Here is a 57,671-nt window from a genome sequence, read left to right as displayed (position 1 = left end):
TCGACCCGCGACTGTGACCGACCCCTCGGACCCGGGCGGCGTCCCGGCGTGACGGCGGGGGAAAAGTGGGAAGGTCTGGTCCCATGGGATTCCACGTCGATTCCGAGACCGGGCGGCTGCGCAGCGTCATCCTGCACCGCCCGGACCTGGAACTGAAACGCCTCACGCCGACCAATAAGGACGCCCTGCTCTTCGACGACCTGCTGTGGGTGCGGCGGGCGCGCGCGGAGCACGACGGGTTCGCCGACGTGCTGCGGGACCGCGGTGTGCAGGTCCACCTTTTCGGGGACCTGCTCACCGAGTCCCTCGCGGTGCCCGAGGCGCGGCGGCTGGTCCTTGACCGGGTGTTCGACGAGAAGGAGTACGGCCCGCTGGCCACCGACCGGCTGCGGGCCGCCTTCGACGAACTGGCCCCGGCCGAGCTGACGGAGGCGCTGGTCGGGGGGATGACCAAGCGCGAGTACCTGGAGCGCTTCCCCGAGCCGGTGTCGGTCCTCTTCCACGCCATGGACCTGGACGACTTCCTGCTCAGCCCGCTGCCCAACCACCTGTTCACCCGCGACACCTCGGCCTGGGTCTACGACGGGGTGAGCATCAACGCGATGCGCTGGCCGGCCCGGCAGCGCGAGACCGTGCACTTCGAGGCGATCTACCGGCACCATCCGCTGTTCGCCGGCGGCGGCTTCCACGTGTGGTCCGAGGGCCAGAGCGCCTACCCCTCGACGATAGAGGGCGGCGACGTGCTGGTGATCGGCCAGGGCGCGGTGCTCATCGGGATGAGCGAGCGCACCACGCCGCAGGCGGTGGAGATGCTGGCGCGCGGCCTGTTCGCGACCGGTTCCGCGCAGACCATCGTGGCCCTGGACATGCCCAAGCGGCGGGCGTTCATGCACCTGGACACCGTGATGACCATGGTCGACGGCGACACCTTCACGCAGTACGCGGGCCTGGGGATGCTGCGCTCGTACACCATCGAATCCGGCGGGGAGCCCGGCGAGCTGAAGGTCACCGACCACCCGCCGGAGCACATGCACCGGGCCATCGCGGCTGCCCTCGGCCTGGACATGATCACCGTGCTCACCGCGACCCAGGACGTGCATGCCGCCGAGCGCGAGCAGTGGGACGACGGCTGCAACGTGCTGGCGGTGGAGCCGGGGGTGGTCGTCGCCTACGAGCGCAACGCGACCACCAACACCTATCTGCGCAAGCGCGGGATCGAGGTCATCGAGATCCCCGGCAGCGAGCTGGGACGCGGCCGGGGCGGTCCGCGCTGCATGAGCTGCCCGATCGAGCGGGACGCGGTGTGACCGGGACCACCGGCGGCCCCACCGGGAGGGCCTGTATAAACATGCCTACTATCGTATAGAGTTCCAGTGTCCCGACCGCGCGCCCCACCTAGGAGTACCCGCATGGCCGTCGACCTGAAGGGCCGGCACTTCCTCAAGGAACTGGACTTCACCGCTGAGGAGTTCCGCCACCTCGTGGAGCTGGCCGCGGAGCTGAAGGCCGCGAAGAAGGCGGGCGCGGAACAGCAGCGACTGCGCGGGAAGAACATCGCGCTGGTCTTCGAGAAGACCTCCACCCGCACCCGCTGCTCGTTCGAGGTCGCCGCCGCCGACCAGGGCGCCGCCTCCACCTACCTCGACCCCTCGGGCTCGCAGATCGGGCACAAGGAGTCGGTGAAGGACACCGCCCGCGTGCTGGGCCGGATGTTCGACGGCATCCAGTACCGCGGCCACGGCCAGACCGTCGTCGAGGAACTCGCCGCTCACGCCGGGGTCCCGGTGTGGAACGGCCTCACCGACGAGTGGCACCCCACCCAGATGCTGGCCGACGTGCTCACCATGACCGAGCACAACCCCAAGCCGCTCGGCGAGATCGCCTACGCCTACCTCGGTGACGCCCGCTCCAACATGGGCAACTCCCTGCTGGTCACCGGCGCGCTGCTCGGCATGGACGTGCGCATCGCCGCCCCGAAGGGCCTGTGGCCGGACGCCGACGTGGTCGCCGAGGCGCGCCGGCTGGCCGAGGGCTCCGGCGCCCGGATCACCCTCACCGACGACGTCGAGGAGGGCGTCAGCGGCGCCGACCACATCCACACCGACGTGTGGGTGTCGATGGGCGAGCCCAAGGAGATCTGGGACGAGCGGATCACGCTGCTGCACCCCTACGCGGTCACCGCGGACGTCATGCGGGCGACCGGCAACCCGCAGGCGACGTTCCTGCACTGCCTGCCGGCCTTCCACGACCTGGGCACCGTCGTCGGCCGGGAGATCCACGCCCGCCACGGACTGGACTTCCTCGAGGTCTCCGACGAGGTCTTCGAGTCCGCGCAGTCGGTGGTCTTCGACCAGGCGGAGAACCGCATGCACACCATCAAGGCGATCATGGTGGCCACCCTGGGCTGACGCCAGGGCCTCCTGTCCCGGCTCCGCAGCCGGGACGGGACGGCGGCCACGGCGAGCACGGCATGTCTCGTGTTGCTGACGACGGTCACGAACAGGTGATACCGTCGATCGCGAGGAGGCCGCGCCATGAGTCCGCATCCCAGCTCCGCGAGCCCCACCGGCCACTGGCGCCATCTGCGCCTGGACCGCTCCGAGGGCGTCGTCACCGTCACGCTCGACCGCCCCGGCAAGCTCAACGCCCTCACCTTCGGCGCCTACGCCGACCTGCGCGACCTGCTGCCGGAACTGGCCCGCGAGGGCGAGACCCGCGCGCTGGTCCTCGGCGGTGAGGGCCGCGGCTTCTGCTCCGGCGGCGACGTCGACGAGATCATCGGCGCGACCCTCGCGATGGGCGCCGGCGACCTGCTGGACTTCACCCGCATGACCGGGCAGGTCGTACGGGCGCTGCGCGAGGCACCCTTCCCGGTCATCGCCGCGGTGCACGGCATCGCCGCCGGCGCCGGCGCGGTCCTCGCGCTCGCCTCCGACTTCCGGATCGTCGAGCCCACCGCGCGGTTCGCGTTCCTGTTCACCCGGGTCGGGCTGGCCGGCGCCGACATGGGCGCCGCGTACCTGCTGCCGCGCATCGTCGGACTGGGCCACGCCACCCGGCTGCTGATGCTCGGCGACACCGTCGACGCGGCCGAGGCCGAGCGGATCGGGCTGGTGAGCCAGACCGCGCCGGAGGGCGGCGCCGACAAGGCCGCCGCCGAGCTCGCCCGCCGGCTGGCCGACGGCCCCGCGCTCGCCCACCAGCAGACCAAGGCGCTGCTCACCGCCGAACTCGACATGCCCCTGGCCGCGGCCGTCGAGATGGACGCCGCCGCGCAGGCGCTGCTGATGACCAGCGCCGACTACGCCGAGTTCCACGCCGCGTTCACCGGCCGGCGCGCACCCGAGTGGAAGGGCCGCTGACCGTGGCCGCGCCCGGCAGCGGCCCCGGCTCACTCACCGGAACCGGCCCGGACCCCGGCTCAGTCACCGGAACCGGCCCTGGCTCAGGCACGGAAACCGGCCCCGGCTCACTCACCGGAACCGGCCCGGATCCCGGCTCCATCACCGGCCCCGGCACCGGCCTGCGGATCGCCGTCATCGGCGGCGGCCCAGGCGGCCTGTACGCCGCCGCCCTGCTCAAGCGGCTCGACCCGGCCCGCTCGGTGACCGTGTGGGAACGCGGCGCGCCCGAGGACAGCTTCGGCTTCGGCGTGGTGTTCTCCGACGAGACCCTCGGCGGCATCGCCCAGGCCGACCCGGTCCTGCACGCCGCCGTGCAGCGGGAGTTCGTCCGCTGGCAGGACATCGTGATCCACCACCGCGGCCGGTCGGCGCGCAGCGGCGGCCACGGCTTCGCGGCGCTCGACCGGAGGAGGCTGCTGGTCCTGCTCGCCGAGCGCTGCCGCGACCTCGGCGTGCAGGTGCACGTCCGCACCGCCGCCCCGCCGGCCGCCGAACTGGCCGCCGGCTACGACCTGGTGGTCGCCGCGGACGGGGCGCGCAGCGCCACCCGCGGCGCGCACGCCGAGGCGTTCGGGCCCCGGCTCACCCCGCACGACTGCCGCTACATCTGGCTGTCCGCCGAACTGCCGCTGGACGCCTTCCGGTTCGAGATCCTGGAGACCCCGCACGGCGTGATGCAGGCGCACGCCTACCCCTACCGCGCGGACGCCGCGACCTTCATCGTCGAGATGACCGAGGAGGTCTGGCGGCGCGCCGGGTTCGACACCCTGGACGAGGCCGGCAGCATCGCCGCCTGCGAGAAGCTCTTCGCGCGCCTGCTCGACGGCCGTCCGCTGCACGGCAACCGCTCGCGCTGGCAGCACTTCACCACCGTCGTCAACGAGCGGTGGCGGGACGGCAGCACGGTGCTCCTCGGCGACGCCGCGCACACCGCGCACTTCTCCATCGGCTCCGGCACCAAGCTGGCCATGGAGGACGCCCTCGCGCTCGCCGCCTGCCTGCGCGAGCACCCCGACACCGCCACGGCCCTCGCGGCCTACGAGGCCGAGCGGCGGCCGGTGGTGGCGAGCACCCAGCGCGCGGCCCTGGCCAGCCTGGAGTGGTTCGAACGGCTCGCGCAGTACGTCGACCAGCCGCCCCTGCAGTTCGCCTTCAACCTGCTCACCCGCAGCCGCCGGGTCACCCACGACAACCTGCGGCTGCGCGACCGGGCGTTCACCGACACCGTCGAGGCGTCGTTCGGCGCACCGCCCGGCACCCCGCCGATGTTCACCCCCTTCAGCCTGCGCGGCCTGACCCTGCGCAACCGCGTCGTGGTCTCCCCGATGGACATGTACACCGCCATCGACGGCATGCCCGGCGACTTCCACCTCGTCCACCTCGGCGGGCGGGCGCTCGGCGGCGCCGGCCTGGTGATGACCGAGATGGTGTGCGTGAGCCCCGAGGGCCGCATCACCCCGGGCTGCACCGGCCTGTGGAACGACGAGCAGGAGGCGGCGTGGCGGCGCGTCGCCGGCTTCGTGCACGCCTCGGGCCAGGGTGCGGCCATCGGGCTGCAGCTCGGCCACAGCGGCCGCAAGGGCTCGACCCGGCTGATGTGGGAGGGCATCGACCAGCCGCTGCCGGACGGCAACTGGCCGGTCGCGGCGCCCTCGCCGCTGCCCTACCGGCCCGGTGTCAACCAGGTGCCGCACGCCCTGACGCCCGCCGAACTCGCCCGCATCCGGGACCAGTTCGCGGCCGCCGCGGAACGCGGTGCCAGGGCCGGCTTCGACCTGCTCGAACTGCACTGCGCGCACGGCTATCTGCTGTCGTCGTTCCTCTCCCCGCTCACCAACCACCGCACCGACGCCTACGGCGGCGACCTGACCGGCCGGCTGCGCTTCCCGCTCGAAGTCCTGGACGCGGTACGGCGGGTGTGGCCCGGCGACCGGCCGCTGAGCGTCCGCATCTCCGCCACCGACTGGGCGCCCGGCGGCACCACCGGCGACGACGCGGTGCACATCGCCCGGGCGCTGGCGGCGCACGGCGCCGACGCCGTCGACGTCTCCACCGGCCAGGTCGTCCCGGACGAGGCCCCGGCGTACGGCCGCTCCTACCAGACGCCGTTCGCCGACCGGATCCGCAACGAGACCGGGCTGCCGGTCATCGCGGTCGGCGCGATCTCCTCCTGGGACGACGTCAACTCCCTGCTGCTGGCCGGCCGCGCCGACCTCTGCGCGCTCGCCCGGCCGCACCTGTACGACCCGCACTGGACGCTGCACGCCGCCGCCGAGCAGGGGTACGAGGGCCCGGCCGCGCCCTGGCCGCCGTCCTACCGCGCCGGGCGCCGCCCGCCGCCCATCGGCCGCACCGACGCCCCCAAGCCCCGCCTGACGCTGGACGGCTGACCGGCCGCAGCAGCGCAAGGCCCGGGGCCGCCCCAACCGCCGCCCCAACCGCCGCCTCCCCCCGCGGCCGGTTCCGCGCGGACCCGCGGCTACTCGTGCACGAAGCGCGCGCCGCGGTCCCGCAGCAGGGCGTGCAGGCGGTCGAAGACCTCCGCGGAATGGGCTCCGGGCCAGCCGTCCGGCAGCAGGTCCGGGGGCAGCCCGGGGTCGGCGTAGGGCAGCCGCCGCCAGGAGTCCAGGGCCCGCAGGTAGTCGCGGAAGGCGAGGTCGGGGCCGGGCGGCCGCGCCGACCAGCGCTCCAGGACCGGCTCGTGCGCGGCCAGGAAGCCGCGGTGCAGCTCCGCCAGCGCGTCCAGGTCCCACCAGCGGCGCACCGCCTCGGCGGTGGGGTCGAAGCCGGCGTGCGAGCCGTGGAACAGGTCCACGTACCCGGCCAGGCCCAGGCGCTCCAGGGTGTGCCGGGTCTCCTCGTGCAGCGCCGCGGGCGCGATCCACACCCCGGGCGCCGCCTGCCCGAACCCCAGCCCGGCCAGCCGGGACCGCAGCAGGTGCCGTTTGGCCCGCTCGGACTCCGGGACCGAGAACACCACCAGCAGCCAGTCCGCGCCGGTCTCCGGCCGGGCGCCGTAGATCCGCCGGTCGCCGTCGGCGAGCAGCTGCCGGGCGTCGTCCGACAGCCCGTACGCGGCCGCCCCGGACTCGCGCCGCGACACCAGCAGCCCGCGCCGCTTGAGCCGCGACACCGCCGAGCGCACCGACGGCGCGTCCACCTCGGCCGCGCCCATCAGCCGGATGAGCGTCGCCACCGGGACGCTGCCGCCCAGTTCCGACCGCCCGTAGGCGCCGTAGAAACTGAGGATGAGCGAACCGGGCGTGTGCGCGGGGCGCGGGTCGTCGGTCACACGATCACTTTATGTGGCAGGGTCAGGTCACGTCGCGCAGCCGGAAGCGCTGCAGCTTGCCGGTGGGGGTGCGCGGCAGCTCGGTCAGGAAGCGGAATTCGCGCGGGCACTTGTAGGGCACCATGACGCTCTTGGCGAAGCGGCGCAGTTCCTCGACCGCCGGGTCACCGGACGCCACGCCCTCGTGCAGCACCACGAACGCCCGCACCACCTGGCCGCGTTCCTCGTCCGGCACCCCGATCACCGCGGCCTCCTTCACGTCCGGGTGCCGCAGCAGCGTCTCCTCGACCTCGGGCCCGGCGATGTTGTAGCCGGCCGAGATGATCATGTCGTCGGCCCGTGCCACGTAGCGGAACCAGCCGTCGATGTCCCGGACGTAGGTGTCGCCGGTGAGGTTCCAGCCGGCCCGCACGTACTCGGTCTGCCGCGGGTCGGCCAGATAGCGGCAGCCGGTCGGGCCGCGTACCGCCAGCAGGCCCGGCTCGCCGTCCGGTACCGGCTGGAGCGAGGCGTCCACGACCTGCGCCGCGTATCCGGGCACCGGCCGGCCGGTGGCGCCGGGCCGGGCCTCCTGCCCGGCGGCGGAGATGAAGATGTGCAGCATCTCCGTCGAGCCGATCCCGTTGACCAGCCGCAGGCCGGTCCGGTCGTACCAGGCCTGCCAGGTCGCGGCCGGCAGGTTCTCGCCCGCCGACACGCAACTCCGCAGGCTCGTGAGGTCGTACGCGCCGGCCTCGGCGAGCATCGCCCGGTAGGCGGTCGGCGCGGTGAACAGCACAGTGACCTTGTGGTCCTCGACCGCGGCCAGCAGCTCCGCCGGCCCGGCCTTCTCCAGCAGCAGTGTCGAGGCGCCCACCCGCATCGGGAACACCACCAGGCCGCCCAGGCCGAAGGTGAAGCCCAGCGGCGGGCTGCCGGTGAACAGGTCGTCGGCGGCCGGCCGCAGCACGGTCGCGGAGAAGGTGTCGGCGATGGCCAGTACGTCGCGGTGGAAGTGCAGGCAGCCCTTGGGCCGGCCGGTGGTGCCCGAGGTGAAGGCGATCAGCGCCACGTCGTCCGACGAGGTCGGCACCGGGTCGTAGACGGCCGGCTGCGTCCGCGCCCGCCGCAGCAGGTCGTCGTCGCTCCCGCCCCCGTACGCCGTGATCCGCAGCTCGGGCACCGCGGCCTTCACCAGCTCGCCGGTGAAGCGGTGGTCGCACAGCGCGTACCGCACCTGCCCGATGTCGCACACCTCGGCCAGCTCGTGGGCCCGCTGGGCGGCCAGGACCGTCACCGCGACGGCGCCCGCCTGCAGCACCGCCAGCCAGCAGGCCACCAGCCAGGGGGTGGTGGGCCCGCGCAGCAGCACCCGGTTGCCGGGCACCACGCCGAGCTCCCCGGTCAGCACGTGCGCGATCCGGGCGGACTGCTCGCGCAGCTCCCGGTACGACCAGCTCTGCCCGTCCGGGGTGCGCAGGCACACCGCGTCGTCGTCACCGCCGGCCAGCAACTCGGCGGCGCAGTTGAGCCGTTCCGGGTAGTCCGGGATGTTCTCCAGGACCGGCCACTGTCCGGGCGGGGGCAGATGATCGCGCGCGAACGTGTCCACATGGGCTGAGGGCAGCAGGTCCAGGTCCATGGCGGCAGAGCCCCTCGTCGGCACCTGAAGGCGGACGTTTTTCAGCGTAACGTGTTCATGACGGCAGTCAACAGAACGCGATAAGGGTGTGAGTGATGGATTCTTCTGAGCACCCCGTTCCCCGATTCGGGCTCGACCCGGACCGCGCGGCATGGTCCGAGGAGGTGCGCGCGACCGCGCGGGAGCGCCTGCGCCCGCTCGCCGCCGAGCCGCTGACGGACCCTGGGGCCAGCCTGGCACCGCCACCCCCCGCCGCACCCGCCGGAGCGGGCGGCCGGGTGAACCGGCCCCTGCTCGCCGCGCTCGCCCGCGCCGGGCTGATCGCCCGCGCCCTGCCCGAGGACCGGCCGCCCTCCGCGCTCGACCTGTGCGTGCTGCGCGAGTCGCTCGCCCGCGAGTGCACCGAGGCCGAGACCGCGCTCGCCCTGCAGGGCCTCGGCGCCCACCCGCTGCTGAGCGCGCCCGAGGTCGCCGCGCGCTGGCTGCCGGAGGTGGTGGCCGGGCGGGCCGTCGCGGCCTTCGCGCTCACCGAGGAGGGCGCCGGATCCGACGCCGGCGCCCTCCAACTGGCCGCGGAACCGGACGGCGACGGGCGCTGGCGGCTGACCGGCGGCAAGTGCTGGATCTCCAACGCCCCCGAGGCCGACGTCTACACCGTCTTCGCCCGCACCCGCCCCGGCACCGGCGCCCGCGGCGTCACCGCCTTCGCCGTGCCCGCCGACCGGCCGGGGCTGACCGGCGAGCCGCTCGACATGCTCTCCCCGCACCCCATCGGACGGCTCGCCTTCGACGGGGTGCCGGTCTCCACCGCGGACCTGCTCGGCGAGGAGGGCCACGGCTTCCGGGTCGCGATGACCACCCTCGACCTGTTCCGGCCGAGCGTCGGCGCGTTCGCGGTCGGCATGGCGCAGGCCGCGCTGGACGCGGCGGTGGCCCACGCGGACCGGCGCACCGCGTTCGGCGGGCCGCTCAGGGACCTGCAGGCCGTCTCCCACCCGCTCGCCGAGATGGCCACCCGTATCGAGGCCGCCCGCCTGCTGGTGTACGCGGCGGCGGCCGCCTACGACGAGGGCGCGCCCGACGTCACCGCCCGCGCCGCGATGGCCAAGCTCTACGCCACCGAGACCGCCCAGTTCGCGGTCGACGCCGCCGTGCAGATCCACGGCGCCCGCGCGCTGCACCGCGGCCACCTGCTGGAGCACCTCTACCGCGAGGTGCGCGCGCCGCGGATCTACGAGGGCGCCAGCGAGGTCCAGCGCACCATCATCGCCCGGGAGCTGTACCGATGACCCTGCACCGGATCAACCCCGCCGGCCTCGCGCCGGCCACCGGCTTCTCGCACGCCGTCACCGCGACCGGCGGCACCCTGGTGATGCTCGCCGGACAGACCGCCCTGGACGCCGCGGGCACGGTGACCGGCGACGACCTGCCCGCGCAGTTCGCCCGCGCGCTGGCCAACCTGCTGACCGCGCTGCGCGCCGCCGGCGGCACCCCCGCCGACCTGGCGCGGGTCACCGTCTACACCACCGATGTCGCCGCCTACCGGGCGCATGCCCGCGAACTCGGCCGCATCTGGCGGGAGTCGGCGGGCCGCGACTACCCGGCGATGGCGGTGGTCGGCGTGGTCCGCCTCTGGGACGAGCAGGCCCTGGTCGAACTCGACGGCATCGCCGTCCTGCCGTGAGGGGTCGTGCGCCGAGGAGGTCCCGCTCCGGCGCGTCCTGTGCAGGCGCGTCCCGTTCCGACCGCTCCCCGCCGTGACGGCGGCCCGGTCCGGCGATCGCCCGGCCCCGGCACCCGCCCGCGGACCGGGCGTTCCTCGGGCGGGGCCGGCTCAGCCCAGCCAGGCGTACGGCAGGCGCAGCACCTCCAGCACCCGGTCGGCCACGACGGCGGCGTGCGGCGGGACGCCGCCGTCGGCGAGGCCGCGGGTCAGATGGAGGTGCAGGGACTGCAGCGTGGCGAAGGTGTTGAAGGCCCACGGCGGGACCGCGCCGGGACCGCCGCCCTCGAACGCCGCGGTCACCACGTCCAGCCACCCGGTCGCCCGGCCGGCGTCGAGTCCCGGTGCCAGCAGGATGCGGGTGATCGCCGCGGCCAGCCGCGCGTCCTCCAACTGCACGTAGCGGTAGCCGGTGTCGCCCGCCGTCATCCGGCGCGCGCACAACTCCAGCAGGTCCGCGCGGTGTTCGGGCAGGGCGGTGGCGAACGCCGCGGCCGCGTCGGCGCCGTGGGCGACGGCGTGCAGCCACCCCGACCGGTCGTCCCAGCCGCGGGTGTCGGGCTCGGCCGGATACCAGGCGGCGAACTGCCCGTACCAGCGCCGCACCGCGGACTCGGGCAGCGCCGCCGGTGCCTCCGGCCCGCGCTTCAGGAGGCACGTGAGGATCAGCGGCGCGAACGTGCGCGCCTGCACGTCGGGATGGGTGAAGCGCTCCGCCGCGGTGTCGCCCATCGACGTCAGCACCGCGTCGAGACGCCCGGCGCGGATCCACTGCGCGGCCGCGGTGTAGGCGTGGTCGTCCCGCACCGTCGGGTCGGGCGACACCAGCATCGCCGCCAGCTCCGCGGCGACCAGCTCCGCGGGCACTCCCGCCGGGAACGGGAAGCCCGCGCCGGCGACCGCCGGCCAGTCCACAAGATCCGTACGCATCGCGCCACCCTGCCACGCGACCCGCGCCCTTGTCACCGGCCGGGGGTACCACCGCGCTCATGGACAGCGGTCACCCGACCCCGCTCGCGCCGGCACCCCTCACGTGGAGAGGAAGTCCATCAGCGCCGGGTTGACGACCTCCGGGTGGGTCCAGGCCACGTTGTGGGGGCCGCCCTCGACCGTGACGAAGGTCAGGTCCTTGATGAGGTCCGGCAGCCGCGCCGCGGTGTTGGGGTAGGGGAGGATCCGGTCCGCGTTGCCGTGGATCAGCAGCGTGGGGACGTCGAACTTCGGCAGGTCCTCGCGGAAGTCGGTGAGCCAGGTGTCGACGCACGCGTGCGCCGCGTAAGGGGACGCCGCCACGGCCACGTTGAAGCTGTTGTTCCACGCCTGCTCGCTGATGCGGGTCCCGCTGTAGGTGTCGACGTTGTAGAAGTTGTCGAGGAAGTCCTTGAAGTACGCCGGGCGGTCGGCGAGCACCGCCGCCTTGATGCCGTCGAACACCGAGGCGTCCACGCCCTCCGGGTTGTCGTCCGTCTTGAGCAGGAACGGCGGGATGGCGCCCATCAGCACCGCCTTGCGGACCCGGCCCGAGCCGTACCTGCCGAGGTACCGGGTGACCTCGCCGGTGCCCATGGAGAACCCGCAGAGGTCCACCTCCTGCAGCTCCAGGTGGTCGAGCAGCGCGTTGAGGTCGGCGGCGAACGTGTCGTAGTCGTACCCGACCGTGGGCTGGCTGGACTTGCCGAACCCGCGCCGGTCGTAGGTGACCACCCGGTACCCGGCCTCCAGGAGCACGCGCTCCTGCTTCTCCCACGAGGCGCCGTTGAGCGGGTAGCCGTGGATGAGGACGATCGGCCGGCCGCTGCCGTGGTCCTCGTAGGCGATGTCGATGGAGCCGGTGTTCTCCTGGCCGACGGTGACAAAGGGCATGGTGCACTCCGCTGTCGTCTCGTGTGCGTCGCGGACCGCCGACCTGCGTCGCGGCGGCTCGCCGAGCGCCCCCGGCACCCAACCTCTCCCTCCAGCGAACACCCGTCCGTACCCGCCTGCCACCCGGGCGCCGTGCTGGAGGTTCCTCCGACTGCTCAGAAGAAACTCTGAGCCAGCTTTGCCCGGCCCTTAACAGAAGTTGCTTTCGCACCGTGGGCCTCACAGACATCATGAGGTCGCCCCATCGCCAGGACCACCCAGGGCAATCGGACGCATCCCCCCCAAGGAAGGACCGGTGACCCATGGCCACCTACACGAACGCGGCTCGCGATGCCGCGCAACGTCCCTCGGCACCCTCCGGACCGCTGCTGCGCCGCCTGCACGGCGCGGCCGCGGTCCGTATCGCCTTCGGCCTCGTCTGGGCCGTCGACGCCTCGTTCAAGTGGCTGCCGGGCTTCATCCACGGCAAGACGCTCGACGACGAACTGGGCGCCGCCAAAACGGTCCGCACCCCCGTCCTGCACCAGTGGATCAGCCTGTGGCACTCGGTGGCGCAGTCCCACCCGGGGGCGTTCGCCGTCGGAACGGCCGTGGTGGAGACGTGCATCGCCTTGGGCATGGTCCTCGGAGTGCTGTCCAACCTGACGTTCGTCGGAAGTGCCCTGTACGCACTCGGTGTCTGGTCCGCGGCCGAGGCGTTCGGCCTGCCGTGGACCGAGCCCGGCATCACGGACACCGGCGTGATGGCCGGCTACGTCTTCGCCTCCCTCGCGCTTCTGTACGCCTGCGCCGGCGCGACGTGGAGTCTCGACGCACGCCTGCGGCCGTCGCTCGGCAAGGCCGTCTGGCTGAGCAGCCCCTCCCCGGAGGGGATCGCCGCGCACCTGGGATGAGTCCGCCGCCCGCGTGACGAGGGCGGCGGCGCCATGGCCGGCCCGGCCCTGGACAGGCTGCCGCGAATGACGACGACGACCACCCAGGAAGCGTTCCTGCGGGACTTCCACTCCCGCCATCCGGCCGTGACCGCACGGACGTTGGGCGCCGGCCGGGCCCCGGACGGCCGGTCCAGCTACGCGGCCCTGGCCGGACTGGTGGCCGGGTGCGGCCGCGTGCTGGACCTGGGGTGCGGCGACGGCCCGCTCCTGGAGATCCTCGCCCGGACCCGCGGCGGCCGGCCGACCGGCCTGGACCTCTCCCCGGAGGCGCTCGCGCTGGCCCGCCGCCGGCCCGCGCCGGCCGGCGCGCGCGTGGTGGAGGGCCGCGCCCAGCAGCTTCCGTTCGCCGGCGGCAGCTTCGACGCGGTGGCCTCCCACATGGCCCTGATGCTGATGGGCGACGTCGAGCAGGTCGCGGCGGAGGCGGCCCGGGTACTGGTCCCCGGGGGCGTGCTGGCCTGCGCGCTCGGCGGCGGGGCGGCCGGCGGCGAGGCGTACGAGCTGTTCCTCGCGCTGCTGCGCGCCACCGTCGGCGGCGCGCCGCCGAACCAGCGCATCCCCCCGCTCGGCGACCGCCGCACCCGCACCCGTGAGGGCTTCGACGCGCTCTTCACCCCGGCCGGCTTCGCCCCGTCCGACTGGCAGACCGTGCCGTTCGACCTGGGCGGCCCCGCCGAGCAGGTGTGGTCCACCGTCTCCGGCGTCTACGACCTCGCCCCGCTCGACGCGGCCGCCGTGGCGCGCCTGCGCGCCGCCTTCCTCACCGAGGCGGCCGCCCTGGCCGGACCCGGCGGCCGCGTCCCGTGCGCCTTCACGATGCACTTCGCGACGACCCGCCTGGTGTGAGGGCACGGGCCCCGTCAGCGCGGGGCTCAGATGTCGCGGAACGTCTCGATCTGCGCGCCGATCGAGTTGAGCCGCTCGGCCAGCTCCTCGTAACCGCGGTTGATGACGTAGACGTTGCGCAGTACCGAGGTGCCCTCGGCGGCCATCATCGCCAGCAGCACGACCACCGCGGGGCGCAGCGCGGGCGGGCACATCATCTCGGCGGCGCGCCAGCGGGTGGGGCCCTCGACCAGCACCCGGTGCGGGTCGAGCAGCTTGACCTGGGCGCCGAGCCGGGTCAGCTCGGTGAGGTAGATCGCGCGGTTGTCGTAGACCCAGTCGTGGATCAGCGTGGAGCCCTGCGCGGTGGCCGCGATGGCCGCGAAGAACGGCACGTTGTCGATGTTGATGCCGGGGAACGGCATCGGGTGGATCTTGTCGATGGGCGAGCTGAGCTTGGACGGGCGCACCGTCAGGTCGACCAGCCGGGTGCGGCCGTTGTCCGCCCGGTACTCCGGGGTGAGTTCGTGGTCCAGGCCCATCTCCTCCAGGACCGCGAGCTCGATCTCCATGAACTCGATCGGCACCCGGCGGATGGTCAGCTCCGACTCGGTGACCACGGCCGCGGCCAGCAGGCTCATCGCCTCGACCGGGTCCTCGGACGGCGCGTAGTCCACGTCGCGGTCGATGTGGCCGGTGCCGTAGACGGTCAGGGTGGTGGTGCCGATGCCCTCCACCCGCACGCCCAGCTCCTCCAGGAAGAAGCACAGGTCCTGGACCATGTAGTTGGAGCTGGCGTTGCGGATGACGGTGACGCCCTCGTGCCGGGCCGCGGCCAGCAGCGCGTTCTCGGTGACGGTGTCGCCGCGCTCGGTCAGCACGATCGGCCGGTTCGGCGCGATGTCCCGCTCGACCACCGCGTGGTACGAGCCGTCGGTCGCGGTCACGTCGAGGCCGAAGTGGCGCAGCGCGTTCATGTGCGGCTGCACCGTACGGGTGCCCAGGTCGCAGCCGCCGGCGTACGGGATGCGGAAGCGGTCGGTGCGGTGCAGCAGCGGGCCGAGGAACATGATGACGCTGCGGGTGCGGCGCGCGGCCTCGGTGTCCATGGCGTCCAGCTGCAGCTCGGCGGGCGGCACGATCTCCAGGTCGTTGCCGTCGTTGATCCACCGGGTGCGCACGCCGATGCTGCCGAGCACCTCCAGGATCCGGTAGACCTCCTCGATCCTGGCGACCCGGCGCAGCGTGGTGCGCCCGGCGTTCAGCAGGGTCGCGCACAGCAGCGCCACGCAGGCGTTCTTGCTCGTCTTGACGTCGATGGCGCCGGACAGCCGCCGCCGGCCTACCACGCGCAGGTGCATCGGCCCGGCATAGCCCAGTGAGACGATCTCGCTGTCCAGGGCCTCGCCGATCCGCGCGATCATCTCAAGGCTGATGTTCTGGTTGCCTCGTTCGATACGGTTCACCGCGCTCTGGCTGGTGCTCAGCGCCTCGGCGAGCTGTGCCTGTGTCCAGCCACGGTGCTGTCGTGCGTCACGGATGAGCCTGCCGATACGTGCGAGGTAGTCGTCGGTCATACCGCCGAGGCTATCTCATAGGTGAGATACGGCCATTCGGGGGCGGCCATTCGTGACAGCCTTCGAACAGAACCGGCAAGAAAACGCTACCCGCGCCCGTGCTGCCCGGCATCACGTGCCGGGCGAGGCGACAACGACCTCCTCGTCGGCCGGCGCGCGCGGCGGCGGCACCACCTGTGCGAACAGCCGGCGGCGCGCCGTGCGCCGGGCCGACCGGGGGACGATCACCGCGATCAGGCAGCAGACCGCCATGCCCAGCAGGCCGGCGACCACGCCGAGCTTGGTCGCCAGCGACACCTGCGGCAGCACGAACACCGCGATGTCCAGGCCGAACGACGCGGCACTCACCACGGCCAGCGCCGCCGCGACCCGGTTGAGCCGGGCGTCCAGCTCCTCCGAGCGCTGCGAGGCGGCGGCCAGCAGCGAGTTGGAGACGTAGCCGAGCAGCTTGTCGGCCCGCTCCTGGGTGTCGTCCAGACCGATCACCTCGCGGGCGGCCAGATAGCTGGCGCGGTGCGCCTGGGTGGACTCGATCCGGTAGCCGTCGAGATGGTGGTAGTCCGCCCACAGCCCGTCGAGGAAGCGCCGGAAGGCGTGCACGTCGGTGCTCTCCGGCTGGCCGTGCGCCAGGTCCGCCAGCACCCAGCGGCCCGCGATCAGCGAGCCGACCAGCAGCGACTGCTGGGCCACCGCGATGTCGGTGGGCTCGGTCATGGTCAGCAGGTCGAACAGCGGGGTGGCTGGATCGCGGTCCCAGGCGTAGGTGTACGGCAGCAGGATGTGGCAGTCGGGTCCCGCGATCAGCTCCGGCACCCGGGCGTCGGCCTCCCACGGCGGGTCCAGCGTCACGAAGTGCGCGTTGTAGCGGGCCGACTGGCGGTCGATGGGGGAGCGCTCGCCGCCCAGCGCCAGATCGGGCCGCAGCGCCACCCCGTCCATCAGGCCGCTGGCCATCGACGCGGCCAGCACCGCGGTGAGCAGCGGCGCGTCCGCCTCCCGCAGCGTCCGGTTGATCTCGGCGTCCAGTGCGTCCAGGTCGTGCAGCGCGAGCTGCCGCAGGTCGCGTTCGTGCCGCAGCGCGTAGACGACCAGCACGGTGCCGGCGGTCAGGATCCGCGCGTGGCAGGCGACGATCTCGGTGCCGGGCAGGTTCACCACCGGACTCACCACCGGCGTCAGGTCCAGCTCGATGGTGGTGTCGGGGTTGTAGGCCAGCGAGCGCAGCCCGCCGGCCACCGGGCGCAACTCGCCGAGCCCGGGGACGGCGACCAGTTCCGTGCTGATGGCGGGGGAGCGGTGGTGCAGCGGATACGCCCTGCTCTGCAGGTGCAGGACATCGCTCACCCAGCCGCTCCGTTTCCCGCCGCCCAGGAGACGGCCACGTACTCGGGGATCAGTTCTGCCTCGGACACCTCGACCTTGCCGAGGTAGCGGCGCTGGAGGTCCTCGGGCCCCACGTCCTCCAGACCGGGGCCGAGCAGCGCGGCCAGCCGGTCGTGGGTGAGGTAGCTGGCGTCGGCGGGCACCGCGCGGCGCCGGAACCAGCCGCGCTGCGCGGCCAGCACCGTGCTGCCCGCGGCGGCGGCCGGCCAGTAGCTGACAGCGGTCACCGCGGTGGTGCCGAAGCCCGCACCCAGGGTGACCACGGCCTCGGCCTCGGCCGGCGGCAGGTAGAAGACGACGCCCTCGGCGACGTAGGCCACCGGGCGCCCGCCGGCCAGCTCGCGCACCGTGGCGGTCAGCTGCTTGCGGTCGTCCTCCCGGGCCAGGTCGGCGGCCACGTGGTGCACCTCGCGGTCGACGGCGGCCCCGCCGTCCACCAGCTCCGCGGCGCGCCGCCGCTTGGCGGCCACCATGTCGGGCAGGTCCACCTCGACTGACGCGGCGAACGGCAGCAGCCACGGGTACGACGAGAAGCCCGCCCCGCACACCACCAGCACGGTGTCCGGATCGGCGGCCAGCGCGCGGGTCAGGGTGTCGGCGATGACGCGTCCGCGCAGCGACACCACCAGATCGTCGTGGGCGTACACCGCGGCCGCGTACTCGTCCCAGAGCTCGCGTACCGCGCCGCGCTCGCCGTCCGGGATCCAGGCTCCGGCCAGCCGGTCCTCGGCGAGCTCGGGTCTGCGCGCCCGCGACTCGTTCACGAGATATGCGGTCAGCTCGACACCGTCGCGCATGCCGGACAACCCCCGTCCTGTGTTCCGTGACATGCCGTCAACCTCCTTCGTACCACTGCCCGATGGGCGCGGCGCAAGTCCGGGCCGGGGCGCGCTGCGGCGCGGCGGGGGCGTCCGGGCGGGGGTGCGGGGGAGCGCGGCGGGCGCGGCGGGCGCGGCGGGCGCGGGCGGCGCGCGCCGGCCCGCGGGCGGGGGCATCCGCGCCCAGGCCGCAGGGCCGGGTGGCCCGGGCCGGCCGGGGCCCGGGCCGGCCGCCCGGTCATGGACCGCGGCCATCCGGGTACCCGGCGGGCCTGGGCATGACCCGGCCGGGCTCGTGTACTAGAGTTATCTCGACATCGAGATATCTGCCGAGGCGTACCGTCAGACGGCAGCAGTGCGGTGGTACGCGCGAGAACATGCATGAAGGAGACTGTCGTGTCGGCGAACAGCTTCGACGCCCGCAGCACCCTGCAGGTGGGCGACGAATCGTATGAGATCTTCCGGCTGGACAAGGTGGAGGGCTCCGCCCGGCTGCCGTACAGCCTGAAGGTGCTGCTGGAGAACCTCCTGCGCACCGAGGACGGCGCCAACATCACCGCCGACCACATCCGGGCCCTCGGCGGCTGGGACTCGCAGGCCCAGCCGAGCCAGGAGATCCAGTTCACCCCGGCCCGCGTGATCATGCAGGACTTCACGGGCGTGCCCTGCGTGGTCGACCTGGCCACCATGCGCGAGGCCGTCAAGGAGCTGGGCGGCGACCCGGCGAAGATCAACCCGCTCGCGCCGGCCGAGCTGGTCATCGACCACTCGGTGATCGCCGACCGCTTCGGCACCCCCGAGTCCTTCGCGCAGAACGTGGAGCTGGAGTACGGCCGCAACAAGGAGCGCTACCAGTTCCTGCGCTGGGGCCAGACCGCGTTCGACGAGTTCAAGGTCGTCCCGCCGGGCACCGGCATCGTTCACCAGGTGAACATCGAGCACCTGGCGCGCACCGTCATGGTCAGGAACGGCCAGGCCTACCCCGACACCCTCGTCGGCACCGACTCGCACACCACGATGGTCAACGGCCTGGGCGTGCTGGGCTGGGGCGTCGGCGGCATCGAGGCCGAGGCCGCGATGCTCGGCCAGCCGGTGTCGATGCTCATCCCGCGTGTCGTCGGCTTCAAGCTCACCGGCGAGCTGCCCGCCGGCACCACCGCCACCGACCTGGTGCTGACCATCACCGAGATGCTGCGCAAGCACGGTGTCGTCGGCAAGTTCGTGGAGTTCTACGGCGAGGGCGTGGCCGCCACCTCGCTCGCCAACCGCGCCACCATCGGCAACATGTCGCCGGAGTTCGGCTCCACCGCCGCGATCTTCCCGATCGACGCCGAGACCCTCAGCTACCTGAAGCTGACCGGCCGCAGCGGGCAGCAGGTCGCGCTGGTCGAGGCGTACGCCAAGGAGCAGGGCCTGTGGCTGGACCCGGCCGCCGAGCCGGACTACTCCGAGAAGCTGGAACTCGACCTGTCCACCGTGGTGCCGTCCATCGCCGGTCCCAAGCGCCCGCAGGACCGCATCGTGCTGGCCAAGGCCGCCGAGCAGTTCGCCCGCGACGTGCGCAACTACGTCAACGACGACCAGGAGGCCGGCAAGGAGTCCTTCCCGGCCTCGGACGCCCCGGCGCTCGCCCACAACGGCGTGCCCACCAAGCCGACCCTGGTCACCGCCGCCGACGGCACCAGCTACGAGATCGACCACGGCGCCGTCACCGTCGCCGCGATCACCTCGTGCACCAACACCTCGAACCCGTACGTGATGGTCGCCGCCGCGCTGGTGGCCAAGAAGGCGGTCGAGAAGGGCCTGACCCGCAAGCCGTGGGTCAAGACCACCCTGGCCCCCGGCTCGAAGGTCGTCACCGACTACTTCGACAAGGCCAACCTGACCCCGTACCTGGACAAGCTGGGCTTCAACCTGGTCGGGTACGGCTGCACCACCTGCATCGGCAACTCGGGCCCGCTGCCCGAGGAGGTCTCCAAGGCGGTGAACGAGGCCGACCTGGCGGTCACCTCGGTGCTCTCCGGCAACCGCAACTTCGAGGGCCGGATCAACCCGGACGTCAAGATGAACTACCTGGCGTCCCCGCCGCTGGTCGTCGCGTACGCCATCGCCGGCTCCATGAAGGTCGACATCACCCGCGACGCGCTGGGCATCGACCAGGAGGGCAAGCCGGTCCACCTGGCCGACATCTGGCCGTCCGAGGCCGAGGTCAACGACGTGGTCGCGTCCGCGATCGGCCAGGACATGTTCAGCCAGTCCTACCAGGACGTGTTCGCCGGCGACGCCCAGTGGCAGGCGCTGCCGGTGCCCACCGGCAACACCTTCGAGTGGGACGCGGAGTCCACCTACGTCCGCAAGCCCCCGTACTTCGAGGGCATGGAGATGGAGCCGGCCCCGGTCACCGACATCGCCGGCGCCCGCGTGCTGGCCAAGCTCGGCGACTCGGTCACCACCGACCACATCTCGCCGGCCGGCGCCATCAAGGCCGACACCCCGGCCGGGCAGTACCTCACCGAGCACGGCGTGCAGCGCCGCGACTTCAACAGCTACGGCTCGCGCCGCGGCAACCACGAGGTCATGATCCGTGGCACCTTCGCCAACATCCGGCTGCGCAACCAGATCGCGCCCGGGACCGAGGGCGGCTTCACCCGCGACTTCACCCAGGACGGCGGGCCGGTGGCGTTCATCTACGACGCCTCCCGCAACTACATCGAGCAGGGCGTCCCGCTGGTCGTCCTGGCGGGCAAGGAGTACGGCTCCGGCTCGTCCCGCGACTGGGCCGCCAAGGGCACCGCGCTGCTCGGTGTGAAGGCCGTCATCGCCGAGTCCTACGAGCGGATCCACCGCTCGAACCTGATCGGCATGGGCGTGCTGCCGCTGCAGTTCCCGGAGGGCGCCTCGGCGCAGACCCTGGGCCTGACGGGTGAGGAGACGTTCTCCGTCACCGGCGTCACCGCGCTCAACGACGGCGCCACCCCGCGCACGGTGAAGGTCACCACGGACACCGGCCTGGAGTTCGACGCGGTCGTCCGGATCGACACCCCCGGAGAGGCGGACTACTACCGCAACGGCGGCATCATGCAGTACGTGCTGCGCTCGCTGATCCGCAAGTGACACCCCCCGCCCGGCGACCGCCGTGCGGCGCCCGCTGAGCGGCCTGCAGGACCCTTCAGGGCCGCATCCCGGCATTAGCCGGGATGCGGCCCTGAACGCTCTTCACGCGCCCGCGGCGTGCCGGATTACCTGCCCGGTCCACGTTTCGGCCAGGTCTCAACTCGGGAAAGCTTGTCGGTCCGGGTTGTCTCGATCTTGCCCTCCCCGAGCCAAGTGGACTATACCTGTCGGCGTCCAAGGAACCCGCTGGGAGCGGGGACGCGCGGGGGGCGGACGAGTGGCACAGCCGGTCGTTTTCGATATCGTTCCTCGCCTCACTGGATGTACGGCATCACTCACGCTTCAACTGTTCGCGGTAGTCGGCGGATTCCGCTGCACCGCATGAGTCCTGGAGAAGGCGAGGACTTGAGCATGGGATCCGAAATGAACCGCCGGGATCTGGTCAAGCGGTCTGCGGCGCTTGGCCTGGTGGCTGTTCCCTCGGCCGGTCTGCTGAGCGCGTGCGCGTCCAGCGGTGGTGGCAGCGACAACAGCACCACGAAGCCCTCGAAGGGGGCGGCGAGCAAGGACAACCCCTTCGGCGTCAACGACTCCGCGCCGCTCGACATCGTCATCTTCGACGGCGGTTACGGCCACGACTACGCGACCGCGCTCGGCAAGCTCTACGAGTCCAAGCACTCGGGCTCCAAGGTCAGCGTCACGCCGACGCAGGACATCACCGGCAAGCTGCAGCCGCGCTTCAACGGCGGCAACCCGCCGGACGTCATCGACGACTCGGGCGCCCAGCAGATCAAGCTCGACGTGCTGCAGAAGAACGGCCAGCTGTCCGACCTGACGCCGCTGCTCGACGCGCCGTACCTGGACGACCCGAGCAAGAAGATCCGAGACGTGCTGCAGCCCGGCACGATCGAGACCGGCACGCTCGACGGCAAGATGGTGCAGCTGAGCTACATCTACACCGTGTGGGGTCTGTGGTACTCCGGCAAGCTCTTCAAGGAGAAGGGCTGGACCGAGCCGAAGACGTGGGCCGACTTCATGTCGCTCTCCGCGGAGATCAAGAAGGCCGGCATCGCGCCCTTCGCCCACCAGGGCAAGTACCCGTACTACATCAACGTCTGCATCATGGACCTGATCGCCAAGAACGGCGGCACGGACCTGGCCAAGCGGATCGACGCCTTCGACCCCACCGCCTGGGACGACCCGGCCGTCCTCAAGGGCATCTCGGCCATCTACGAGATCGTCGACAAGGGCTTCCTGCTCCCCGGCACCAACGGTCTGACCCACATCGAGTCGCAGACCAAGTGGAACCAGTACAAGGCCGCGTTCATCCCCTGCGGTTCCTGGCTGGAGAACGAGCAGCTCAAGGCCACCCCGAGCGACTTCGACATGAAGTTCATGCCGATGCCCTCGCTCGACGGCGACAAGCTGCCGTTCGACGCGATCCGCGCCGGCGCCGGCGAGCCCTTCATCGTCCCGGCCAAGGCCAAGAACCAGGCCGGCGGCATGGAGTTCCTGCGCATGATGCTGACGAAGGAGGGCTCCGGCAAGTTCGCCGCCGCGGCCAACTCCCTCACCGTCCTGAAGGACGGCGTGGGCTCCGACGTCCAGCTGCGTCCGGGCACCGCGTCCACGGTGACCGCGCTGTCCGCCGCGGGCACCAACACCTTCAACTACAACTACCCGAACACCAACAGCCAGTTCGACACGGACCTGCAGAACCTCAGCGCCGAGCTGATGGCCAAGCGCCTGAAGCCGGCCGATTGGGTCGCCAAGGCCAAGCAGCTCGCCACCAAGGCCAAGAGCAGCTGATTAGCCGACAGCGTGCGTGAGGCGGGGGCCGGAGATCTGCCGGCCCCCGCTCCGGCACAGCCTCCCGACCAGGAGCAGGATCCATGCAGCAACGCAAATACCCCTTCATCGTGGGGTTCCTCATCGTTCCGCTCGTCCTCTACATCACGTTCGTGATCTGGCCGTACATCCAGACGATCGGCTATTCGCTCACGGACTGGAAGGGCGAGTCGCAGACCTTCAAGTTCATCGGCTTCCAGAACTACAGCGACCTGTTCCACGACAGCGTGTTCAAGACCGCTTTGTGGCACAACATCCTGCTCCTGATCTTCCTGCCGGTCATCACCATTCTGCTCGCCCTGTTCTTCGCCTTCATGGTGAACGTCGGCGGGCGTTCCGTGGCCGGCGGTGTCCAGGGCGTGCGGGGCGCCTCGATCTACAAGGTCGTCTACTTCTTCCCGCAGGTTCTCTCGGTCGCCATTCTCATCGTGCTGTTCGGCGCGGTGTACCGCAGCGACGGCGCGGGTCTGCTCAACGGCGTGCTGGTGAAGCTGCACCTGGAGGACGCCAACAACCCGATCGAGTGGCTGAACGACCCCAACCTGGTGCTGTGGTGCCTGCTCGGCGTCCAGGTCTGGGCCGGCGTCGGGTTCTACCTGGTGCTGTTCTCGGCCGCGATGCAGTCCATCCCCAAGGACATCTACGAGGCGGCGCTGCTCGACGGCGCCGGGCGCTCGCAGACCTTCTTCAAGGTCACGCTCCCGCTGCTGTGGGACACGGTGCAGACCTCGTGGGTGTACATCTCGATCTTCGCCATGGACTTCTTCGCACTCGTCTCCGGTCTGACACAGGGAACCTACGGCGGTGGTCCCGACCACCACAGCGAGGTCATGTCGACCTACCTGATGCGTAACTTCCTGTACTTCGGTAAGAGCGGCTACGCCTGTGCGCAGGGCGTCATGATCATGCTGCTGACGTTGGTCGTGTCCGTGATCACGCTGCGGGCCTCCCGCCGTGAACGCATCGAGTTCTGAGCGGGGAAGCACCATGACCTCACCCATCACCGAGTCGCAGGCCGGTCTGATCAACCAGGCCCCGGCCGCCAAGGGGCTCCGCAAGGGACAGAAGGCGACGGACGACGGCAGCTACGACGGCGCCGGCGGCCGGGTCCTGAACGTCTTCTCGCACGGCTTCCTGATCCTCTGGGCGATCCTGATCATCCTGCCGCTGCTGTGGATCATCCTCGGCGCGTTCAAGAACAATGCGGAGATCGGGTCCAGCGCCTGGTCCTGGCCGTCGCACTGGAGCTTCGGCTCGTTCGGCCGCGCCTGGGACAAGGGCATCGGGAAGTTCTTCCTGAACACCGTGATCGTGATGATCTTCTCGGTGCCGCTGACCATGCTCTTCGGCTCCATGGTCGCCTACGTGCTGGCCCGGTACACCTTCCCCGGCAACAGGTTCTTCTACTTCCTGTTCGTCGGCGGCGCGATGTTCCCCTACTTCCTCGCGCTGGTGCCGCTGTTCTTCATGGTCAAGAACCTCGGCATGCTGAACACGTACCAGGGCCTGATCCTGGTGTACATCGCGTACTCGCTGCCGTTCACCACCTTCTTCATGCACTCGTTCTTCAAGACGCTGCCCACGGCGGTGCACGAGGCGGCGGTGCTGGACGGGGCCTCGCACACCAGGACCTTCTTCCAGGTCATGATGCCGATGGCCAAGCCCGGCCTGCTGAGCGTCGGCATCTTCAACGTGCTCGGCCAGTGGAACCAGTACATCCTGCCGGTGACCCTGATGCAGCCGCAGTCCAGCACCGACCCGGACCGGTCGATGCTCGCCCAGGGCCTGGTGAACCTCTCGCTCCAGCAGGGCTACGCCGGCGACTACCCGGCGCTGTTCGCCGGCATGGTCGTCGCCATGCTGCCGGTGCTGGTGGTGTACCTGTCCTTCCAGCGCCAGGTCCAGGCGGGTCTCACCGCGGGCACCCTGAAGTAGCCGCCCGCCACGACCGCCGGCGGGTCCGCCGGCGGTCGCTCGGCGGCCCGTTCGCCGACCATCACATATCCGGACACGTCCCGACAGAACCGGGGCGGACCGGCCGAGCCACGACGAGCGGCTCCGCGACCCCGCGGAGCCGCTCGCCGGCGTTTCCGGCAGGGGAAAACCGATAACGGTGTGGTTCTGCCCCTTGACGGGACATCACACCAAACACTCAACTTAGAGTTCACATGTTGTAGACGACGGGGTCTCGCGGGTGTGGCGACATCGACACCGGCCCGGGTCCCGTCCCGTGCGGGCAGACGGAGCTGTCTCCGCCTGCCGGGCAGGAGTGGATGTCGTGGAGACTCCGGGATCGCAGTCGTCGCTGCACCGGGCCAACCTGGAGCGCGTGGTGCGGGCCGTCCGGCTCGCCGGATCGCTGACCCAGGCCGAGATCGCGCGGAGCACGGGGCTGTCGGCGGCGACGGTGTCCAACATCGTCCGCGAGCTGCGCGACAACGGAACGGTGCAGGTCACGCCGACCTCCTCGGGCGGTCGGCGGGCCCGCAGCGTGGCGCTGTCCGGGGACGCCGGGATCGTCGTCGGAGTCGACTTCGGGCACTCGCACCTGCGGGTCGCGGTCGGCAACCTGGCGCACCAGGTGCTGGCCGAGCAGTCCGAGCCGATCGACGTGGACGCCTCCGCGTCCGAGGGCTTCGACCGGGCCGAGCAACTGGTGGGCCGGCTGGTGGAGTCCACCGGGATCAGCCCGGAGAAGGTGCTGGGCGTCGGCCTGGGCGTGCCGGGCCCGATCGACGTGGAGACCGGCGCGCTGGGTTCGACCGCGATCCTGCCCGGCTGGATCGGCGTCAACCCCCGCCAGGAGATGTCCGACCGGCTCGGCGTGCCCGTCCAGGTGGACAACGACGCCAACCTGGGCGCCCTCGGCGAGCTGGTGTGGGGCGGCGGACGCGGCGTGAAGGACCTGGCTTACATCAAGGTCGCCAGCGGCGTCGGCGCCGGCCTGGTGATCGACGGCCGGATCTACCGCGGGCCCGGCGGCACGGCCGGGGAGATCGGCCACATCACGCTCGACGAGTCGGGCCCGGTGTGCCGCTGCGGCAACCGCGGCTGCCTGGAGACGTTCACCGCCGCCCGCTACGTGCTGGAGCTGCTGCGCGGCAGCCACGGCGAGGGGCTGACGATCCCGCGCATGGTGCAGCTGGGCCGCGAGGGCGACCCCGGCTGCCGCCGGGTCATCGGCGACGTGGGGCGCCACATAGGGATGGGCGTGGCCAGTCTCTGCAACCTCCTGAACCCCAGCAGGATCGTGCTCGGCGGCGACCTCGCGGAGGCCGGCGAGCTGGTCCTGGGCCCGATCAGGGAGTCCGTGTCACGCTACGCGATCCCCAGCGCCGCCCAACGGCTGTCCGTGGTCCCCGGATCGCTCGGCGCAAGGGCCGAGGTCCTGGGGGCACTTGCCCTGGTTTTGAGCGAAATGGGCGATTCGACCCTTTTGGACGGCAACACTCCGGTTGATACCCCCGCCTTCTCGGCATAACGGAGCGTTCACACAGCTAACGAAACGGGTCGTTGCCATCTCGTTAAGTGTTTACTTCTTGACGACATGGCGTCAGCCGGAGTTGACTCACGACAACCTCGGCCGCGGTGTTGCGGCCCTGTCAGGGAGGCAACCTCACATGAACGCAATGACGCGTCGTCTCGCTGTCGGAACGGTCGCCGTTTCGATCGCGCTCACCATGGCCGCGTGTGGCAAGGCTGGTGACAAGAAGTCATCCGATGGCGGGAACGCGAGCAGCAGCGCGGGTGGCAAGTCCATCGGTCTGCTCCTCCCGGAGAACGCCACGACGCGGTACGAGAAGTTCGACAAGCCGCTGATCGAGGCCAAGATCAAGTCCCTGTGCTCCGACTGCACCGTCGAGTACGCGAACGCCGGCGCCGACCCGCAGAAGCAGGCCCAGCAGGTCCAGACCATGATCACCAAGGGTGTCAAGGTCCTGATCGTGGACCCGCAGGACTCGGCGGCCATCAAGAGCTCCATCCAGTCCGCGGTCGACAAGGGCATCAAGGTCGTCGCGTACGACCGCCTCGCCCAGGGCCCGATCTCGGCCTACGTCTCCTACGACAACGAGAAGATCGGTGAGCTCCAGGGCCAGTCCCTGCTCGACGCCATGGGCTCGGCCGCCACGCCGCAGGCAAACGTTGTCATGATCGACGGTGACCCGGCCGACCCGAACGCCGCCATGTTCAAGGCCGGCGCCCACAAGGTCCTCGACGGCAAGGTGAAGATCGCCTACGAGCAGAGCGGTCTGTGGAAGGACACGGTCGCCGCCCAGAAGATGACCGCGGCGGTCACCCAGCTCGGCAAGGGCAACATCAAGGGCGTCTACGCGGCGAACGACGGCATGGCCGGCGGTGTCGCCACGGTCCTCAAGGGCAACGGCATGAACGTGCCGCTGACCGGTCAGGACGCCGAACTCGCGGGCCTGCAGCGGATCCTGGCCGGTACCCAGACGGCCACGATCTACAAGCCGTACGCCCCTGAGGCCAACGCCACCGCCGAGATCGCGGTGGACCTGCTCGAGGGCAAGGACTTCAAGTCCGTCGCCACCACGACCGCGACCAGCGTGTCCGGCGAGACCGTCCCGGCCCTGCTGATCGGCGCCACCCCGGTCAACAAGGCGAACATCAAGGACACCGTGATCAAGGACGGTCTGTACACCACCGCCCAGCTGTGCACCGGCGAGTTCGCCGCGGCCTGCAAGGCAGCCGGCATCCAGTAACACCAGGACGGCGGCCCCGCCGGGGCCCGGGAACCCCGGGAACCGGCGTGCGGCCGCCCTCCGCCCGCAGAGCCTGTCCGGCGCCCCGCCCCACCAATCCACCCCGCTGCCGGGGCGGGGCGCCGGACGGAGACCTGTGCGGGACCCCCGTGAACGCGGCGACGTGCAAACGGGGGTAACCCAGGGGAGAACCCAGGGGAATACCCAAGGGAAGAGGCCCTGCCGCTTCCCCGTTCACCTTGTAGTCCTGTGCCTCGTGCACTCCCTCCGCGGCTGTTCAAGCACGCGGCATCCCCGCCGGTCAGGCGGCGAAGGAGATGGTTCACGTGTCCGCTACGCCCGTGCTCGCGTTGCGCGGAGTCTCCAAGCGATTCGGTGCGGTCCAGGCCCTCACCGATGTCGAACTGGAGGTCCACGCCGGAGAAGTTGTCGCCCTCGTCGGCGACAACGGTGCCGGTAAGTCCACACTGGTCAAGACGATCGCCGGGGTCCACCCCATCGACGAAGGCGTCATCGAGTGGGAGGGCAACCCGGTCAGCATCAACCGGCCGCAGGACGCCCAGCACCTCGGTGTGGCCACCGTCTACCAGGACCTCGCCCTGTGCGACAACCTCGACGTGGTCGGAAACCTTTACCTCGGACGCGAGTTGCTGCGGCTCGGCAGCCTCGACGAGGTCACCATGGAACAGCGCGCCCGCGAGCTGCTCAACACGCTGTCGATCCGCATCCCGAGCGTCCGGATCCCGATCGCCAGCCTCTCCGGCGGCCAGCGCCAGGTCGTGGCGATCGCCCGCGCCCTGATCGGCGACCCCAAGGTCGTCATCCTCGACGAGCCCACCGCCGCCCTCGGCGTCGAGCAGACCGCCCAGGTCCTCGACCTGGTGGAGCGGCTCCGCGAGCGCGGTCTGGGCGTCATCCTGATCAGCCACAACATGGCCGACGTCACCGCCGTCGCGGACACCGTCCACGTGCTGCGCCTCGGTCGTAACAACGGCTCCTTCCCGGTGAAGGAGACCTCGAACGAACAGATCATCGCCGCGATCACCGGTGCCACGGACAACGCCGTGACCCGTCGGCAGGCGCGCAACGCGGAGGCGGCCAAGTGAGCAGCGACAAGACCACCCTGGACAAGGGCATTCCGGCGGAAGAGGTGCCGCCGCCGGCGGTCGCGGCCATCGACCCCCGGCTGCTGGTCCGCGAAGAGGGCTTCAAGGGCTACATCACCGAGTTCAAGCGCAAGCTCAAGGGCGGCGAGCTGGGCTCCCTCCCGGTCATCGTCGCGCTGATCGTCATCTGGGTGATCTTCCAGAGCCAGAGCAGCAAGTTCCTGACGTCGGGCAACGTCCTCCACATCACGTACTTCCTGTCCGGTACGGGCATGCTGGCCATCGGCCTGGTCTTCGTACTGCTGCTGGGTGAGATCGACCTGTCGGTCGCGTCGGTCAGCGGCCTGGCCTCGGCGCTGTTCGCGGTGTTCACCGCCACACACGGCATGAACGTGTGGCTCGCGCTGCTGCTCACGGTCGCGATCGGTGCCGGTATCGGCGTCTTCCAAGGATTCTTCTTCGCGAAGATCGGCGTACCAGCGTTCGTCGTCACCCTGGCCGGCTTCCTCGGCTGGAACGGTCTGATGCTGTGGGTGCTGGGTGACACCGGCTCGCTGCAGATCGCCGACACGGGCCCGATCCACCTGCTCGGGCAGAACTCGTACTTCATGAACCAGGACATCGCGGGCGCCTACGTCCTGGCCACCGTCGGTGTCGCCGCGCTGCTGCTCGGCTCGCTGGTCGAGCAGGGCCGCCGCCGCAAGGCGGGGGTGCCGTTCCGGACCACCGGCGAGATCCTGCTCCGCACCGTGCTGCTGGCGATCGTGGCCTACGGCATGGCGATCGTGCTCAACAACGCCGGCGGTGTGCCCAACGCGCTGGTGTTCTTCCTGGTCGCGCTGATCATCTGCGACTTCGTGCTGCGCCGCACCACCTTCGGCCGCAAGGTCTTCGCGCTCGGCGGCAGCGTCGAGGCGTCCCGCCGTGCCGGTATCAACGTGGGCATCGTCCGCATGGCGGTCTTCGGCATCTCGGGTGGCTTCGCGGCGATCGGCGGCCTGTTCCTGGCCGGCCAGACCCAGGCGGCCACCCTGCAGGGCGGCGGCGGCAACCTGCTGATGCTGGCCATCGCCGCCGCGGTCATCGGCGGCACCAGCCTCTTCGGCGGCCGCGGCAACGTCTGGTCCGCCCTGCTGGGCATGCTCGTCATCCAGTCGATCCAGACCGGGCTCGACCTGCTCAACATGAACCAGTCGATCCAGTACATGATCACCGGCGCCGTCCTGCTCGCCGCCGTCATCGTCGACTCGGTCTCGCGGCGCACCCAGAAGTCGTCCGGGCGCGCGTAACCGCGACACAGATCACTCGAACCGCCGGGCGGACCTGGACCCTCCAGGGCCGTCCGGCGGTTTCGTGCGGTCTAGACTCGTCGGATCGGCCCGACCGGCCGGTAGGAAAAAGCGCGGTGACCCCCACCGCCGCACAACAGGCGACAGGCAAGCCCCAGGCAGAGCCAAGGCAAGAGGAGGCACGGGTGGCAGTGCTGACCCGTATCAACGGACCCCGCGACCTGGACCCGCTCGGCCCCCAGCAGCTCGAGGAGCTGGCAGCCGAGATCCGTACCTTCCTCGTCGACGCGGTGTCCAAGACCGGTGGGCACCTCGGACCCAACCTCGGCGTGGTGGAGCTGACCATCGCGCTGCACCGGGTCTTCCACTCCCCGCAGGACCGCATCCTCTTCGACACCGGCCACCAGGCATACGTCCACAAGCTGCTGACCGGCCGGCAGGACTTCGCCGGGCTGAAGAGCAAGGGCGGCCTGTCCGGCTACCCCTCGCGGGCCGAGTCCGAGCACGACGTCATCGAGAACAGCCACGCGTCCACCGTGCTGGGCTGGGCCGACGGACTGGCCAAGGCCAACGAGCTGCTGGACCGCGACGACCACGTCGTGGCGGTCATCGGCGACGGCGCGCTGACCGGCGGCATGGCCTGGGAGGCGCTGAACAACATCGCCGCCGCCAAGGACCGCCCGCTGGTCATCGTCGTCAACGACAACGAGTGGTCCTACTCGCCGACCATCGGCGGCCTCGCCAACCACCTGGCGACCCTGCGCACCACCGACGGCTACGAGCAGTTCCTGGCCCGCACCAAGGAGCTGCTGGAGCGCACCCCGCTCATCGGCCGCCCGCTCTACGAGACCCTGCACGGCGCCAAGAAGGGCCTGAAGGACTTCATCACCCCGCAGGGCATGTTCGAGGACCTGGGCCTGAAGTACGTCGGCCCGATCGACGGGCACGACCTCGAGGCCGTCGAGTCGGCGCTGCAGCGGGCCAAGCGGTTCCGGGGCCCGGTCATCGTGCACTGCATCACGGAGAAGGGCCGCGGCTACACCCCGGCCGAGCGCGACGAGATCGACCGCTTCCACGGCATCGCCCCCATCCACCCCGACACCGGCCTGCCCATCGCGGCCGCCGGCGCGGACTGGACCTCGGTCTTCGGCGACGAGATGCTCGAACTCGGCCGGGAACGCGAGGACATCGTCGCCATCACCGCGGCGATGCTGCACCCGGTCGGCCTGACCAAGTTCGCCAAGGAGTTCCCCGAGCGGGTCTACGACGTCGGCATCGCCGAGCAGCACGCCGCCGTCTCGGCCGCCGGCCTGGCCACCGGCGGGCTGCACCCGGTCGTCGCGGTCTACGCGACGTTCCTCAACCGGGCCTTCGACCAGGTGCTGATGGACGTGGCGCTGCACAAGTGCGGGGTCACCTTCGTCCTGGACCGGGCCGGCGTCACCGGCAGCGACGGCGCCTCGCACAACGGCATGTGGGACATGTCCATCCTCCAGGTCGTCCCCGGCCTGCGGATCGCCGCGCCGCGCGACGCCGACCAGGTGCGCGCCCAGCTGCGCGAGGCCGTCGCGGTCGAGGACGCGCCCACCGTCGTCCGCTACTCCAAGGGCGCGGTCGGCCCGGCGGTCGCGGCCGTCGGCCGGATCGGCGGCATGGACCTGCTGCGCGTCCCCGCACCCGGCACCGAGCGGACCGACGTGCTGCTGGTGTCGGTCGGTGCGCTGGCGCCGATGTGCCTGGAGATCGCCGGCCTGCTGGACGCCCAGGGCATCACCACCACCGTCGTCGACCCACGCTGGGTCAAGCCGGTCGACGAGGCGCTGCCCGGGCTCGCCGCCCAGCACCGCGTCGTGGTCACGGTCGAGGACAACGGCCGGGTCGGCGGCGTCGGCACCGCCGTCGCCCAGGCGCTGCGCGACGCCGAGGTGGACGTGCCGCTGCGCGACTTCGGCATCCCGCAGCAGTTCCTCTCCCACGGCTCCCGCAAGGACGTCATGGCCGAGATCGGGCTCACCGCGCCCGCCATCGCCCGCCAGGTGACCGGGCTCGTCGCCACCATCGACGGCCGCTTCGCCGACGAGGCCGACACCTCCGAGGCCACCCCGGAGATCGCCCGCGACTGATCCGGAGCCGCGGCCAGGCCCTTCTTCCGGCCGGTCTTCCTCCGCTGAGGGGGTTCACCCGCACGGGTGGACCCCCTCCGCCATGGGACGACGTGCAGGCGCGCCTGTTCGGGTGAGACGGCCCTCCGCAGTGGAGTGGCGACTGCCGGCCCCGCACCGGGCCGGGCAGACCACCTGGAGGTGCCCCATGGGCCTGGACATCGGCTCCCGCAAAGGCGGCAGCCCCGCGCCGCAGCGGCCGGCGCGCGGAGTCTTCCGCACCAAGACCGTCGAGCAGTCCCTCGCGGACACCGAGGAGCCCGGCCACGGGTTGCGGAAGGAGCTGTCCGCGCTCGACCTGGTCGTGTACGGGGTCGGCGTCATCGTCGGCACCGGCATCTTCGTGGTGACCGGCTCGGTCGCCAAGCAGTACGCCGGCCCCGCGGTGTCCCTGGCCTTCGTCGCCGCCGGCGTGGTCTGCGCGCTGGCCGCCCTCTGCTACGCCGAGTTCGCCTCCACCGTCCCGGTCGCCGGCTCCGCCTACACCTTCGGCTACGCCTCGATCGGGGAGCTGCCGGCTTGGATCATCGGCTGGGACCTGATCCTGGAACTGGCCCTGGGCGCAGGCGTGGTCGCCGGCGGCTGGTCCGGCTACGTGCGCAGCCTGCTGTCGCACGTGGGCATCGACGTGCCGGCCTCGCTCAGCCACCAGAACGGCGGGTTCGGCTTCGACGTGCTGGCCGCCGCGCTCGTCCTGGTGCTCACCGGCATCGTGATGATGGGCATGAAGCTGTCGGCCCGGATCACCGGCCTCGTGGTGGCGACGAAGATCACCGTGGTGCTGATCGTCATCTTCGCCGGCCTCTTCTACATCACCGGCAGCAACTACAAGCCGTTCCTGCCGCCGTCCCAGCCCAACACCGGCACCGGATCCACCCTGCACGCCCCGCTGGTGCAGGTGATGTTCGGCTTCACCCCGTCGTCGTTCGGCGTCATGGGCATCTTCTCGGCCGCCGCGGTGGTCTTCTTCGCATTCATCGGCTTCGACATCGTCGCCACCGCCGCCGAGGAGACCCGCCACCCGCAGCGCGACGTGCCGCGCGGCATCCTCGGCTCGCTGGTGGTGTGCACCGTCCTGTACGTGGCGGTGTCCCTGGTCGTCACCGGCATGCAGAAGTACTCCGACCTGGACACCAGCGCCCCGCTGGCCAGCGCGTTCAAGGCGGTCGGCGCACCCTTCTGGTCCGGCCTGATCAGCTTCGGTGCGGCGGTCGGCCTGACGTCGGTGGTGATGATCCTGCTGCTCGGCCAGACCCGGGTCTTCTTCGCGATGAGCCGCGACGGGCTGCTGCCGCGGGCCTTCTCCCAGGTGCACCCGACGTACGGCACGCCGTACCGCACCACGGTGCTGCTCGGCGTGGTGGTGGCGCTGATCGCCGGCTTCTTCACGGTGGAGGAGCTGGAGCAGATGGTGAACATCGGCACGCTGTTCGCGTTCGTCGTCGTCGCCGTCGGCGTGATCGTGCTCCGCCGCACCCGCCCCGACCTGCACCGCGCCTTCCGAGCCCCCTGGGTGCCGGTGCTGCCGGTGCTGTCGGTGGGCGCCTCGCTGTGGCTGATGATCAACCTGAGCGTGGAGACGTGGCTGCGGTTCGCCGGCTGGATGGCGGTCGGCTGCGTCGTCTACTTCGGCTACGGCCGCTCGCACAGCCGGCTCGCCCGCGGCCGGGACGGCGCCCCGGAGCACTGACGGCCGGGCCTGGCCGGGTGCATACGGGGTGAACCGGGACGTGCGGGCGGGGGAGCAGGGGCCCGGGGCGGCGGGGGAGCGGGGCCTTGGCCGGCTGGGGGCACCCGGAATTCGGGCACGGGCGCGAGCGGTGGTAGAAATGCGCGAGGAGCCGTGCGGGATGATCGAGGTGGCGTAGTCATGACGGAGTCCAAGGGACCCGAGGCCGGGGGCGCGGCCGTTCCCGGCAAGAAGAAGCGGAAGAGCCCGCTCGACCGGGTGCGCCCCTACGCGATGTCCGTGGTGGTGATGGCGGTCGTCTTCGGCATCTCCGCCGTGATCGGCGCCCATGTGCGCTCCAACAAGGACGACAAGGTCAAGGAGCCCAGCGGCGCCGCGGGCCCCGCGGTGGTCCCGACCGGCCCCGCGGCCCCCACGCCGAGCACCACCGACACCCCCTCGGGCCCCAAGTTCGACGTGCCGGTGCGCCCCAGCATCCCGGTGACCGTCACCATCTTCGAGGACCTGCGCAGCCCGGAGTCCAAGGCGTTCCACGACCAGTACGGGCCCGTGCTCACCAGCCTGCTCACCACCGGCCAGGTGCAGATCCACTACCGGCTGGTGACCGCGTCCGACAAGAAGTACGGCGGCGACGGCTCGCTGAAGGCCGCCGCGGCCGCGGGCTGCGCCCAGGACCAGAGCCGGTTCACCGCGTTCGTGGACGAGGTGTTCAAGAACCAGCCGGACCCGAAGACCGACTCGCTGGCCAGCGAGAAGGAGCTGCGGGAGCTGGCGAAGAAGGCCCACAAGATCAAGATGCCCGCGTTCCTGCCGTGCATCGAGCAGGGCGACCACGTGGGCTGGGTGAACAAGTCGCAGGCCGGTTTCGCCGCCGACGGCTTCGGTGACGCCCCGGTCGTGGAGATCAACAACGTGCCGGTCAAGGACGTCCAGGGCAGCCTCACGCCGCAGAAGCTGCGCGCGATGGTGCTGGCCGAGGCCAAGCGCGTGATCAAGGTCCAGGCGACCCCGTCGCCGACCAACACGATGGTGGGCTGACCCGCCCCGCACCACGTTCGGCGGCCGCACCACCGGCCGCCCCGGGTCTCTCCGGCAGCCGCCGCAGCCGTACCACCGGCCGCGGCGGCTGCCGGCCGTTGCGGTGCCGGGCAGACGTCCCTCCCGGGTCAGGAGGGCGCGCGGGTGAGCAGGGTGTGGCCGAACGGCGTGATGACGTGGATGACGGTGTTGCCGTGCCGGGTGACCCTCGGCCAGGTCCTCGGACTGCGAGGGGGTCAGGAAGTGCAGCCCGACATCGCCGCCCAGCCGTTCAACGTGGCGCTGGCCGCCCGCGACGCCTTCGGACTGACGGTCGTCCAGCTGCAAGAAGTGCGCGCCTGGCTCGAGGGACTCCGCACGGATGACGAGTTGATCCAGGTCCTCGACCCCTCCTCAAGCTGAGGCCGCGCCGCCGGCACCGCACCGGCAACGAAATGCCGGTGCCCGGCACCCCCCTTGGCGGGAGGCGCCGGGCACCGGCGTGGAAAAGGGGAGGCTACTCCGGAACGCTGGCGAGGCCCGGGGCGAGGAACGGCTTGCCGTTCACGCGCTGGGAGACGCCCTCGCGGTCGAGGTAGGGGGTGATGCCGCCCAGGTGGAAGGGCCAGCCGGCGCCGGTGATGAGGCAGAGGTCGATGTCCTGCGCCTCCGCCACCACGTCCTCCTGAAGCATCAGGCCGATCTCCTCGGCCACCGCGTCCAGGACGCGCGCCCGCACCTGCTCCTCGGTGAGCACCGAGTCGCCCTGCTTGAGCAGCGCCGCGACCTCCGGGTCCAGCTCGGGCTTCCCCGAGTCGTAGACGTAGAAGCCGCGCTTGCCGGCCTTCACCACGGCCGCCAGGTTCTCCGAGACCGTGAAGCGGTCCGGGAAAGCGCCGTGCAGCGTCTCCGAGACGTGCAGCCCGATGGCCGGTCCGACCAGCTCCAGCAGGACCAGCGGCGACATCGGCAGGCCCAGCGGCTCGACCGCCTTCTCGGCCACCGCCACCGGCGTGCCCTCGTCGATGACGTTCTGGATCTCGCCCATGAAGCGGGTCAGGATGCGGTTGACGACGAACGCCGGGGCGTCCTTCACCAGCACCGCGGTCTTCTTCAGCTTCTTGGCGACCGCGAACGCGGTGGCCAGCGACGCCTCGTCGGTGCCCTCGCCCCGCACGATCTCCAGCAGCGGCAGTACCGCCACCGGGTTGAAGAAGTGGAAGCCGACGACCCGCTCGGGGTGCTCCAGCTTCGCGGCCATCTCCGTCACCGACAGCGACGACGTGTTGGTGGCCAGCACGGTGTCCGGCCGGACCACGGCCTCCAGTTCGGCGAAGACCTGCTGCTTGACGCCCATCTCCTCGAAGACGGCCTCGATCACGAAGTCCGCGTCGCCGAAGGCGGTCGCCTTGTCCAGGTGGCCGGTCACCAGCGCCTTGAGGCGGTTGGCCTTGTCCTGGCCGACCCGTCCCTTGGCGAGCAGCTTGTCGATCTCGCCGTGCACGTAGCCGACGCCCTTGTCGACCCGCTGCTGGTCGATGTCGGTCAGCACGACCGGTACCTCCAGGCGGCGGGCGAACAGCAGCGCCAGCTGCGAGGCCATCAGGCCCGCGCCGACCACGCCGACCTTGGTCACCGGACGGGCCAGCGCCTTGTCCGGGGCGCCCGCCGGACGCTTGCCGCGCTTCTGCACCAGGTTGAAGGCGTAGATGCCGCTGCGCAGTTCACCGCCCATGATGAGGTCGGCCAGCGCGTGGTCCTCGGCGTCGAAGCCCTGGCGCAGGTCGCCGTTCCTCGCCGCCTCGATGATGTCCAGCGCCCGGTACGCGGCCGGGGCCGCACCGTGCACCTTGCCGTCGGCGATGAAGCGGCCGCGGGCCACCGCCTGGTCCCACGCCTCGCCGCGGTCGACCTCGGCGCGGACCACCTCGGTCTCGCCGCGGAGCACCGACGCGGTCCAGGCCAGCGACTGCTCCAGGAAGTCCGCGGCCTCGAACAGCGCGTCGGCGATGCCCAGTTCACGCACCTGGGCGCCCTTGAGCTGGCGGTTCTGGTTGAGCGAGTTCTCGATGATCACGGTGACCGCGCGGTCGGCGCCGATCAGGTTCGGCAACAGCGTGCAGCCGCCCCAGCCGGGGACCAGGCCGAGGAAGACCTCGGGCAGCGAGAACGCCGGCACCGCGGAGGACACCGTGCGGTAGGTGCAGTGCAGGCCGACCTCGACGCCGCCGCCCATGGCCGCGCCGTTGTAGTAGGCGAAGGTCGGCACCGCCAGCGACGCCAGCCGCTTGAAGACCGCGTGGCCGCCCTGGCCGATGGCCAGCGCGTCCTCGTGCCGCTTCAGCAGCTCGACGCCCTTGAGGTCGGCGCCGACGGCGAAGATGAACGGCTTGCCGGTCACGCCGGCACCGACGATCTGGCCGGCCGCCGCCTCCTTCTCGACCTGGTCGATCGCGGCGTCGAGGTTCGCCAGCGACTGCGGCCCGAAGGTGGTCGGCTTGGTGTGGTCGAAGCCGTTGTCCATGGTGATCAGGGCGAACCGGCCCGCACCGCCGGGCAGCTCCAGGTGGCGGACCTCGGCCGTGGTGACGACCTCACCGGGGAACAGCTCGGCCGCACCCTTCAGCAGCTCTGCGGTCGTGCTCATTTCTCCCCCTCGAAGTGCGGGTTCTCCCAGATGACCGTGCCGCCCATGCCGAAGCCGACGCACATGGTGGTGATGCCGTAGCGGACGTGCGGCTGCTCCTCGAACTGCCGTGCCAGCTGCGTCATCAGGCGCACGCCCGAGGACGCCAGCGGGTGGCCGAACGCGATCGCGCCGCCGTACTGGTTGACCCGCGGGTCGTCGTCGGCGATGCCGTAGTGGTCGAGCAGCGACAGGACCTGGACGGCGAACGCCTCGTTGATCTCGAACAGGCCGATGTCGTCGATCGTCAGGCCGGCCTTCGCCAGTGCCTTCTCGGTCGCCGGCACCGGGCCGATGCCCATCACCTCGGGCTCGACGCCGGCGAAGGCGTACGCCACCAGGCGCATCTTCACCGGCAGGCCCAGCTCCTGGGCGACGTCCTCGGCGGCCAGCAGCGAGGCGGTGGCGCCGTCGTTGAGGCCGGCGGCGTTGCCCGCGGTGATCCGGCCGTGCGGGCGGAACGGGGTCTTCAGGCCGGCCAGCTGCTCCAGCGTGGTGCCCGGGCGCATCGGCTCGTCGGCCGTGGCCAGGCCCCAACCGGTCTCGCCCGCCTCGGCGTTGGTGCGGCGGACCGCGATCGGCACCAGGTCCTGCTGGATGCTGCCGTTCGCGTACGCCTTCGCGGCCTTCTCCTGGCTGCGCACCGAAAAGGCGTCGGCGCGCTCCTTGGTCAGGTGCGGGAAGCGGTCGTGCAGGTTCTCCGCGGTCATGCCCATGAACAGCGCGGACTCGTCGACGAGCTTCTCGGAGACGAACCGCGGGTTGGGGTCGACGCCCTCGCCCATCGGGTGCCGGCCCATGTGCTCGACACCGCCGGCGACCACCACGTCGTACGCGCCGAAGGCGATGCCGCCGGCGGTCGTGGTGACCGCGGTCATGGCGCCCGCGCACATGCGGTCGATGGAGAAGCCGGGGACGGTCGTCGGCAGGCCGGCCAGGATGCCGGCGGTACGGCCGAGCGTCAGGCCCTGGTCGCCGATCTGCGTGGTCGCGGCGACCGCGACCTCGTCGATGCGGGCCGGGTCCAGACCGGGGTTGCGGCGCAGCAGCTCCCGGATGCACTTGATCACCAGATCGTCGGCGCGGGTCTCGTGGTAGATGCCCTTCGGGCCCGCCTTGCCGAACGGCGTGCGGACGCCGTCGACGAAGACGACGTCCCTTCCGGTACGAGGCACGATGGCTCCTTCGTTGTGTTCGCTTGCCCCCGGGCGCTCATGCCCGGTGCCGACAGTCGACCGTGCTCACGCTCGCACCTGGCGCACCGCGCGCGGTGGTCCCGCCCCGCACCGGCGTGCCGTACGGGGTGTCCACCGGCGTGCCCGGGGGAGGGCGCAGCGAGGAGGCCACCGCCCGGCGAAGAGCGAGCGCTTGCTCACAGGTCATGCTACTCATGGGTAACCCATGTGCACAGTCTTACCCGCGGAAGCGGTACACGTCACACGTCAACCGGAGTTACCGACGGTTACCCCTCGGTCGGGCGGGCTCCCAGAGCCTTGGTGAGCAGCGGTGTCGTCAGCTGCACCTGCCAGGGACGCGCACCCAGGGAGGCGAGCGTGTCGGCCACCAGCTCGGGGGTCGGCTCCGGCGGCGGCGACCAGCACAGCCGCCGGACCGTGTCCGGAGAGACCAGGTTCTCCTGGGGCAGGTTCAGCTCCTCCGCGAGCGCGGAGACCGCGGCGCGGGCCGCCGACAGCCGGGCGGCGGCCACCGGGTCCTTGTCCGCCCAGGCGCGCGGCGGCGGGGGACCGGTGTACGCGGCGGTCTGCTGCGGCAGCTCCCGCTCCGGCAGCGCCCGCGCACGGTCGATCGCGGTCTGCCACTGCTCCAGCTGCCGCCGTCCCATCCGGTGCCCGAAGCCCGGCAGCGCGGCGAGCGCGTGGACATTGGCCGGCGGCTCCAGGGCCGCGGCGACGATCGCGGCGTCGGTCAGCACCCGGCCGGGGGAGACGTCCCGCTCCCGGGCGGCGCGGTCCCGCGCCAGCCACAGCTCCCGCACCACGGCGATCTGGCGCCGCCGCCGCACCTTGTGCATGCCGGAGGTGCGGCGCCACGGGTCGACCCGCGGCGCGGGCGGCGGGGCGGCCGCGATGGCCGCGAACTCCTGGAGCGCCCAGTCCAGCTTCCCCTGCGCGCGCAGGTCCTCCTCCAGCGCGTCGCGCAGGTCGACCAGCAGCTCGACGTCCAGCGCGGCGTACCGCAGCCACGGATCCGGCAGCGGGCGGGTGGACCAGTCGACCGCCGAGTGGCCCTTCTCCAGGGCGAAGCCGAGGACGTTCTCCACCATGGCGCCGAGGCCGACCCGGGCGAACCCGGCCAGCCGCCCGGCGAGTTCGGTGTCGAACAGCGAGGTGGGCCGCATGCCCAGCTCGTCCAGGCACGGCAGGTCCTGGGTGGCCGCGTGCAGCACCCACTCCGTGCCGGCGAGCACCTCGCCGAGCGCGGTCAGGTCGGGGCATGCGACGGGGTCGATCAGCGCGGTCCCTGCTCCGGCCCGGCGCAGCTGGACCAGATAGGCCCGCTGGCCGTAGCGGTAGCCGGAGGCGCGCTCGGCATCGACGGCGACCGGGCCGGAGCCCGCGGCGAAGGCCGCAACGACGTCGTCCAGGGCCTCCGGGCCGGCGGTGACCGGCGGGATCCCCTCGCGCGGGTCCAGCAGCGGGACCGGCGCCGAGGTTGCTGGGGATGCGGGTTCTCTGGCGTCGGTCACCTGTCAAGGCTACCCGTGCCGGGCCGGTCGCGCGGAGATCCACAGGACTGCCCGCCCGGCCGCGACGCGCGCGACCGCCGGCGGAACGTTCCGCCGGCGGTCGCGCGTCCTGCCTCAGGGGTCAGTGGATGATGCCGGTGCGCAGCGCCACCGCGACCATCCCCGCCCGGTCGCCGGTGCCGAGCTTGCGGGCGATGCGCGCCAGGTGGCTCTTGACGGTCAGCGCCGACAGGCCCATGGACACGCCGATCGCCTTGTTCGACTGGCCCTCCGCGACCAGCCGCAGCACCTCGACCTCGCGCCCGGACAACTCCCGGTAGCCGTTGCCGGGGTGGCCCTGGGAGCCGGGCGGGCGGCGCTGCATCCGGGCCGCGGTGGCGCCCAGCGGGGCGAGCCCCGGCCGGCCGGCCAGCGCGCCCGCGGTGTTGCGGGTGCCGGTGACGACATAGCCCTTGACGCCGCCGGCGAGCGCGTTGCGCACCGCGCCGATGTCGTCGGCGGCGGAGAGCGCCAGGCCGTTGGGCCAGCCTGCCGCGCGCGTCTCGGCGAGCAGGGTCAGGCCCGAGCCGTCGGGCAGATGGACGTCGGCGACGCAGATGTCGCGGGGGTTACCGACCCGGGGACGGGCCTCGGCGATCGACGAGGCCTCGATCACATCGCGAACCCCGAGAGCCCACAGGTGTCGGGTGACAGTGGAGCGGACGCGGGGGTCGGCTACGACGACCATGGCCGTCGGCTTGCTGGGACGGTAGGCGACCAGGCTCGTGGGCTGCTCGAGAAGAACGGACACCGGGCCTCCTGTGGCAAAGGGGACTGAAACGGTCACAGTCTCCTTCGGCAGCAATTGCTCCGGGCTTTAGGGAAAGATCACGATTTATTGAGTGGCATTTCCGGCAAATCGGACGCCCGATCGAACGGGTGGTCTCCCCGGGCACACCCGTGCGGAACGCCCCGCCGCACCGGCCGGACGAGGCGGCGGAACCGGCGGGCGCGGGACCCGGCGGAACCGCCGTCAGCTGCGGCGCTTGGGGAGCGGCAGCACGCCGCCGGCCCCGCGCACGGACGACTCGGGGCCGTCCCACGGCGGCAGGCCCGCGCACGCGCACAGCAGATCGCACCAGGCGGCGAGATGGGCCGCCGCGTCCGCGGCGGACGCCGGCGTCCAGGAGGCCCGGACCTCGATCTGGGTGTCGTCGGAGCGGTCGGCGAGCCCGCCGAAGTAGTGCGAGGACGCGCGGGAGACCGTGCCGCTCGGGTCGTGGTAGGCGGCGCCGCGGGCGTCCAGCGCGCCGGTCAGCCAGGACCAGCTCACCTCGGGCAGCAGCGGATCGCCGGCCATCTCCGGCTCCAGCTCCGCCCGGGCCAGGGTGACCAGCCGGAACTCGCCGTGCCAGGCGTCGTGCCCGCCGGGCTCGTGCAGCAGCACCAGCCGGCCGTCGGCCAGCTCCTCGCCGTCCGACAGGACGGTGGCCTCCAGTGCGTAGGCGAAGGGCGCGAGCCGGCGCGGCGCCGCGGTCTCCTCGATGCGGACCCCGGGCCGCACCCGAGCCGCACGCAGCGCCTCGACCGCCTGACGGAAGGAGAAGGGTGCCTCGTCGTCCAGGTGCCCGGTAACCGCTGCCATGCCCGGAAGGGTAAGCGTCTTCGGCGCGCTCCGCCCGCACCAACACCGCTTTCTTGACGGCGTCTCAGGCCATGGACGTGCTCTTTCGGCCAGGGCCGGCCGCACCGCCGCCCCGGGGGCCCGGCGGCGGCCCCCCGGGCCGGTGCGGGGCGGGGGCACGGCCGTGCGAAGATCGGGGGGTGAGTGCGCACCAGAAGACCGCTGATTCCCCCTTCATCCGCGCCTGCCGGGGCGAGTCCGTGCCGCACACCCCGGTGTGGTTCATGCGGCAGGCCGGGCGTTCACTGCCCGAGTACCTGAAGGTCCGCGAGGGCATCCCGATGCTGGAGTCCTGCACGCGGCCGGACCTCATCACCGAGATCACCCTGCAGCCGGTGCGCCGCCACGGCGTGGACGCCGCCATCTACTTCAGCGACATCGTGGTGCCGCTCAAGGCGATCGGCCTCGACCTGGACATCAAGCCCGGCGTCGGCCCGGTCGTCGCCGACCCCGTCCGCACACGCGCCGACCTCGCGCGGCTGCGTCCCCTCGAACCCGGCGACGTCTCCTACGTCACCGAGGCCGTCGGGATGCTCACCGCCGAGCTGGGCGCCACCCCGCTCATCGGCTTCGCCGGCGCGCCGTTCACGCTGGCCAGCTACCTCATCGAGGGCGGCCCGTCGCGGACCTACGAGCACACCAAGGCGATGATGTACGGCGAGCCCGAGCTGTGGGCCGAGCTCGTCGACCGCCTCGCGGACATCGCCGCCGCGTTCCTCACCGTGCAGATCGAGGCCGGCGCCAGCGCCGTCCAGCTCTTCGACTCCTGGGCCGGCGCCCTCGCGCCCGCCGACTACCGGCGCTACGTGATGGCCGCCTCGGCGAAGGTGTTCGACGCGGTCGCCGGCCACGGCGTCCCCCGCATCCACTACGGCGTCGGCACCGGCGAGCTGCTCGGCCTGATGGGCGAGGCCGGCGCGGACGTCGTCGGCGTCGACTGGCGGGTGCCGCTGGACGAGGCGGCCCGCCGGGTCGGCCCCGGCAAGGCCCTGCAGGGCAACCTCGACCCGGCGGTGCTGTTCGCCCCGACCGCGGTCGTCGAGGCCAAGGCCCAGGAGGTGCTGGACGCCGCCGCGGCCGCCGGAACCGGCCATGTCTTCAACCTCGGCCACGGCGTGATGCCCAGCACCCCGCCGGACGCCCTGACCCGCCTCGTCGACTTCGTGCACCGGGCGACCGCGGTCTGAACCGCGGCCGCCCGCACACCGGTCCGCCCGCCCCGCTACCCGGCGGGCGGCCCGTCCGGTTCCTCGGGCGCCTTGTCGCCGGCCGCCCGCTCCCCGGCCGCGGCCCCCGGGTACGCCGGCAGCGTCGGGCTCGGCACCCGCGGCGCGCCGCCGACCGGCCCGCGCCCTTCCGGCGCACGGCCGGTCGGCACCCGCAGCGAGGAGTGCGCCACCCGGCGGGCGTCCTGGCCGCCCGGCAGCCAGCGGCGCAGCAGCCGGTGGCCGGACCAGAGCAGCAGGGCCAGCAGCGCGAACGGCAGCACCACGGCGGCCACCACCAGCACCACCCGCAGCGTCACGTAGAAGCCGTGCCAGCCGTTCTGCAGCCCGTGCCCGACGGCCTTCCAGAACCCGTCGTGCTTCGTGGGGGCCGGCTTCGGCGCGGCCTTCACCGGCGGCTCGACCAGCTGGAGGCTGATCGTCGCCAGGTTCGTCCGCGACTTCAGCGAGTCCTGCTGGGCCTCCAGTGCCTCCAGCGCCGACTCGCGGGTGCTCAGCTCGCTCTCCAGCGACACCACGTCGTTGAGGCTCGACGCCCGGTCCATCAGCGCCCGCACCCGCGCCACGCTCGCCTGCTGCGACTTGATCCGGCTCTGCACGTCCACCACCTGGCCGGTGACGTCCTCGACCTTCACGGTGCGGTCGAGGAGGGTGCCGAGACGGGCCAGCCGCACCAGCACGGAGTCGTAGGCGGAGGCCGGGACCCGCAGCTGGATCGTGGACTCCGCGTGCCCGCGGGCGTCCACCGTGGTGTCCTCGTCGCCCGCGTAGCCGCCGGCGTCCGCGGCCATGGTGCGGGCGGCGTCCAGCTGCCGCTCCACGTCCGGGGTGCGCACGGTCAGGTGCGCGGTGCGGGCGAGGAACGTGGGAATCGCCGGGGTCGCCTTCGGCGGGGCCGCCGTGCCGCTGCCGGAGCTGTTGCCGGATCCGGATCCGGAGCCGCTGTCCGTCGCGCCGGGTGTGGCCGCGGCGCCCGGTGTGGCGGCGTCGTCGCCGCTCTGGCCGGGCGCGGACTTGGCCGCCGAGCCGCCGTCCGCCCGCTGCGCGGAAGCCGCGTCGCTCTTCGCCGAGTTGCTGCCGGAGCTGCTGCTGCAGCCGGCGACGGCCAGCGCGGCGGCGAGCAGCAGCCCGCCGGCTGCGGCTGCGGTACGCCGCCGTCTGCCGTGCCGCCGGGCGGCGCCCGGTCCTGCCTTCGTCGTGAGTGTCGACATCAAATCCCCCCGGGATATGGGCCGTTGGAACGGTGATGCCGGTTGGACGTGCGCGCTGTCGCGCGGGTTGCCGGTACCCGGTCCCGAAGGGGTCACGTTCGGAACTCGATCCGGCGTCTGAGACAGTGGGGACATGAGCCAGACGCACCGCCCGAACGTCCCCGGGCAGGCACCGGGAGGCGCCCCCGACGCGGGGCACGTGGTGGTCGTCGGCGGCGGGATCTCCGGGCTCGCCGCCGCGTACGACCTGGCCGGGGCGGGGATCGCGGTGACCCTGCTGGAGGCGTCCGAGCGGCTCGGCGGCAAGCTGCACGCGGACGAGATCGCCGGCGTCCCGGTGGACCTGGGAGCCGAGTCGCTGCTGGCCAGGAGGCCCGAGGCGATCGAGCTGGCCCGCGAGGTGGGCCTGGCCGACGACCTGGAACCGCCCGCCGTGCTCGGCGCGAAGCTGTGGTCCCGCGGCCGGCTGCGGCCGATGCCGCCCGGCGGTGTCATGGGCGTGCCCGCCGACCTCGGCCCGCTCGCCTCCTCCGGCGTGCTGTCCGCCGCCGGCCTGGCCCGCATCCCGCTCGACCACGTGCTGCCCCGCACCGAGGTCGGCGAGGACGTGGCCGTCGGCGCGTACGTGGCCGCCCGGCTCGGCCGCGAGGTCGTCGACCGGCTCGTCGACCCGTTGCTCGGCGGCGTCTACGCCGGCGACGCCTACGAGATCTCGCTGCGCGCGGCGATCCCGCAGCTGTTCTCCGCCGCCCGCGACGGCCGCTCGCTGATCGAGGCGGCCCGCGGCCTGCAGCGCAAGGCCGCCGCCGCGCGGCAGACCGGGCCGGTCTTCAACGGCATCCGCGGCGGCGTCGGCCGCCTGCCGGTCGCCGTCGCCGACGCCTGCCGGGCCGCCGGCGTCACCATCGAGACCGGCACCGCGGTGCGCGAGCTGCGCCGCAACGGACCGCACGGCTGGCAGGTCGTGCTCGCCGACCGGACCCTGGCCGCCGACGCCGTGGTCGTCGCCGCGCCCGCGCCCGCCGCCGCCCGGCTGCTCGCCGCCGAGGCACCGGCCGCCGCGGCCGAGCTGAGCGCCGTCGAGTACGCCGGCATGGCCCTGGTGACGATGGCCTTCCGCCGCCGGGACGTGCACCGGATCCCGGTCGGCAGCGGCTTCCTGGTGCCGCCCGTCGAGGGCCGCACCATCAAGGCGTCGACCTTCTCCAGCCACAAGTGGGGCTGGCTCGACAAGGCCGGCGGCGACACGTTCGTGCTGCGCACCTCGGTCGGGCGCTACGGCAACGAGGCCGATCTGGCCTGGGACGACACCGACCTGGTGCGGCTGTCCCGGGAGGACCTCGGCGAGGCGGTCGGGCTGCGCGCCGCACCCGTCGCCGCCCGGGTCACCCGCTGGGACGCCGGCCTGCCCCAGTACGCGGTCGGCCACGTGGGCCGCGTCGCGCGGATCCGCGAGCAGGTCGGCAAGCTGCCCGGCCTGGCCGTCTGCGGCGCCGTCTACGACGGCGTGGGCATCCCGGCCTGCGTCGGCAGCGGCCGGCGGGCCGCCCGCGAGGTGCTGGGGACCCTGGTGCCGGGCACCGGGGACGGCGCGGGAGAATAGCCGCATGACCGACTCGACTTCCGCCCCCGAAGCCCCTGCCAAGGCGCCCAACGCGGGCAAGAAGGCCAAGGACCTCAACGAGGTCATCCGCTACACGCTGTGGTCGGTGTTCCGGCTGCGATCCGCGCTGCCGGAGGACCGCGGCGGGTGGGCGGACGAGGTGGACGAGCTGTTCGCGCAGCTCGCCGCGAAGGACGTCACCATCCGCGGCACGTACGACCTGTCCGGCCTGCGCGCCGACGCCGACGTGATGATCTGGTGGCACGCGGAGACCGCGGACGCCCTCCAGGAGGCCTACAACCTCTTCCGCCGCACCCGGCTGGGCCGCCAGCTGGAGCCGGTGTGGTCCAACATGGCGCTGCACCGCCCGGCCGAGTTCAACAAGTCGCACATCCCGGCGTTCCTCGCCGACGAGACGCCGCGGAACTACGTGAGCGTCTACCCGTTCGTGCGGTCCTACGACTGGTACCTGCTGCCCGACGAGGACCGGCGGCGGATGCTTGCCGACCACGGCAAGATGGCGCGCGGCTACCCCGACGTGCGGGCCAACACCGTGGCCTCGTTCTCGCTCGGCGACTACGAGTGGATCCTCGCCTTCGAGGCCGACGAGCTGCACCGCATCGTCGACCTGATGCGGCACCTGCGCGGTTCCGAGGCCCGCCGCCACGTCCGCGAGGAGATCCCCTTCTACACCGGCCGCCGCCGCTCCGTCGCGGATCTCGTCGCCGGCCTCGCCTGACCCGACCCCTGGCGCCGCCCTGACCCGGCGGCCTCGCCTCCGCGGTGGCAGGACCCCCGCGCAGGCTCCGCCGCCGTCAGGGGCGCAGGGCGGGGTGGTCGGCCACCACGGTGCACGAGCCCGGGGCGATCTCGGTGAACCCGGCGTCCCGGACCACGGGCAGCCCGGACTCCGTCAGACGCGTCCAGCCCGCGGGCGCCGCGGTCCGCACGGCGAGCCGGAAACCGTCCGCCGCCCAGGCCGCCCGCTGCGCCTGCGACAGCTCCCACCAGGCCAGCTGGGCGCCGTGCCCCGCCTGGGCCATCGCCTTGCCCGCGGACATGGCGACCCCCGGGTTCATCCACAGCACCGGGGCGCCCGGCTCGGGGAGGGCCGGGGGCGCCGGGTCGTCCAGCTCCGTGCCGGACACCTGGAGCCGGGCCAGGTCCTTCGGCCAGCCGTCGAGCGGCACCGGCGGGTACACCCGCACCTCGGCCGCGTCACCCGTGACGGTGATGCCCGGCAGCGCCTCGGCCCGCCGCCACTCCGCGCCCCGCGCCCGCCGCACGACCTTGCGGATGCGGGCGTCCTGCCAGTCCCGCACGGCCTGCGCCCACTCCCCGTCCTCCGCGGTCGACCGCTCGTCGGCGAGCAGGGTCAGCACCGCGCGCGCCGCCGTCTCCAGCGCGTCGGTCCGGCCGGGCGGCGCGTCCCGCTCGATGCGGACGACGAGCGGCAGCACGAACTGCGGGGCCGCGTCGCGGTCCACCGCCTCGTGCTGGAAGGGGCTGCTGGTACTGGGTTCGACAGGCGTACTCACGTGCCAAGTCTGCCATCCGCGGCTTCCGTGCCCGGGGCGGCGTGGGCCAGGATGGGCCCGTGCGACACGACGGGGACGGGTCCTTTGGCGAGCGGGCCGGGGACGGCGGGCTGCGGCTGGACGGAGTGGGGCGGCGCTACGGGCTGCGCGGGCCGTGGGTGCTGCGCGACGTGGCGCTGGCCGCGGAGCCCGGCGCCGTGGTCCGGGTCGAGGGCCCGAACGGCAGCGGCAAGTCGACCCTGCTGCGGATCGTCGCGGGCGTCGACCGCCCGACCGCCGGCCGCGTCACCGGCCGGCCCGCCGGCGGCACCGCGTACGTGCCGGAGCGCTTCCCGCCCGCGCTGCCCTTCCCGGTGCTGCGCTACCTCACGCACATGGGCGCGGTGCGCGGCCTGAGCGCGCCGGAGGCCCGCACGCGTGCCCTCGGGTGGCTCGAACGCTTCGGCATCACCGGGTACGCCGGGACCCCGCTCGACGAACTGTCCAAGGGCACCTGCCAGAAGGTCGCGGTCGCCCAGGCCCTGCTGGCCGACCCCCTGCTGCTCGTCCTGGACGAGGCATGGACCGGCCTCGACACCCGGGCCCGCGCCGTGCTCGACGGCGCCGTACGGGATCGCGCCGCCGCCGGAGCGACCGTCTTCTTCGTCGACCACGACCCCCAGCGCCTCGCGTACGACGCGACCGCCGTCCTCCGCGTCGACCCCGGCCAGGCACCCGAGCTCGCCGTCTCCCGCGCAACAGTCGCGACCCAGAAGGCCGTTGCGGACGCCGGGACCGCGGCGGCGGGTCCGGGCTCGGCGCCCGGTCCGGCGGACGAGGGCCCGGTGACCGCGTCCGCGGCGGGGACGCCCGCGCCCGGCGACGCGGTCCCGGCCGAGGTGACCGCGGACGCCGGGCAGCCGCTCGCCGGCTCCACCGGCTCGGTCGTGATCGAGGCGGTGGGCGAGGGAGAACTGCCGGCCGCGGCCGCGGAGTCGGGGCTCGACCGGGAGGGCGGGGTGGTGCGCGGCGCGGTGCCGGCCGGGCAGTCGGACGCGGTGCTGCGCGCGCTGCTGGAGGCCCGGCCGCCCTGGCACATCACCTCCGTCAGGACCGCCGCGCCCCGTACGCCGTCGCCCCCGGCCGCGCCCGCTGCCGCGCGCCGATCGGCAACGACCGTGTCCGGACCGGCCGTTCGCGCCCGGCGCAGCGGCGCGGTGCTGCGCTACCAGCTCGACCTGCTGCTGCGTTCCCACCGCTGGCTGCCGCCGCTGATCTTCTACGGCGCCGTGATGGCGATCGGCATCGCGGGCGGCGAGCCGCTGCTCGGCTCCCTCGGCTACGCGGCGGCCCTGCTGCTGCCGGTGGCCGCCTGGACGGTGCGGGTCTGCGTGACGGGCGAGCCCGCGGCGGCGCGTGCCTGCGTCGCCGCCGCGGTCGGGCCCGCGCGGGTGCAGCGGGCGGCGCTGGCGGCCGCTGCCGCGGCCTCCGGAGTGCTGGGCCTGGCCGGGACGGCCGTCGTCGCCGCGGTCAGCGGACGGCACGCCGACGACCTGCACACCGCCGTGCCGGTCGGGCCGGCGGCGGTGGCCGGGGCGATGGCCGCCGCGGTCTCCGTCCTGCTGGGGACGGCGGTCGGTGCGCTGACCAACCCGCCGCTGGTGCGCGGCGGCGGCTGGCCGATCCTGGTCACCGCGATCGCCGCCGGGGCGGTCCTGATCGTCTCCGGGTCTCCCGCGCAGGCCGCCGTCACCGGCCTGGTCACCGGCTCCCGCACCGGCACCGTCCACTACCCGCTGCCGGCCCTCCTGGTCGCGGCGGCCGCCGCCTTCGCCGCCACCCGCCTGTCCGCCTGGGCCGCCACCCGCCTCACCCCGTGACCGGGCCCCGGGGCGGCAGGACTCAGCGGCGCCGGAAGTAGTCGCCGGCCTGCTGCCGTAGCGCTTCGGACCCCACGGCCATGACGAACGGCCCGCTGCTTCCCGGGGCCGGGCTCAGCACGAGCGAGGGCCCCACCTCGGTCCTGGACTGCCGCGCGGCGGGGGAGTCGTAGGTGGCGACCCACGACCGGTCGCTGCAGAACAGCTGGGCGAACCGGTCGCCGGGGCCGCTGGTGCGTGAGCTCGCCGTCCCGTACGGCCCCCCGGGCGGGGAGCCGGCGGCCGGGGCGGCCGACGTGCCGGACGGCGACGGCCGGCTCGCCGTCATCTGCAACCGGACCCGGTCCCTGCCCGCGGCGGCCACGACGAGCAGACCGCATCCCGAGGCCGTCGTGTAGGCGACGAGATGTTCCGCGCCGACCTCCGCCTCGCCGATCACCCGGCCGCGGTCCTCGGCGACGGCCGTGCGGGCGACGTCGGACACGGATCCGGCCGGCTGCACCCGGGGAAGGTCGGCGAGCAGCTGCTCCGCGGCCTGGGAAGCGCCGGCGGCGCGCGGGCCGACCGGATCACCCCAGCAGGCGGTGCACGCCGCCAGGACGGCGACCCCGAGAACGGCATTCCTGATGTGACGGAAGGTGGTGCGCACCGCGATTCCCCCTCGACGGTCCGGCCGATCGGGCCGGACATCGCAGCCTATCGAGGGGCCCGCACCGCTCGGGACTGAATTAACTCGTCCGGTTCGTCCGGTCCTTCGCCTGTGCGGGAGCCCCGGGGGCGGCCTCTTCGGGGCTCTCCTCGGGCTGGAGGCCGGGGCGCAGGCCGATCCTGGCGACGAGGGCGGCCGCCGCCATGATGCCGGCCATGACGTAGAAGACGGTGCGCGTGGAGTACGCGAAGTCCAGGCGCACGTAGTGCGGGATCGACGCGCTGCCGGACGGCGCGGAGTGGGACTGCGCGAGGGCGTGGGCCTGGGACGACGCCTGCGAGGCGGGGACGCCGTGCGCGATCAGCGACGTGCGCAGGCGGGACTCGAAGACGGTCACCGAGATCGTGCCGAGGACGGCCAGCCCGAGGCTCGCCGCGTAGTTGCGGACGGTCTGGGTGATGCCGGTGGCCTCGCCGTACGACAGGCGCGACGCCCGGTTCACCGCGTCCGTGCTCGCCGGCGTCAGCATCATCCCCATCCCGAAGCCGGCGAGGATGACCTACCACTGCTGCGTGCCGAAATCGAGGCCGGTCACCTCGCCGGCCAGCAGCAGGAAGCCGACCGCGGAGAGCACGCACCCCAGCACCACCGGGCGCTTGGCACCGCCGCGGTCCAGCATGCGGCCGCCGATCTGCGACGCGATGACGAAGCCGATGAAGAAGTACAGCAGGTAGACGCCGGCGCCCGACGCCGACTTGCCCAGCCCGATCTGCGCGTACTCGCTGGCGAAGAAGAACAGCGGGACGAACACCAGCATCGAGATGCCCAGCACCAGGTTCTGCACCAGGAACGCCCGGTTGTGGAAGATCCGCACCTGCATCAGCGGCGAGGCGGTGCGCAGCTCCACCCGGTAGAACACGACGAGCAGCAGCACCCCGGCGCCGATGCACAGCCCGATGCCGGGGTTCGACCAGTGCCAGATCTGCGCCTGCTGGAAGCCGAAGACGCTGAGCCCGACGCCGCCGGCGATCAGTGCCAGGCCCCGGTAGTCCATGGGCGCCGGCCGGTGCTCGGTCACCGGCCGCGACAGCGCGATGAGGACCAGGGCGACGACGGCGACCGGCACGTTCACCCAGAAGATCGCCCGCCACGTCCACTGCGTCAGATAGCCGCCCAGCACCGGGCCCACCGCGGTGAGGCCGCCCGCGATCCCGAAGAACAGCGCCCGCCCGCCCGCGCTCGCGCAGCGCGAACGTCTGCACCACGATGCCCAGCGCCGCGGGGAACATGATCGCGCCGCCGGCGCCCTGCACCGCGCGGAAGGTGACGAGCCAGGCCTCGGCAGCGCCGCCCTTGGGCGTCAGCCCGCACAGCAGCGACGAGACCGCGAAGATCAGCACCCCGGCGACGACCACCCGCCGGTGGCCGCGGGTGTCGGCCAGCCGGCCGCCGTACGCGAACAGCGCGGCCAGCGTGAGCAGGTAGGCGTTGATCGCCCACTGCAGGCCGGTGGTCGACAGGTCCAGCTCCTGCTGGATGTTCGGGGCCGCGATCGACACGATGGTCTGGTCGATGAAGGTCATCGCCACCGCGAAGATCATCGCCGCGAGGACCAGGTTCCGGTTCCCCGTTCTGCCGTCGCCGCCCGCCGTCGCCGCCCTATCGCTCACGCCCGCTCCTCGCTCGTCGGCCGGTGGCCGTCGGCCGGTGGACAGGTGCCGGGGCCCCGACGGTCCGAAAGGCTCCCCGGGGTCCGCACGGCGAGGGGACGGGAGCCCAGCGGCCGCCGGCCTCCTCCTGCCGCCCTCCTCCTGCCGGCTTTTTCCCCACCGTCGGCCACCGCCCGCCTGCCCGCGAGCCCGCGGCGGCCAGTCGGGCGCCGCGGTCCGCCGAGAATCCCGTGTCACGGCCCTGTCCGGGGTCCCGGGGCGTCGCGATAATGCGGGGCATGGGGTCCGTGATCACCGTGGTGGCCGTCGCACTGGTGGTCGCGGGCGCGGCGGCGGGGCTGTTCTGGCTGGTCCGCGGACGCCGCGGCTTCGGCACGCCCGCCGACCGGGCCGCCTTCGCCACCCTCCACGAGGCGTCGCTCGCCGCGCCCCCGCTGCGCGACGGCCTCAACCCCGACTCCGCGCGCCGCGCCGCCCGCCACCTGCGCGCGCTGCTCGGCACGCCCGCGCTGGCCGTCGTCGGCGACGGTGTGCTGCTCGCCTGGGAGGGGCCGGGCCGTCGGCACGCCCCGGCGGCCGTCGAGCACGCCCGCGAGGCGATGCAGACCGGCCGGCCCTGGGTGGTGCCGCCCGAGATCGTCGAGTGTGGCGACCTCGACTGCCCGGTGCACAGCGCCGTCGTGGTGCCACTGGTGGTCGACGGCCTGGTGGTCGGCGCGCTGTCCGTCTACGCGCGGCAGGTCTCCGCGGGGCTGGTGCGGGCCGCGGGGGAGGTCGCGCACTGGGTCATCGCCCAGCTGGAACTCGCCGAACTCGACCGGTCCCGCACCCGCATGGTGGAAGCCGAACTGCGCGCCCTGCGCGCCCAGATCTCCCCGCACTTCGTCTACAACTCGCTGACCGCGATCGCCTCGTTCGTCCGCACCGACCCCGACCAGGCCCGCGAACTGCTTTTGGAGTTCGCCGAGTTGACGCGGTACAGCCTGCGCAGCCACGGCCAGTTCAGTACCCTCGCCGAGGAGTTGCGGTCCGTGGACCGCTATCTGCGCCTGGAACGCGCCCGGTTCGGCGCCCGGCTCCAGGTCGACCTGCTGATCGCCCCCGAAGTGCTGCCGGTGGCCGTGCCGTTCCTGTGCCTGCAGCCGATCGTGGAGAACGCGGTGCGGCACGGCCTGGGACCCAAGCCGACGCCCGGCCGGGTCACGATCCGGGCGGAGGACGCGGGCGCGGAGTGCCGGATCAGTGTGGAGGACGACGGGGTGGGCATGGACCCCGAGGAGGTCCGCGTGCAGCTGGCCGGGGAGGGCGAAGGGGACTCGCTCGGCCTCGGCAACGTGGACGAGCGACTTCGGGCGGTCTTCGGCGACGAGTACGGGCTCGTCGTGGAGACCGCCCCGGGCGCCGGGACCAAGGTCAACGTCCGGGTGCCCAAGTACCGGAACGGGGTGCGTGCGTGACGATGCCGCTGCGGGTGCTGGCCGTCGACGACGAGCCGCCCGCCCTGGAGGACCTGACGTACCTGCTGTGCGGCGACCACCGGATCGGGCGGGTGCTCGCCGCCGGCAGCAGCGACGCCGCGCTGCGGCTGCTGGAGTGCGAGCCGGTCGACGCGGTGTTCCTCGACATCCGCATGCCCGGCCTCGACGGGCTCGATCTGATGCGGGTGCTGCGGCGGTTCGCCCGGCCGCCCGCGGTCGTGTTCGTCACCGCCTACGAGGACTTCGCCGTCGACGCGTTCGCGCTCAAGGCGTGCGACTACCTGCTCAAGCCCGTGGGCCGGGAGCGGCTGGCCGAGGCGGTCCAGCGGGTCGCCGAACTCATCGGCGGCGGACCCCCCGGCACGGGCGGGGCGCCGCACACCGGCCGGGGCGCCGACGCGGCCGACGAGCGGATACCCGTCGACCTCGGCGGGGTCACCCGGTTCGTCTCGCGCGACGAGGTGGCGTACGCCGAGGCCAGCGGCGACTACGTACGGCTGCACGCCGCCGGCCGGGCGCCGCTGGTCCGGGTCTCCCTGGCCGTGCTCGAGGAGCGCTGGGCGCCGCACGGATTCCTGCGCATCCACCGCGGCTACCTGGTGTCGCTGCGGCACGTCGAGGAACTGCGCTCGGACGCGGGACGGTGGACGGTCCGGGTCGCGGGCACCGAACTGCCCGTCGCCCGGCGGCACACCAGGGAGCTGCGGGACCACCTCGTCCGGTGGGCGCCGGCCTCCGGCGACGGGCCGTCATGACGGGCGCGCAGCCGCCGTCGCGCCGGGTCGCCGTCACCGCACCCCGCCGCAACCGCTCCGGCGGCTGGTCCGCCCGCGCCGGCGCGCAGGACCTGCACGCCCAGCCGCGCCTCGGCCAGATCTACCTGCGCGCCCTGGTCCGCGACCAGCTGCGCCTGGCACTGGGCGTCCTCGCGGTCCTCGCCGTGGTGCTCGGCGGGCTGCCCCTCGCCTTCGCCCTCCTCCCCGGCCTGCGCACGGCCGAGATCACCGGCATCCGGCTGCCGTGGCTGCTGCTGGGCGCGGTCGCCTACCCGGTGATGGTGGGCGCGGCCTGGTTCCACGTCCGGCACGCGGAACGGGTGGAGCGGGACTTCACGGACATGCTCAACGCTCCCGGGGCGGCGGGCCCGGAAGTGCCGGCCGTGGGGGCGGCGCCGGAGGCGGGGGCAGGACCCGCGGCCGGAGCGGCGGAGGCGGCCGCCGTGCCGGACGGGGGAGGCGGGCCCGGTGCTCCGGAGGCGGAATCCGAGGCGGCGGCCGGCGGCCCCCGAAGCACCGCCGACGCTGTGGACGACGAGGGCCGGCGCGACGCCCGGCCGGGCGCCCCGGCGGGGGAGCGGTGAACCCGGCGCTCGGACTCGCGGCGCTCGCCGTCGTCCTCGCGGCGACCGTCGCCATCGGCGTCTACGGGCTGCGGCTGTCCCGCGCCACCTCCGACTTCTACGTGGCCTCGCGCGAGGTGTCGCCGCTGTGGAACGCCTCCGCGATCGGCGGCGAGTACCTGTCCGCCGCGTCGTTCCTCGGGGTGGCCGGGCTGGTCATGGCCTACGGCGTCGACATGCTCGCCTACCCCGTCGGCTACACCGCCGGCTATCTGGTGCTGCTCCTCCTGGTCGCGGCGCCGCTGCGCCGCTCCGGCGCCTACACCCTGCCGGACTTCGCCGAGGAGCGGCTCGGCTCGGTGGCCGTGCGGCGGGTGGCCGGCGTACTGGTCGTGGTCATCGCCTGGCTGTACCTCGTCCCGCAGCTGCAGGGGGCCGGGCTGACGCTCCAGACGGTCACCGGCGCGCCGCGCTGGACCGGCGCGGTGGTGGTGGCCGTGGCGGTCACCGCCGTCGCCGCGGCCGGCGGCATGCGCAGCGTCACCCTCGTCCAGGCGTTCCACTTCTGGCTCAAGCTCACCGCGATCGCGGTGCCGGCCGTCTTCCTGGTGCTGGCCTGGCGCTCCGCCGGCGCGCCCGCCCTGACCGGCCCCGACGTGCCGCGGTTCACGCACAGCACGGTCGTCCGGCTCGACGACCGGGTGCGGTTCGACGTCGGCTCCCCGGTGAGGGTCACCGTGCGCGGCGGGCTGGACGGCACGGCCTACGGGGGCACCAGCGGCAGCGGCAGCGGCCCGGCCGGCGGCAACGGTTCCGGCGGCCCGGCCGGCGGCAGCGGCACCCCGGTGCTCCTCACCAAGGGCCGGCACACCGCGGAGCCCGGGACCAGCCTCACCTTCCCCGCGGGCGCCGCCGTCCCGCACCGGGACGGCCTGAAGCCGGCCACCGGCGCGGCGTGGGCGAACCCGCTGTCCGGCGCGGGCGGGCGGTCCCACCCGCTGTACGCGGTGTACTCGATCCTGCTGGCGACGTTCCTGGGCACGATGGGCCTGCCGCACGTCCTCGTGCGCTTCTACACCAACCCCGACGGCCGCGCCGCCCGCCGCACCACGCTGCTGGTCCTCGTGCTGCTGAGCGTCTTCTACCTGCTGCCGACGCTGTACGGCGCGCTCGGCCGGGTCTTCGCGCCGCAACTGCTGCTCACCGGGCAGACCGACACGGCCGTGCTGGTGCTGCCGCAGCTCACCGAGGCGGGCGGCGCGGGCCGGCTGCTCGCGGCGCTGGCCACCGCCGGGGCGTTCGCCGCCTTCGTGTCGACCGCCTCCGGGCTCACCGTCTCCGTCGCCGGAGTGCTCTCGCAGGACCTCATGCACGGCTCGGCGCGCGGATTCCGCTGGGCCACCCTGCTGGCGGGCGGTCCGCCGCTCGTGATGGCCACGGCGACCGCGGGCCTGCCCGTCGCCGACGCCATCGGGCTGGCGTTCGCCGTCGCCGCCTCGTCCTTCTGCCCGCTGCTGGTCCTCGGCATCTGGTGGCGCGGGCTCACCGACGCCGGAGCGCTGCTCGGCCTGGTCACCGGCGGCGGCCTCGCCGCCTGCGCGGTCGTCCTCACCAGCGTCCGCGGCGCCGCCGGCGGCTGGTCCGCCGCCCTCCTCGAACAACCCGCCGCCTGGACCGTCCCCCTCGCCTTCGCCGTCATGATCGCCGCCTCCCTCCTCACCCGCCACCGCCTCTCCCCCGACGCGGTGGACCGCGTGATGCTCCGCATGCACCTCCCCGAAGAGGTCGGCTCCCTCCCGCAGCCCCGCCCGGGAGCCCGCAGTCCAGGGTGAACGTGCGGGGTGAAGGTAGCTCGTCAGGTGAACGATTCGGCTGAAGGTGATCGGTGCGGGTAGCTCGAAAGGTGGACGGAACGGCTGAACGTGATCGGTGGACGTAGCTCGTCAGGTGAACGATTCGGCTGAAGGTGATCGGTGCGGGTAGCTCGAAAGGTGAACGTCCTGGCCCCTTATTGCCGCGCCCTCGCCTCCGGGCCCTTAGATCCGGTGTCTGCCGGTCGATCGTGCTCGGCCCGCTCGTTCCTCACGGGCCTGCGCGCGTTCTCCCTCTAGACACCGGCGGGCCCTTCGGCTCGGGCGCTACAAAAACGGGTGAGGCAGCACATGCAGAACGTCCCCAGGGTTCGCTTTCAGGGTCACCCAGGACTAGTTGTCTGGGGTGCCCCATGGGCCCGCACCCATGGGTCACGTCCGCTGAGGTGGTGTATCGACGGCCACCAGCTGGTCTCGTGTTGGAACGCTATGCGGTGAGTTCGGTGGGCAGGGCGGGCTCGTGGGTTTGTGACTCGTTCGGGTGGCCGGTCTTGGCCAGGAGTTCGTGGCTCATGTAGCGGCGGGCTTCGATCCACTCGTCGTTCTGTTCGGCCAGGACGGCGCCGACCAGGCGGATCAGGGCGGTGCGGTCGGGGAAGATCCCGACGACGTCGGTGCGGCGACGAATCTCCTTGTTCAGCCGCTCCTGCGGATTGTTGGACCAGATCTGCCGCCAGAACTGCCTGGGGAAAGCGGTGAACGCCAGCACATCGTGCTGGGCCGCGTCCAGGTGGTCGGCGGCCTTGGGGAACTTCGCTTCCAGGGCATCTAGGACATGCCGCATCTGCGCGTGGACAGCATCGGCATCGGGCTGCTCGAAGACGGTCCGCAGCAAGGTGGCGACCCAGGGCTGCGCGGATTTCGGGACTTGGGAGAGGAGGTTGCGGGCGTAGTGGGTGCGGCAGCGCTGCCACGAGGCGCCGGGCAGCACGGCCGCGATCGCACCGACGAGGCCGGTGTGGGCGTCGGAGATGACCAACTGGACGCCGGACAGGCCGCGGGCGGTCAGCGAGCGCAGGAACGCCAGCCAGCCCGCTCCGTCCTCGGCGGTGGCGACGTCGATGCCGAGGATCTCGCGGTGGCCGTCGGCGTTGACGCCGACCGCGACCAGGGCGTGAACGTTGATGATCCGGCCGCCTTCGCGGACCTTCTGGGTCAGCGCGTCGACCCACACGAACGCATACGGACCGGCGTCCAGGGGCCGGTTCCGGAACGCCGTGACTTGTTCGTCGAGGTGTTTGGCCATGGTGCTGACCTGCGACTTCGACAGTTGAGTGACGCCGAGGGATTCGGCGAGTTTCTCCACGCGGCGGGTGGAGACGCCCAGGAGGTAGGCGGTGGCGACCACGGAGATGAGGGCTTGTTCGGCGCGGCGGCGGCGTTCCAGTAGCCAGGTCGGGAAGTAGCTGCCGGCCCGCAGTTTCGGGATCGCGAGCTCGATGGTGCCGGCGCGGGTGTCCCACTCGCGTGGGCGGTATCCGTTGCGCTGGTTGACGCGCTCGTCGCTGACCTGCCCGTATGCGGCGTTGCAGGCGGCGTCGGCGTCCGCGGACATGAGCGCGTCGGCGAACGTTTTGACCATCTGCCGCAGCAGGTCGGGACTCGCCGAGGCCAGGTTCTCCTCGGTCAGGGCGTGCAGGGGCAGACTGTCGGGTGCGGTCATCGTGCTGATCTCCTTCGAGGCTTTAGAGGAGCTAACACAATGCTCGGATGCGTCTGAAGACGATGATGCAGCAGGCGAGCTTGAGGAAGGCCTCGTGGATGTCGTCGCGGACTTCCC

46 protein-coding genes and 1 pseudogene (1 of these 47 running past the window's edge) are annotated in these 57,671 nt (G+C 72.6%); 29 read left to right on the top strand and 18 right to left on the bottom strand.

The features are described from left to right. From ACH4TG_RS35215 to ACH4TG_RS35195, 5 genes are all read left to right on the top strand, one after another. Nucleotides 1–17, top strand: partial view of a polynucleotide kinase-phosphatase gene (locus ACH4TG_RS35215; RefSeq protein WP_398246731.1) — the 3' end only. 2,536 nt of this gene lie to the left of the window's left edge; the window shows 17 of its 2,553 coding nt (coding positions 2,537–2,553); its start codon lies beyond the left edge, outside the window; its stop codon occupies nucleotides 15–17. Nucleotides 18–83: 66 nt separating this feature from the next. Continuing rightward, nucleotides 84–1,307, top strand: a complete 1,224-nt coding sequence (locus ACH4TG_RS35210; RefSeq protein ID WP_398246730.1) for an arginine deiminase — start codon at nucleotides 84–86, stop codon at nucleotides 1,305–1,307. 102 nt (nucleotides 1,308–1,409) lie between these two features. Continuing rightward, a complete protein-coding gene (gene argF / locus ACH4TG_RS35205; RefSeq protein ID WP_398246729.1) occupies nucleotides 1,410–2,408 on the top strand; it encodes an ornithine carbamoyltransferase in 999 nt (332 codons plus the stop codon). A 126-nt stretch (nucleotides 2,409–2,534) separates the two neighbouring features. Continuing rightward, entirely contained in the window at nucleotides 2,535–3,362 is an 828-nt protein-coding gene (locus ACH4TG_RS35200; RefSeq protein ID WP_398246728.1) for an enoyl-CoA hydratase family protein, read from the top strand. 161 nt (nucleotides 3,363–3,523) lie between these two features. Further along, nucleotides 3,524–5,794 (top strand): bifunctional salicylyl-CoA 5-hydroxylase/oxidoreductase, encoded by a 2,271-nt coding sequence (locus ACH4TG_RS35195; RefSeq protein WP_398246812.1) that lies wholly within the window; start codon nucleotides 3,524–3,526, stop codon nucleotides 5,792–5,794. An 89-nt stretch (nucleotides 5,795–5,883) separates the two neighbouring features. On the opposite strand, the gene ACH4TG_RS35190 is transcribed toward ACH4TG_RS35195, so the two are convergent. Together ACH4TG_RS35190 and ACH4TG_RS35185 are read right to left on the bottom strand one after the other, a co-directional pair. Next, nucleotides 5,884–6,696 (bottom strand): PaaX family transcriptional regulator C-terminal domain-containing protein, encoded by an 813-nt coding sequence (locus ACH4TG_RS35190; RefSeq protein ID WP_398246727.1) that lies wholly within the window; start codon nucleotides 6,694–6,696, stop codon nucleotides 5,884–5,886. Between the two features lie 22 nt (nucleotides 6,697–6,718). Next, a complete protein-coding gene (locus ACH4TG_RS35185; protein WP_398246726.1) occupies nucleotides 6,719–8,317 on the bottom strand; it encodes an AMP-binding protein in 1,599 nt (532 codons plus the stop codon). Between the two features lie 95 nt (nucleotides 8,318–8,412). Between ACH4TG_RS35185 and ACH4TG_RS35180 the strand changes: the two genes are divergently transcribed. Together ACH4TG_RS35180 and ACH4TG_RS35175 are read left to right on the top strand one after the other, a co-directional pair. Beyond that, on the top strand, nucleotides 8,413–9,606 hold the full coding sequence (locus tag ACH4TG_RS35180) for an acyl-CoA dehydrogenase family protein (protein WP_398246725.1): 1,194 nt from the start codon (nucleotides 8,413–8,415) through the stop codon (nucleotides 9,604–9,606). Then, a complete protein-coding gene (locus tag ACH4TG_RS35175; protein ID WP_398246724.1) occupies nucleotides 9,603–10,001 on the top strand; it encodes a RidA family protein in 399 nt (132 codons plus the stop codon). The genes ACH4TG_RS35180 and ACH4TG_RS35175 overlap by 4 nt, the downstream gene beginning before the upstream one ends. A gap of 150 nt (nucleotides 10,002–10,151) precedes the next feature. Here ACH4TG_RS35175 and ACH4TG_RS35170 read toward each other — a convergent pair whose 3' ends face one another. Further along, nucleotides 10,152–10,970, bottom strand: a complete 819-nt coding sequence (locus ACH4TG_RS35170; RefSeq protein WP_398246723.1) for a DUF2785 domain-containing protein — start codon at nucleotides 10,968–10,970, stop codon at nucleotides 10,152–10,154. Between the two features lie 99 nt (nucleotides 10,971–11,069). After that, nucleotides 11,070–11,903 carry an alpha/beta fold hydrolase gene (locus ACH4TG_RS35165; protein WP_398246722.1) on the bottom strand — a complete coding sequence of 278 codons (834 nt, stop codon included), beginning with the start codon at nucleotides 11,901–11,903 and terminating at the stop codon, nucleotides 11,070–11,072. A gap of 302 nt (nucleotides 11,904–12,205) precedes the next feature. Between ACH4TG_RS35165 and ACH4TG_RS35160 the strand changes: the two genes are divergently transcribed. Further along, nucleotides 12,206–12,796, top strand: a complete 591-nt coding sequence (locus tag ACH4TG_RS35160; protein ID WP_398246721.1) for a hypothetical protein — start codon at nucleotides 12,206–12,208, stop codon at nucleotides 12,794–12,796. Nucleotides 12,797–12,862: 66 nt separating this feature from the next. Next, entirely contained in the window at nucleotides 12,863–13,684 is an 822-nt protein-coding gene (locus tag ACH4TG_RS35155) for a class I SAM-dependent methyltransferase (RefSeq protein ID WP_398246720.1), read from the top strand. Nucleotides 13,685–13,710: 26 nt separating this feature from the next. Here the strand turns inward: ACH4TG_RS35155 and ACH4TG_RS35150 are convergent, their stop codons facing one another. The 3 genes from ACH4TG_RS35150 to ACH4TG_RS35140 all read right to left on the bottom strand — a co-directional run bounded on the left by ACH4TG_RS35150 (nucleotide 13,711) and on the right by ACH4TG_RS35140 (nucleotide 17,453). Further along, a complete protein-coding gene (locus ACH4TG_RS35150; RefSeq protein WP_398246719.1) occupies nucleotides 13,711–15,240 on the bottom strand; it encodes a UDP-N-acetylglucosamine 1-carboxyvinyltransferase in 1,530 nt (509 codons plus the stop codon). A gap of 111 nt (nucleotides 15,241–15,351) precedes the next feature. Further along, nucleotides 15,352–16,584 (bottom strand): hypothetical protein, encoded by a 1,233-nt coding sequence (locus ACH4TG_RS35145; RefSeq protein ID WP_398246718.1) that lies wholly within the window; start codon nucleotides 16,582–16,584, stop codon nucleotides 15,352–15,354. Beyond that, nucleotides 16,581–17,453 carry a class I SAM-dependent methyltransferase gene (locus ACH4TG_RS35140; protein ID WP_398246717.1) on the bottom strand — a complete coding sequence of 291 codons (873 nt, stop codon included), beginning with the start codon at nucleotides 17,451–17,453 and terminating at the stop codon, nucleotides 16,581–16,583. Before ACH4TG_RS35140 ends, ACH4TG_RS35145 begins: the two co-directional genes overlap by 4 nt. Nucleotides 17,454–17,837: 384 nt before the next feature. On the opposite strand from ACH4TG_RS35140, the gene acnA reads away from it, so the two are divergent. From acnA to ACH4TG_RS35080, 12 genes are all read left to right on the top strand, one after another. Then, nucleotides 17,838–20,555: an aconitate hydratase AcnA gene (acnA, locus tag ACH4TG_RS35135; protein WP_398246716.1), complete on the top strand. Its 2,718-nt coding sequence runs from the start codon at nucleotides 17,838–17,840 to the stop codon at nucleotides 20,553–20,555. A gap of 411 nt (nucleotides 20,556–20,966) precedes the next feature. Further along, entirely contained in the window at nucleotides 20,967–22,364 is a 1,398-nt protein-coding gene (ngcE, locus tag ACH4TG_RS35130) for an N-acetylglucosamine/diacetylchitobiose ABC transporter substrate-binding protein (protein ID WP_398246715.1), read from the top strand. An 83-nt stretch (nucleotides 22,365–22,447) separates the two neighbouring features. Next, nucleotides 22,448–23,377: a carbohydrate ABC transporter permease gene (locus ACH4TG_RS35125; RefSeq protein ID WP_398246714.1), complete on the top strand. Its 930-nt coding sequence runs from the start codon at nucleotides 22,448–22,450 to the stop codon at nucleotides 23,375–23,377. A 13-nt stretch (nucleotides 23,378–23,390) separates the two neighbouring features. Next, on the top strand, nucleotides 23,391–24,338 hold the full coding sequence (locus ACH4TG_RS35120) for a carbohydrate ABC transporter permease (protein ID WP_398246713.1): 948 nt from the start codon (nucleotides 23,391–23,393) through the stop codon (nucleotides 24,336–24,338). Nucleotides 24,339–24,681: 343 nt separating this feature from the next. Then, complete coding sequence (locus ACH4TG_RS35115; RefSeq protein WP_398246712.1) at nucleotides 24,682–25,884, top strand: ROK family protein; 1,203 nt, start codon at nucleotides 24,682–24,684, stop codon at nucleotides 25,882–25,884. Between the two features lie 139 nt (nucleotides 25,885–26,023). Next, nucleotides 26,024–27,127, top strand: coding sequence for a sugar ABC transporter substrate-binding protein (locus ACH4TG_RS35110; RefSeq protein ID WP_398246711.1), 1,104 nt, complete (start codon nucleotides 26,024–26,026; stop codon nucleotides 27,125–27,127). Nucleotides 27,128–27,444: 317 nt separating this feature from the next. Beyond that, nucleotides 27,445–28,233 carry an ATP-binding cassette domain-containing protein gene (locus ACH4TG_RS35105; RefSeq protein WP_398246710.1) on the top strand — a complete coding sequence of 263 codons (789 nt, stop codon included), beginning with the start codon at nucleotides 27,445–27,447 and terminating at the stop codon, nucleotides 28,231–28,233. A 17-nt stretch (nucleotides 28,234–28,250) separates the two neighbouring features. Then, complete coding sequence (locus ACH4TG_RS35100) at nucleotides 28,251–29,522, top strand: sugar ABC transporter permease (RefSeq protein ID WP_398246811.1); 1,272 nt, start codon at nucleotides 28,251–28,253, stop codon at nucleotides 29,520–29,522. A 185-nt stretch (nucleotides 29,523–29,707) separates the two neighbouring features. Continuing rightward, nucleotides 29,708–31,645, top strand: a complete 1,938-nt coding sequence (gene dxs / locus ACH4TG_RS35095; RefSeq protein WP_398246709.1) for a 1-deoxy-D-xylulose-5-phosphate synthase — start codon at nucleotides 29,708–29,710, stop codon at nucleotides 31,643–31,645. 187 nt (nucleotides 31,646–31,832) lie between these two features. Continuing rightward, nucleotides 31,833–33,374, top strand: a complete 1,542-nt coding sequence (locus tag ACH4TG_RS35090) for an amino acid permease (RefSeq protein ID WP_398246708.1) — start codon at nucleotides 31,833–31,835, stop codon at nucleotides 33,372–33,374. A gap of 180 nt (nucleotides 33,375–33,554) precedes the next feature. Continuing rightward, entirely contained in the window at nucleotides 33,555–34,412 is an 858-nt protein-coding gene (locus tag ACH4TG_RS35085) for a DsbA family protein (protein WP_398246707.1), read from the top strand. Nucleotides 34,413–34,556: 144 nt separating this feature from the next. After that, the gene (locus ACH4TG_RS35080; protein WP_398246706.1) at nucleotides 34,557–34,814 is read left to right on the top strand and encodes a hypothetical protein; all 258 of its coding nucleotides are present in this window, start codon (nucleotides 34,557–34,559) and stop codon (nucleotides 34,812–34,814) included. 94 nt (nucleotides 34,815–34,908) lie between these two features. Here ACH4TG_RS35080 and ACH4TG_RS35075 read toward each other — a convergent pair whose 3' ends face one another. The 5 genes from ACH4TG_RS35075 to ACH4TG_RS35055 all read right to left on the bottom strand — a co-directional run bounded on the left by ACH4TG_RS35075 (nucleotide 34,909) and on the right by ACH4TG_RS35055 (nucleotide 41,408). Then, a complete protein-coding gene (locus ACH4TG_RS35075; protein WP_398246705.1) occupies nucleotides 34,909–37,038 on the bottom strand; it encodes a 3-hydroxyacyl-CoA dehydrogenase NAD-binding domain-containing protein in 2,130 nt (709 codons plus the stop codon). Next, nucleotides 37,035–38,252, bottom strand: a complete 1,218-nt coding sequence (locus tag ACH4TG_RS35070) for a thiolase family protein (RefSeq protein ID WP_398246704.1) — start codon at nucleotides 38,250–38,252, stop codon at nucleotides 37,035–37,037. Before ACH4TG_RS35070 ends, ACH4TG_RS35075 begins: the two co-directional genes overlap by 4 nt. A gap of 287 nt (nucleotides 38,253–38,539) precedes the next feature. Then, a complete protein-coding gene (locus tag ACH4TG_RS35065) occupies nucleotides 38,540–39,784 on the bottom strand; it encodes an HRDC domain-containing protein (protein ID WP_398246703.1) in 1,245 nt (414 codons plus the stop codon). Nucleotides 39,785–39,905: 121 nt separating this feature from the next. After that, nucleotides 39,906–40,574, bottom strand: coding sequence for a LuxR C-terminal-related transcriptional regulator (locus ACH4TG_RS35060; RefSeq protein ID WP_398246702.1), 669 nt, complete (start codon nucleotides 40,572–40,574; stop codon nucleotides 39,906–39,908). A gap of 222 nt (nucleotides 40,575–40,796) precedes the next feature. After that, entirely contained in the window at nucleotides 40,797–41,408 is a 612-nt protein-coding gene (locus tag ACH4TG_RS35055; RefSeq protein WP_398246701.1) for a DUF3000 domain-containing protein, read from the bottom strand. A 179-nt stretch (nucleotides 41,409–41,587) separates the two neighbouring features. Here ACH4TG_RS35055 and hemE point away from each other — a divergent pair, with 179 nt between their 5' ends. Continuing rightward, nucleotides 41,588–42,634 (top strand): uroporphyrinogen decarboxylase, encoded by a 1,047-nt coding sequence (gene hemE / locus ACH4TG_RS35050; RefSeq protein ID WP_398246700.1) that lies wholly within the window; start codon nucleotides 41,588–41,590, stop codon nucleotides 42,632–42,634. 35 nt (nucleotides 42,635–42,669) lie between these two features. On the opposite strand, the gene ACH4TG_RS35045 is transcribed toward hemE, so the two are convergent. After that, nucleotides 42,670–43,884 carry a DUF4349 domain-containing protein gene (locus tag ACH4TG_RS35045; RefSeq protein WP_398246699.1) on the bottom strand — a complete coding sequence of 405 codons (1,215 nt, stop codon included), beginning with the start codon at nucleotides 43,882–43,884 and terminating at the stop codon, nucleotides 42,670–42,672. A gap of 133 nt (nucleotides 43,885–44,017) precedes the next feature. Here ACH4TG_RS35045 and hemG point away from each other — a divergent pair, with 133 nt between their 5' ends. Both hemG and hemQ read left to right on the top strand, forming a co-directional pair. Beyond that, nucleotides 44,018–45,487, top strand: coding sequence for a protoporphyrinogen oxidase (gene hemG, locus ACH4TG_RS35040; RefSeq protein WP_398246698.1), 1,470 nt, complete (start codon nucleotides 44,018–44,020; stop codon nucleotides 45,485–45,487). A gap of 4 nt (nucleotides 45,488–45,491) precedes the next feature. After that, entirely contained in the window at nucleotides 45,492–46,226 is a 735-nt protein-coding gene (gene hemQ, locus ACH4TG_RS35035; RefSeq protein ID WP_398246697.1) for a hydrogen peroxide-dependent heme synthase, read from the top strand. 76 nt (nucleotides 46,227–46,302) lie between these two features. On the opposite strand, the gene ACH4TG_RS35030 is transcribed toward hemQ, so the two are convergent. Beyond that, nucleotides 46,303–47,025, bottom strand: coding sequence for a peptidyl-tRNA hydrolase (locus tag ACH4TG_RS35030; protein ID WP_398246696.1), 723 nt, complete (start codon nucleotides 47,023–47,025; stop codon nucleotides 46,303–46,305). A gap of 59 nt (nucleotides 47,026–47,084) precedes the next feature. Here ACH4TG_RS35030 and ACH4TG_RS35025 point away from each other — a divergent pair, with 59 nt between their 5' ends. Beyond that, on the top strand, nucleotides 47,085–48,884 hold the full coding sequence (locus ACH4TG_RS35025) for an ATP-binding cassette domain-containing protein (RefSeq protein WP_398246695.1): 1,800 nt from the start codon (nucleotides 47,085–47,087) through the stop codon (nucleotides 48,882–48,884). A gap of 22 nt (nucleotides 48,885–48,906) precedes the next feature. On the opposite strand, the gene ACH4TG_RS35020 is transcribed toward ACH4TG_RS35025, so the two are convergent. From ACH4TG_RS35020 to ACH4TG_RS35010, 3 genes and pseudogenes are all read right to left on the bottom strand, one after another. After that, nucleotides 48,907–49,533: a hypothetical protein gene (locus tag ACH4TG_RS35020; protein WP_398246694.1), complete on the bottom strand. Its 627-nt coding sequence runs from the start codon at nucleotides 49,531–49,533 to the stop codon at nucleotides 48,907–48,909. Nucleotides 49,534–49,612: 79 nt separating this feature from the next. Further along, entirely contained in the window at nucleotides 49,613–50,071 is a 459-nt protein-coding gene (locus ACH4TG_RS35015; RefSeq protein ID WP_398246693.1) for a hypothetical protein, read from the bottom strand. Between the two features lie 21 nt (nucleotides 50,072–50,092). Further along, nucleotides 50,093–51,116: pseudogene (locus tag ACH4TG_RS35010) on the bottom strand (MFS transporter). A 356-nt stretch (nucleotides 51,117–51,472) separates the two neighbouring features. Between ACH4TG_RS35010 and ACH4TG_RS35005 the strand changes: the two are divergent. The 4 genes from ACH4TG_RS35005 to ACH4TG_RS34990 are packed head-to-tail and all read left to right on the top strand — an operon-like array spanning nucleotide 51,473 to nucleotide 55,852. Beyond that, nucleotides 51,473–52,660, top strand: a complete 1,188-nt coding sequence (locus tag ACH4TG_RS35005; RefSeq protein ID WP_398246692.1) for a histidine kinase — start codon at nucleotides 51,473–51,475, stop codon at nucleotides 52,658–52,660. A 2-nt stretch (nucleotides 52,661–52,662) separates the two neighbouring features. Beyond that, the gene (locus ACH4TG_RS35000) at nucleotides 52,663–53,436 is read left to right on the top strand and encodes a LytR/AlgR family response regulator transcription factor (RefSeq protein ID WP_398246810.1); all 774 of its coding nucleotides are present in this window, start codon (nucleotides 52,663–52,665) and stop codon (nucleotides 53,434–53,436) included. Then, a complete protein-coding gene (locus ACH4TG_RS34995; RefSeq protein WP_398246691.1) occupies nucleotides 53,433–54,041 on the top strand; it encodes a hypothetical protein in 609 nt (202 codons plus the stop codon). The genes ACH4TG_RS35000 and ACH4TG_RS34995 overlap by 4 nt, the downstream gene beginning before the upstream one ends. Beyond that, nucleotides 54,038–55,852, top strand: coding sequence for a cation acetate symporter (locus tag ACH4TG_RS34990; RefSeq protein ID WP_398246690.1), 1,815 nt, complete (start codon nucleotides 54,038–54,040; stop codon nucleotides 55,850–55,852). The genes ACH4TG_RS34995 and ACH4TG_RS34990 overlap by 4 nt, the downstream gene beginning before the upstream one ends. Before the next feature lie 466 nt (nucleotides 55,853–56,318). On the opposite strand, the gene ACH4TG_RS34985 is transcribed toward ACH4TG_RS34990, so the two are convergent. Then, nucleotides 56,319–57,554, bottom strand: a complete 1,236-nt coding sequence (locus ACH4TG_RS34985; RefSeq protein WP_398246689.1) for an IS256 family transposase — start codon at nucleotides 57,552–57,554, stop codon at nucleotides 56,319–56,321. Nucleotides 57,555–57,671 lie beyond the last annotated feature (117 nt).

The organism is Streptomyces sp. NPDC020917 (genome assembly GCF_044333795.1).
Lineage (GTDB): Bacteria > Actinomycetota > Actinomycetes > Streptomycetales > Streptomycetaceae > Actinacidiphila.
Note: the sequence above shows the minus strand (reverse complement) of the source record. Positions and strands in the feature narration are given on the sequence as shown.

Excerpts from the sequence above, each read along its gene's own strand:
- ACH4TG_RS35005 (WP_398246692.1), top strand. The coding sequence starts at position 51,473 with ATGCGGGGCATGGGGTCCGTGATCACCGTGGTGGCCGTCGCACTGGTG.
- ACH4TG_RS35085 (WP_398246707.1), top strand. The coding sequence starts at position 33,555 with ATGACGGAGTCCAAGGGACCCGAGGCCGGGGGCGCGGCCGTTCCCGGC.
- ACH4TG_RS35170 (WP_398246723.1), bottom strand. The coding sequence starts at position 10,970 with ATGCGTACGGATCTTGTGGACTGGCCGGCGGTCGCCGGCGCGGGCTTC.
- ACH4TG_RS35175 (WP_398246724.1), top strand. The coding sequence starts at position 9,603 with ATGACCCTGCACCGGATCAACCCCGCCGGCCTCGCGCCGGCCACCGGC.
- ACH4TG_RS34995 (WP_398246691.1), top strand. The coding sequence starts at position 53,433 with ATGACGGGCGCGCAGCCGCCGTCGCGCCGGGTCGCCGTCACCGCACCC.
- ACH4TG_RS35185 (WP_398246726.1), bottom strand. The coding sequence starts at position 8,317 with ATGGACCTGGACCTGCTGCCCTCAGCCCATGTGGACACGTTCGCGCGC.
- ACH4TG_RS35120 (WP_398246713.1), top strand. The coding sequence starts at position 23,391 with ATGACCTCACCCATCACCGAGTCGCAGGCCGGTCTGATCAACCAGGCC.
- ACH4TG_RS35075 (WP_398246705.1), bottom strand. The coding sequence starts at position 37,038 with ATGAGCACGACCGCAGAGCTGCTGAAGGGTGCGGCCGAGCTGTTCCCC.
- ACH4TG_RS35105 (WP_398246710.1), top strand. The coding sequence starts at position 27,445 with ATGGTTCACGTGTCCGCTACGCCCGTGCTCGCGTTGCGCGGAGTCTCC.
- ACH4TG_RS35055 (WP_398246701.1), bottom strand. The coding sequence starts at position 41,408 with ATGGCAGCGGTTACCGGGCACCTGGACGACGAGGCACCCTTCTCCTTC.
- ACH4TG_RS34985 (WP_398246689.1), bottom strand. The coding sequence starts at position 57,554 with ATGACCGCACCCGACAGTCTGCCCCTGCACGCCCTGACCGAGGAGAAC.
- ACH4TG_RS35140 (WP_398246717.1), bottom strand. The coding sequence starts at position 17,453 with ATGTCACGGAACACAGGACGGGGGTTGTCCGGCATGCGCGACGGTGTC.
- ACH4TG_RS35125 (WP_398246714.1), top strand. The coding sequence starts at position 22,448 with ATGCAGCAACGCAAATACCCCTTCATCGTGGGGTTCCTCATCGTTCCG.
- hemQ (WP_398246697.1), top strand. The coding sequence starts at position 45,492 with ATGACCGACTCGACTTCCGCCCCCGAAGCCCCTGCCAAGGCGCCCAAC.
- hemG (WP_398246698.1), top strand. The coding sequence starts at position 44,018 with ATGAGCCAGACGCACCGCCCGAACGTCCCCGGGCAGGCACCGGGAGGC.
- ACH4TG_RS35110 (WP_398246711.1), top strand. The coding sequence starts at position 26,024 with ATGAACGCAATGACGCGTCGTCTCGCTGTCGGAACGGTCGCCGTTTCG.
- ACH4TG_RS35045 (WP_398246699.1), bottom strand. The coding sequence starts at position 43,884 with ATGTCGACACTCACGACGAAGGCAGGACCGGGCGCCGCCCGGCGGCAC.
- ACH4TG_RS35150 (WP_398246719.1), bottom strand. The coding sequence starts at position 15,240 with ATGACCGACGACTACCTCGCACGTATCGGCAGGCTCATCCGTGACGCA.
- ngcE (WP_398246715.1), top strand. The coding sequence starts at position 20,967 with ATGGGATCCGAAATGAACCGCCGGGATCTGGTCAAGCGGTCTGCGGCG.
- ACH4TG_RS35015 (WP_398246693.1), bottom strand. The coding sequence starts at position 50,071 with ATGGGGATGATGCTGACGCCGGCGAGCACGGACGCGGTGAACCGGGCG.
- ACH4TG_RS35180 (WP_398246725.1), top strand. The coding sequence starts at position 8,413 with ATGGATTCTTCTGAGCACCCCGTTCCCCGATTCGGGCTCGACCCGGAC.
- ACH4TG_RS35090 (WP_398246708.1), top strand. The coding sequence starts at position 31,833 with ATGGGCCTGGACATCGGCTCCCGCAAAGGCGGCAGCCCCGCGCCGCAG.
- argF (WP_398246729.1), top strand. The coding sequence starts at position 1,410 with ATGGCCGTCGACCTGAAGGGCCGGCACTTCCTCAAGGAACTGGACTTC.
- ACH4TG_RS35165 (WP_398246722.1), bottom strand. The coding sequence starts at position 11,903 with ATGCCCTTTGTCACCGTCGGCCAGGAGAACACCGGCTCCATCGACATC.
- ACH4TG_RS35000 (WP_398246810.1), top strand. The coding sequence starts at position 52,663 with ATGCCGCTGCGGGTGCTGGCCGTCGACGACGAGCCGCCCGCCCTGGAG.
- ACH4TG_RS35155 (WP_398246720.1), top strand. The coding sequence starts at position 12,863 with ATGACGACGACGACCACCCAGGAAGCGTTCCTGCGGGACTTCCACTCC.
- ACH4TG_RS35160 (WP_398246721.1), top strand. The coding sequence starts at position 12,206 with ATGGCCACCTACACGAACGCGGCTCGCGATGCCGCGCAACGTCCCTCG.
- ACH4TG_RS35200 (WP_398246728.1), top strand. The coding sequence starts at position 2,535 with ATGAGTCCGCATCCCAGCTCCGCGAGCCCCACCGGCCACTGGCGCCAT.
- ACH4TG_RS35210 (WP_398246730.1), top strand. The coding sequence starts at position 84 with ATGGGATTCCACGTCGATTCCGAGACCGGGCGGCTGCGCAGCGTCATC.